Raw genomic sequence first — 56306 nt, 5'->3', positions numbered from 1 at the left:
TGCGCGATCGCCTAGGCAATCAGGATGCGTTTAAAATTTCACTCTTTGACACGCAAACGGTACCCTATGTGAATTTGCAGTCATTGCTTGTGCAAAAAAATCAGATCGGCGCAGCACTGGAGGTCTCAGAACAGGGTCGATCGCGGGCCTTTGCTGAACTCTTACAGCGGCGATCTCAGCCTCTCAAACAAAAGATGACCGACAATCCGCCTAACCTCGAACGCATCAAGCAAATTGCCAAGCAAAACAACGCAACGTTAGTCCAGTATTCCATGCTGGCGGAAATTCATAAATCCAAGGCACAGGGCAACGATCCCGCCCTCAAAAATCAAGAATCCGAACTGTTGATTTGGGTGATTAAGCCCACAGGAGAAGTGTTTCTGCGCAAATCCCAATTTTTGGCGAGCCCGAATTGGCAGCAACAGGCCCATTCGCTCTCCGATCTGGTGGCGGATAGTCGATCGGCGATCGGGGTACGGGGTCGGGGCATTCGAGTCGTGGCGAAACAAATCACGCCGGAGAACGATCCGCCGCTCCAGCAATTGCATCGTTTACTTATTCAACCGATCGCGGATCTATTGCCCCAGAAGCCTGATGATTTAGTGGTACTTCTCCCGCAGCAATCGTTGTTTCTAGTACCATTTGCAGCGCTGCAAGATAAAGATGGAACTTATTTGATTGAGAAGCATACGATCGTCACCGCACCCTCGATCCAAGTGTTTGACCTCGCCCAGCAACAACGGCAACAGTTGCCTAAACGGAGTTTGTTTTCGCAACCGTTAATTGTGGGAAATCCCCAAATGCCAACGCTACCGATGACAACCGATGAAACGCCAGAGATATTGGAATCGCTGCCGGGAGCGGAAACGGAAGCAAAGTCGATCGGTCAACTTTTGCAAACCCAGCCCCTATTAGGCGCACAGGCTACGGAACCAACCGTCATCCAGCAAATGACAAACGCCAGCCTGATTCACTTAGCGACCCATGGTTTACTCGATGATTTCCAAAGTTCCGGATTTCCCGGCGCGATCGCCCTTGCCCCCACGAATACCGCCGATGGCTTTTTGACGGCGGATGAACTGCTAAACCTGAAGTTACAAGCGGAACTGGTGGTGCTGAGTGCCTGCAATACCGGGCGTGGACGGATTACGGGGGATGGTGTGGTGGGATTATCCCGATCGTTATTTGCCGCAGGAGTTCCCACTGTATTAGCCTCGCTGTGGGCGGTACCGGATGCCCCCACTTCAACGCTAATGACAGCCTTTTATGAAACACTGAAGACGGAGCCGAATAAAGCAAGAGCACTGCGAAAGGCAATGCTACAGGCGAAACAACAACATCCTGATCCCAAAGATTGGGCCTCATTTGTATTGGTCGGGACTCCCTAGCGAGCCATGCAGTGAACGACTCACAGGCAGTATGAGCCATGCAGTGAATGTCTCCAGAGAACTACTCAATGGGGTAGTGATTGCGCGCGATCGTAAATTTATCATGAATTAACGGGTACCAATGCCGTTGTTACCTATATTTTAGTCATGATTACCTCAAGCCAGCCCCCCAGAAGACACACCAGGAGATTACCATGGCGCATACCAGAGCATTTCGCCAACTGATTCGCCTATTTTTGCAAGCCCAACAAGCAAACCTTCAAGCCCAGGGCCAACCTCCCACGACTGTCTCCGTCTCCCAATCTTGGAAACGCCGAAAATTCCTAAAGCTTGCCACGATCGCAGGGGGTTCTGCCCTCACCACTCAACTGTTATCCCATCCACCCTTGGCGCTAGGGGGGAATGCTCCTAAAATTGCTATTATCGGCGGCGGAATCGCGGGACTCAATGCTGCCTACCAACTGAAAAAATTAGGAATTACAGCAACGGTCTACGAAGCACGATCGCGGTTGGGAGGACGGATGCAATCTGTGACAGGAGCGATCGGCCCTGGCTTAGTCAGCGACTTGGGTGGCTCCTTGATCAACACCGATCACGAAGACATGCTCGATTTGGTACAGGACTTTGGTTTAACCCTGTTTAATCGACAAAAAGATCCTACGATCGGTGACATTCCACACACTGGCTACTATTTCAACAACGCTAGACGCTACGAAGCAGAAGTAGCTGATAAACTACGCCCTCTAGCGCGACAGATTTCCCGTGATGCTCGGTTACTAGATCAAGATTTTGACACCTATGCGCCGCAGTTCGATCGTCTGTCCGTTAAAGCGTATCTGGATCTGCACCAAAATAAGATTCCTGATCCCTTCATCCGGGAATTAATTGAAAATACCATTCGCACGGAATATGGTGTTGAACCTATTAATTCCAGCGCATTGCAATTACTATTTGTCTTGCCGATCGTAAAGGGCGATCGTGTTGAATTACTCAGTACAAGCGATGAAGTATTTGTCGTAAAGGAGGGAAGTGGAGCAATTATCGATCGGTTAGGTCAAGCCCTTGCAGGTCAAATTCGCACCCAAATGGTTCTCACACAGATTCAATCCTATGGAAACCAGTATCGTCTAACCTTTAAAAATGGTCAGGTCATTGATGCTGACTATGTTCTTTTTACTGTTCCTTTTACCGTTGCCAGAAACATTAATTTTCAAGTAGAACTGCCCGCAAACTTCCGAAAGATGATGCGGGAACTGAACTTGGGGAGTAATGAAAAAATTTTAGCGGGGTTTAGCCAAAAGCTCTGGCGACAACCCTTTGGGTTCGGTTCAGAACTATGGACTGATTTAGGATTTTCCGAAGTCTGGGATGATACCCAACGGCAACCGCGCAACGATGGCGCACTCTCTTTCTACTTTGGCGGTCGTGAAGTCAGCGCAATTCAATCTGGCTCTGCCCAAACCCAAGGTCGCAGAATGGTTGGTTTGATGAATCAAGTCATTCCTAATATTACCTATGTCGCTACCGATCGTTTTATCCGCACTAGTTGGACGACCGATCCCTTCACGCAGGGCGGCTATACCAATTTTCAGCCCGGTCAATTAACGGAGTTTAGTGAATTTATTTACATTGAGGCCGATCGACCGGAGGAGCGACAAGAGGTTCGTTTTGGGAATCTACTATTTGCGGGCGAGCATTTGAGTGATGCGTTTTACGGTTTTATGAACGGTGCGGCTGAAACGGGTCGATTGGCCGCCCTCTCCATTTTGCGTCAACTAGGTAAAGTATCCTAAGAATTCAGCGTTCGGATGACTTATAGATCGCCCAACCCAGCTCTTCACTAGGACAATAGCAATTATGACTTTTCTGACTCAATTACGATGCCGCAGATTACCACGTACCCCATGGCAGCTCCCAAAACTGACCTCGATCGGGCGGTTGATCATTAGTGTAATCTTGCTCCTCTGTTTAGAGTGTTTTGGTTTCGTGCATCGCTTACCCATAGCCAGTGCGGCTCCCTTCGCTCCCGTGCTTAGACTGGCTCAAGCTCTCTCAACCTCTGCCAGCCATCAGGAACAGATTGTTGTTCTACCCATTTCAGAGTCCCAAGTTCCGAGTGATTTGCTAGCCAATGCTCGTACGATCGCCCGTGACGTTATCAACCAACAATTTCAAACGCAATCCCAGCTAAACCATTTCACATTGCATCTTGTGGCGGAACGATCGGGTCAGCAGGTTCCATTACTAACAATTAATCTATCCCGTCAGCAATGGTCAGGGGGGGCATTCGATCGTCAGTTTCAAGATGCTGGGATTGCAGCAAGTCTGTTGTTGGAAGGAAGTGAACGATCGGCTGTGCAAACGCCGACTAATACGACTCCATTAAAACGTCGGGGACGGGGCTTCCGTCATCGCCGACAAATCTTAGAACAACAACAAGAATTGGATTTGTAGCATTGACAAGTCAATTTGGTCTCACTGAATTGCTGAAAAGATTGGAATTGATTAACAAGCAAAAATGGGTTTTGGATCACGATACTTAACCGTCAATCCAAAACCCTATTTTTATGAGATGCCGAATTTAATCATGCAGCGCGTTGAGGGAGTTCTGTTTCCAGAATTTCCATCAACAGCTCCAGTCGAGAAGGCCGTGCCAACATGGGCACTAAGTTCGGCAGCGAGTAGTAGTCACCGGAAAACACCAGCGTATCTACAGTCACTTTCTTTTCCCGTAGACTGCGTTCCACGTAGTCACAGTAGCCGCCCACCCGCACGATCAAGACATCCGGCTTAACTGCCAAAGCCTTGCAGTAGGCTTCGTAGGCTTCAGTAAAGTAGGGATTAGTGTTATCGCCTTCATCCGTGACAATGATGAACTGATCAACCACTTGCTTGCGTTTTTGCATTGCTGCAACACTACAACCAATACTAGTACAGCCATCCGCACGAATGTGTTGGAATGCTTTATCCCAATCCGTTAGCTCTTTGCCCGCCGCTTTGATTTCGTAGGGCAGAGTGTCGAAGGCGTAGACGTATAAGTCCGCTTCGGTAATGCCGGAAATCAGCGCTGCTAGCCGTTTACCCACTTCGATCGCTTGATTCATGGAACCTGATTTGTCCACCAGCAGACCCGTCGATCGGGTAATGCGACCGCGCCGTTTGATTTGCTGGTTGGTTACCGCTTCCAATCGCGCTACCGTTTCGTTATCCAAGTCCGCCATGTCGATCGCGCTAGTGGATTTCATTGCCGATACCCGATCGTTGGAAGCAGCGGCTTCTAACTTGGCATCAATTAACGCTTTCACATCCGGGTTATCCATCGCACCCCGCACCTTGAGGGACTTGAGGTTATTGATGACTTCCTGGGGCGACATGGCATCAATCAGCGCAACCAATACCGTCGGCGTCAACTGCTTAATGGCACCGACCGCCGTGGTGTAGGGCAGTTTGTACTCCACAATGATTTGCGCCTGCTCCAGCGCGGTCTCCGCCTTGGCTAATCGCTTCAGCACAAAGGCGAGGGAATCCTCAGGAGGCTGGTCAGCAAACAGGATGGCATTGGCGCGTTCGCTGGGCTTGATGTGCAAGCTGGCGTACAGGTGCTTCATGGCCTTGCGTGCCCGCAGGGTCGCCCGATCGAACTGGGCGGGATTAGCTTCTCGGCTGCGTAGATATTGCTGCACAGCGGTACGGGTCGATCGGGGCAATTTACCCAGCTTTTGCTTCATAAAGTCCACCACCCGCGCTACTTGGTAGGGGGGCAGCGCTTGCAGCATCACGAACCCAGCGCTACGGTGCTCCGCTAAGCCACTGGCGAGCAAGTGAGCAATAAACACTTCCTTGTGGTCACGCACGTCCCCCTGCTGGTTGTACCAAACGGCCAAGTGACCGTAGAAGATGGGATCAACTTCGCTAATCAGTTGGTGAGTTTCGGCCACCGCTTCCAATTTGCGGTGGGGTGTAGTTAGAAGGGTGTTGAGAATTTCCAGGCGCAAGTCCCGCTCACGGGCGTTCATCGGAGTCGAGATCGCATTAGACATCTGGGTTTCCTCTAGCGACTGAGCAGAGGTTGTAGCATTCGGAGTTTCGATCGGATTCTGAACTACAACGTTTGCTACAACTTCTGATGTATTCGGAATGGGGGCAGGTGTTGGCGTCTCACCCGATTCTGGATTGGTTTCAGGATGAGTTGGCATACCGATCGGGGTATTCAATACCTGCCACAGTTGCTTGAGGGTTAGAAAAATACTGAGCATGGTTAGCCTCCTAGATGATGGGTAAAGGAGGCGATGACCTTTAAGGAATTACTAAATTAGCACTCGTCACTCAATCACTAATGATCCAATCAGTAATTCGTTAATTATGATTAGGTCATCGCGCAAGTTAAAACAGCCGTTTTCACAGGGTTTACCTTAGCAGGGTAGTGTGTATGCTGTTTGGATTGGGGCGCGACGATTAATGGTGCATCAGCTAGATTAATAATGCATTAATGCGTGATGCATTAACCGTAAACGGCTTCGGGACGGATGATCACGTCACCGCTGGGGCGACGATCGACCACGTAATCTCTCAGGCGTTCCTGAGTCACTTCTAAATATTGGCCGAGGCGTTCTTTGACAGCGGTGCTGCTGGTGCTGGAGGTAATGCCAAGCTTAGCTTCAGCGATGTCGAACGATCGACCTTCAAATCGAACATGAACCATGTTTTTGGCCTCCTCTTTTCTATCATTTTGGAAGTTGGAAACTTATGCGGTTTAGGGCTGTGCAGTACTATTTCATTTGAGGGTATTGCTGTCGCAATTTTTTCAATTCCTGTTTGCTACATTGACGCTTTTGAATCGCGTACTGTGGGCCGAAATAGTATGATTGCACGATCGCCTTTGCCACGACATCCCAAACTGGCAAATTAGGCGGCAATTCTGCCAAAGTGACCCAATACCAAACGCCATTAATTTTTTGATACCGATGATTGAGATCGATGGGAATGGTGTCAGCGGGAATCGTTGACGCTTGACTGCGAGAGGGTAAGGGTGGACATTTCTCTGCAAGGCAGAGCAACCCCGTTTCGGGATGCACGTAGAATTGAGGTTCATGGAACTCGCAAATTAACCGAGCACGAAACCAACGTCTACCTTCTTTGCTATAGGGCTGACCATCAATAAACTCTATCTTCTCAGCAACATAGTTTTCAACATGATCGAGCACATGTCTACCAACCATTGTGCTGGCATCTAAGCGATCGTAGAGTTCGCTTTTCACTTGATTCCACGATTGCCCCACCTTCGATCGTAGCAATCGCTTCAGTGGGCCGAGGTGATCGCTCAGGTATTTCGTTTTCCGTGTAGGTTTGATTAAATAGGGCGTTAAGAGTCCATCATTCGTCGCTTCTTGGGTGAGTCGATCGAGAAACTTTTTGGTACCCGTAATCTTACGGCTGGGAATCCGCATTCCTCGTCGAGGTCGCTCAATGACAATTTCACTTAAGCGATGTTCACTCATGCTTAAACCTTTACAATTTCAAGGGTTGAGATTCAGGGAGGTTGAGCATTTTCTCCCTGCGGGCAGTGGATTTGGAATACTGTGACAGCAACGGACATTCGTAAAGTGAAGGACATAGCAATCTCCTTGATTCCTGAATCGGTTATTTTAATCGACTGTTTTTTAAATCGATTGAGTTGAGTGCTTTGACGACCTGAACAGGCTGACACTATTAATGTAGTATGCGTAGTACAAAAACGTCAAGACTTTTCTAGGATGGATTTCTCAAAAATCCACGCATCTCCCATCACGCCTCCATTTCAGGCGCAATTCCATGGGTGTAGTATGTTGTCCGGTTGAATGGCCTCAATGCTAGACTGCCCCCGGCTTGCCAATCAAGCGTGGGGCATCAACGAGTAACGAATTTTTTTTTCTGCTTTGAAAGCACACTCTGAAAGGTCTTTAGAACTTTTAGGTAGACGCTTTTTGTAATTCTTCAACGGCTTCCATCACATGCGTTGCATACATTAGCGATGGCCCTCCTCCCATAAAGACTGCCACTCCTAACATCTCCAGAATTTCTTCTTTGGTCGCTCCCGCTTGCAGCGTCGAATGGGTATGGAAGGCGATACAGTCATCGCAGTGAATCGCTACAGAAATAGCTAAGGCAATCAGTTCTTTTGTTTTTGAGTCTAGGGCTCCAGCAGCGGAGGATGCTTTACTCAGCGCATAAAAACTCTTCATGACATCCGGGATGGCGGTGGAGAGTTTGCCAGTATAGCTCCGGATGTGCTTCATCTGTTCGGTACAAGAATGCCCAGTGCTCGGTTCGTTTATAGTCATAGCGGATTCCCTAACGATCGAGTCTTTATCCATTTCATCCTAAAAAGAAACCGAAGACAAAAGCCAATGTCCTCAAAGAACTTAACGATCCCATCCTCACAACTTCCTCATCATTGCCCAGTAGCCTACTACTATGACCGTCCCTCATCCCACAAGTGAGGTGAAACAATGGGCTGGAGTCCGATCGAAAAGTCCTTCAAACATTGGTTAGTAGAACCGAATCTACAAGACTACGAGGAAGCTCGACGCACATTTTCCTGGAGCACGATCGACAATGAACTCCAAGGAACCGTTGAGGGCTTGAATATTGCTGATATTGCATTGACCCGTCATGCCAAGAGAGATCGAGCCGATCAGACTGCCCTACGCTTTCTGGCAAAAGATTGGAGTACCAAAGATTTTACCTATCGAGAACTCAATGCACAAACCAATCGCTTTGCGAATGTTCTGAAAACCCTCAGCGTTGCCAAAGGCGATCGCGTTTTTGTTCTTGCAGGACGAATTCCCGCGCTCTACATTGCGGCCTTGGGCACATTGAAAAATGGCAGTGTTTTTTGTCCACTTTTTTCTGCCTTTGGCCCAGAGCCAATTTATCAACGCATGAACCGGGGAGATGCAACCGTCTTAGTGACGACCGCAGCACTCTACCAACAGAAAGTCGCAGCATTGCGCGATCGGTTGCCGAAGTTACAGCACATTCTTTTAGCAGATATCGAAGACCATTTAGACGCGGGGATTTGGTCGCTTCCCAAGTTGATGCAAGCGGCAGCAGATGAATTTACGATCGCTCCCACTCAGCCAGAGGATATGGCACTGCTGCATTTCACAAGTGGCACTACAGGAATGCCAAAGGGGGCAATTCACGTTCACAAAGCTGTTTATGCCCATTACATGACGGCAAAATATGTGCTCGATTTGCATCCTGATGATGTCTTTTGGTGTACGGCTGATCCGGGATGGGTAACGGGAACGTCCTACGGCATCATCGCGCCGCTGACCCATGGCGTGACTAGCATTATTGACGAAGCGGAGTTTGATGCCGATCGCTGGTATCGCATTCTCGAAACGCAAAAAGTAACGGTTTGGTACACAGCTCCAACGGCAATTCGGCGATTAATGCGATTAGACATCGACCTGAAAACACAATACGATTTGAGCCATCTGCGACTCGTCCATAGTGTGGGGGAACCCCTCAATCCCGAAGCCGTGGTGTGGGGACAGGAAAAGTTAGGCTTACCGATTCACGATAACTGGTGGCAAACCGAAACGGGTGGCATCATGATTGCTAACTATGCCACGATGCCGATTCGTCCAGGATCGATGGGTCGTCCCATTCCTGGGGTAGAAGCTTCGATCGTTCGCCGGCATGAAGATGGCTCGATCGAGCAAATTACCCAACCGAGTATTGATGGAGATTTAGCCCTAAAACCGGATTTTCCCTCAATCTTTCGCGGCTATCTCCATGATGAGGAACGCTACCGCAAATGCTTTGTTGGAGATTGGTACATTACGGGCGACTTAGCCATGCGAGATCAGGATGGCTACTTCTGGTTTGTGGGACGCGAAGACGACATTATTAAAACTTCGGGACATATGGTTGGCCCCTTTGAAGTCGAAAGCGCCTTGATGGAGCATCCAGCCGTGGCTGAAGCGGGTGTGATTGGCAAACCTAATCCGATGATTGGTGAGTTAGTTAAAGCTTTTGTTGCCCTCAAACCCGGACAAGAACCCAGTGAAGCGCTCAAGCTAGAACTCTTGGGATTTGCCCGTCAAAAACTCGGAGCAGCCGTTGCGCCTAAAGAGTTGGAATTTCAAGAATCGTTGCCCAAAACTCGCAGCGGCAAAATTATGCGCCGATTGCTCAAAGCACGGGAATTAGGTTTACCGGAAGGCGATCTATCGACATTGGAGACGGGCTGATGAAGAAGAAACATGGGACAACACAAACACCGACTGCGGTTGATGCTCATCAACATTTGCGCGACCTTCTTTATCAAATGCTACGGATTCGCCGCTTTGAAGATAAGTGTGCAGAACTCTATAGTGATATGAAAATTCGCGGTTTTTTGCATCTGTACAACGGTGAAGAAGCGGTTGCAGTGGGCGTGATGCAAGCCTTGAACCCAGATGATGCGATCGTGGCAACCTATCGCGAACATGGTCAAGCCCTTGCCCGTGGCATTCCCATGAATACGGTGATGGCAGAAATGTTCGGTAAGCGAGAGGGCTGTTGTCGGGGGCGCGGTGGGTCAATGCATTTGTTTGATAAAGCGCATCGCTTCTATGGGGGCAACGCGATCGTTGGGGGTGGTTTGCCGTTAGCTGTAGGACTCGCTTTAGCGGATAAAAAGCTCGATCGAAAGCGGCTCACCTGCTGCTTTTTTGGCGATGGTGCAATGGCGGAAGGCGAGTTTCACGAAGCGATGAATTTAGCAGCATTGTGGCAAGTGCCTGTCTTGTTCGTTTGCGAAAATAATCAATATGCGATGGGCACTGCACTGAAGTACTCCCACGCTGTCACCAATCTGGCTCAGAAAGCGGCCAGTTATGGCATCGATCATGCGGCAGTTGATGGGATGGATGTCTTAGCCGTTGAAGCAACTGCCCAAAAAGCAGCGACTGCTGTCCGAGAGACTAGGAAACCCTTCTTCTTAGAATGCATGACCTATCGGTTCCGTGCCCATTCCATGTTCGATGCAGAACTCTATCGAGAAAAAGCGGAAGTGGAACAGTGGAAGCAACGCTGTCCAATTGCAACGCTAACGCAGCAGTTAAAGGAACAGAGACAACTCAGCAATATGGATATGGAAGCAATGGAACAGTCAATTCGTCAAGAAATTAACGAAGCGATCGCGTTTGCGGAAGCCGGAACCTGGGAACCTGTGGAAGAATTAACTCGCTTTGTCTACTCGGAGCCAAGTATCTAGGGGGACACCATGAACTATGGGATTGACACCAGTACAGATCATCCACCGCTAATGGTTCAAACAACCTATCGAGAAGCGGTACGAGACGCGATCCGAGAGGCGATTTTGAAGGACGATCGCGTATTCTTGATGGGTGAAGATGTGGGACGGTATGGCGGAGCGTTTGGAGTGACGAAAGGACTGTTGCAAGAGTTGGGTGCTGATAAGATCATGGACACGCCGCTTTGTGAGTCAGGGTTTACCGGAGCCGGGATTGGCGCAGCACTGAACGGAATGCGTCCGATCGTGGAAGTGATGACGGTTAACTTTAGCTTGCTGGCTGCCGATCAAATTCTCAATACGGCTGCGACCTATCTGCATATGTCCGGTGGATTGTTCAATATTCCGCTGGTGATTCGCATGGGAACCGGGGGAGGTAAGCAGTTAGCCGCACAGCATTCCCATAGTTTGGAAGGTTGGTATGCTCACATTCCTGGGATTAAAGTCCTGACTCCGGCAGTGCTCGAAGATGCCCGTGGAATGCTTTGGACAGCGCTGGAAGATCCCGATCCCGTTCTCATTTTTGAGAATACGTTGCTCTACAACATGGAGGGTGAACTCCCTGCAAATGCGGGCGCAGTCGATATCGATCGTGCCTGTGTTCGTCGAGTTGGTCGCGATGTCACGCTCATTAGTTACAGTGCTAGTTTGTTCAAAGCACTGGAAGCCGCAGAAACGCTCGCCCAGGAAGGCATCGAAGCAGAAGTGATTGATTTACGGGTTCTGCGTCCCCTCGATGAAACCACGTTTCTCAACTCTGTCGCTAAAACCCATCGAGCCGTCATTATTGATGAAGGCTGGCGCAGTGGCAGCATCTCCGCCGAAATTAGCGCTCGCATCATGGAAAAAGCATTCTATGACTTAGATGACCCGGTGGAGCGAATTTGTGCGGCTGAAGTACCTATCCCCTATGCCAGTCATTTAGAACAAGCGGCACTGCCCCAAGCGGCCACGATCGTCAACACAGTCCGGAGGATGGTGACTAAACATGGCTGAATTTCGGATGCCCAGTTTAGGGGCAGATATGAGAACTGGCACCCTAGTCGCATGGAGAGCCAAACCCGGCGATTCTCTCAAACCCGGTGACATCATTGCGGATGTGGAAACCGACAAAGGCATCATGGAAATTGAGGTCTTTGAAAATTGCATTGTTGAAGAGCTTCTGCTGGAACCGGATACCAAGGTGCCCGTAGGAACGCCAATGGCACGATTGAAATTGGAAGATGGCGTGGAAAAAGAAACGATCGCGGTCACCGATCGGGAAACACCCAGCCCCCCTCCTAAACTCGAAGTTCCGACAATTCCAGTACCAGTACTCCCTCAAGAAGAACGCTTACGTGTTTCGCCCCTAGCTCGCAAGTTAGCGGCTGAACTGGGCGTGGACTTAGCCCAGGTAAAAGGAACTGGAGCCGATGGTGCTATTCACCAAATTGATATAGAAGCAGCCGCAAAAGCCCTGAAACTAACACCTAAGCCCGCAGAAAAAGTCATCGTTCCATCCCCTGAAGCAAAACCGCCTGAAGCGAAACCAACTACGACTGATTTTCAGGCAGGAATGCGACGCGCGATCGCGGCTGCTATGGCCCGCTCCAATCGCGATATTCCGCATTACTATCTAGAAACTCGGATCGATATGAGTCATGCATTGCAATGGTTAGAGGCGGAAAATCAGAAGCGATCGATAAAAGAACGGATCTTACCCGTTGTTCTGCTGATCAAAGCAGTCGCCAAGGCATTAACCGACGTTCCAGAATTGAATGGATATTGGATAGATGACCAGCTTCAAGTCCAAGAAGCCATTCACATCGGCTTTGCGATTTCCCTACGGCAAGGGGGATTAGTCACGCCTGCAATCCACCATGCGGATCTCAAAAGCTTGGATGAATTGATGACAGTTCTGCGCGACTTGATCGAACGAACCAGAGGAGGCCATCTACGGAGTTCTGAACTGTCTGATCCGACAATCACGCTGACCAGTCTAGGAGATATCGGCGTCGAAAAGGTCTACGGCGTGATCTATCCACCGCAAGTTGCGTTAGTCGGTTTCGGTAAAATTTCTGAGCAGCCTTGGGCAGAACGAGGAATGCTTGATGTTCGTCCTGTCCTAGTCGCAACGCTAGCAGGAGATCACCGTGCAACCGATGGCATGATTGGTGCAAGATTTTTGCAAGCAGTCAACACGCATCTACAATCGCCTGAGAAACTGTAAGAATACAAATCAATTAATTATTTAATAAATGAGGTGGTGAAAGAATGGAAATTACTGAAACTCAAATTAAGGAAACAATGTTCAAGCTTTTGAAGAATATTGCTCCGGATTCTTCCCCAGAAGCTTTAGGCAAGGATGATGACGTTCGAGAAAGACTAGGAATTGATTCCTATGATTTTCTCAATTTTATGATTGGGCTAAATGAGGAATTTGGTGTTGAGATTCCAGAAACCGATTATGGCAAGTTAATCACGTTAAATGATATGACTCAATACATCTTAGCCCACGCTCAATCATAGTATGTTTAATGGCCTCGATCGTGATGCCTTGTAGCCAAGGGGAATGCGCTAGAATAAACGAACTTGCCATGGATTGTCTTGTGTGGAGTCACAGCTATGACGATCGCGAACTCGCCGCCCCATCTATCTTTGCCGGATCACAAGCAGTTGCCCGAGTCCGATGGAACCTTCGTGAAAAATTTTCAAGAACATCCTCAGGGTTTGTTGCTCACCAGTTCCATTCAGCCGGTACTGGAGGCACTGCACCCGGATGGGCAATACGCGATCGGTCAGGATTGCGGGATTTATTGGCGCTTGGTCGATCCGCCGGAGCGGGGGGCAGAAGCACCGGATTGGTTCTATGTCCCGAACGTTCCCCCTTTACTGAACGGAGAACGGCGACGCTCCTACGTCATGTGGAAGGAAATTATTGCGCCGTTAATCGCGATCGAGTTTGTTTCTGGAGACGGCAGCGAAGAACGCGATCGGACTTCCCCTTTTGCCAATGATGAAGCGAAAGCAGGTAAGTTTTGGGTCTATGAGCAGGCCATTCGCATTCCGTTCTATGCCATTTATGAGGTAGATCGGGCGTCGGTTGAGGTCTATGAACTGGTTGGAAATCGCTATCAATTGTTAATACCCAACGATCGGGGCCATTATCCGATTCCCAATTTAGGCGTTGAATTAGGCATTTGGCAGGGCGTGTTTTTCAATCAGAATTTGCCTTGGCTGCGGTGGTGGGATAGTGCGGGTAATTTACTTTTGGCAGGAGATGAACGGGCAGAACAGGAGTATCACCGGGCAGAACAGGAACACCAACGGGCAGAGCGATTAGCCGCGAAGTTACGAGAGTTGGGAATCGATCCATCTAACCTATAATCATGAGTCTCATCTATGTCATTTTTTTTGCTTGGATTTTTAAGTGTCACAATTGTCTTTGTCATCTCTCGATTAATCCCAAAAAAGTGGGTTTATCTTAGGTGGAATGATAAGAAAATTTCTATATTCTCAGTCTTATTGTGGGGATTGTGGGGACTACTCTTCTTCAGCACTTTGGTGGTGATTTCAACATACCCACACTTTATAAGTCATCCATCTTTTCTAGAATTTATTCTGAATTTTAGTGTTTTACTATTTGCGGCTATTTTTTATCTAGTTTGGACTCCTATTAACTCAAAGCAAATTCTGAAAAGTATTATTTTTAGAGCCGCTCTGATAGCTTCTGCAGTCATGTTCGAGGTGCTCATTGTTTTGCAAGCACTAACTAATTATGAGCGCTGAGTATTAGTCATATGAATTTTTTTGTAATTAGGAGCTAGACCACTGGCAACAGCCTAGCTCCTGGCATTGGAATCACCTAAGCGAACTCGTAATAGGAGATCATTCAAAGCCGCTTCTGCGGTGGGTTCATTGGCCAAGGAACTCCGATCGCGGGCTAGTTCTAACTCATCCAGTAATCGCGTAAATTCCTGGTGGTGAAACGCTAAATCCGTAGCCGATAGGTCTCCTTTTTCCGTTCCAGTTACTTTCTGCGCAATCAAATCATCCAAATAAGCTAACTGAAATCGCTGATTCAGACTCACCAAATTGGCTTCCACCTCCCCCGTCTGCATAAGATGAATGCCCGTCAGCAGCACACGATACACGTACAGCAACGGTTTAACTTTTAACGGTTGACCTTGGCTAAAAAGTTTCCATTGAGTCTGGGCAAATCCAAGGTAGTGGTGACTGTGGTGGCGGGTAATACAATCTGGGGCGATCGTGCACAACTCACGATGGACTGACGAACTATAGACCACCAACGGCGATAGCAACTGCTCCAACACATAACCATTGCGCCGCAGAAGCAATCCCATAAATTTTTTCAAATCATGGGTGACGAGATCCAATTCCAAATCTGGTAGCTGTTGGGAGACTTCGATCGTGTCTTGTCCCGGACGCAAGCCGACAAGTTCCCGCAACGGCAATACATGCACCCCGCGTAGATCATAATCAGAATCCGGGGAAGGAAAGCCGTAGAGGTGGGCACCGCTCACCGTTGCAAACACCAAGGGATAGGGCTGGGAGGCCACAATTTGGCTAAGTTTTTCTTGAACCTCGATCGAGATCATCGCAAATTCCTCTATCAACACCTAATCACTGTGAACTTAAACCCTCGATCGCCGTGCTCTGAGTAGAAAAGCATTGGCCCGATCGTAGTCTGGTCGTTCGGGGAGCCGAGTTCGATGAAAGGCCCGATCGAATTCCCCATGCAATTCTAGCCGCCATGCATTGACAGCATCCCAAGACATTTGCTGATATTTAATCGCTAACAATGCATCCCGATGATCTTCAACTTGCACCGGAACAAATCCTTCTCGCAGGATCGTAATCCCCGACAGCAGCAATCGGATTAAATGCATGGCATGTTTAGGCCGCACCATACCTCGATTACGTAAATCCTGTTCCATTTTTTTAAACTGGGACAGAACGTAGCTGTTATAGGTTTGGTAAATCAACTGCGACAAAAAGATCGATCGAAGTTCTAACAACTCCGCCGCGATCGGGGTACAGGTTTCAACCAAAGGTGAATACAAACATTCCAACACATTGGGATTGGCTTTGAGTGCTAGAATGAGAAACTTTTGCAATTCCCAGTAGCATTCCTCATTCGCCTTATTTTCCAACTGTTCTGGGACACCATACATCGCCCAATGCAAATCCGCAGGGGGTAGATACAGCCCCCGTCGATCGACATCAGAAAACTCATCATCTAACCCATAGGCACGGGAGCCCGTAATACAGCGGTAAATGACGTATTGTGTGAGATCGGAATGAGCTAACTGATCCACAATACCTACGGATTGGAATTGCTTCCGAATACTGAATTCATGGCGTTTTAGATTCACTTCTACGCCAGTAGGTAATTTGATGCGATAGGAATGGTTCCCATCGGTAGGAACCTGGGTAATCACGCCTACCGTACCCTTAAGGCAATGATTGGAAAGGGCGACTTGGCTAACGACTTGAGTACCAATCGGAATGATGAGGGTGACGCCCGTTAGATTTTGGTTCATGGGCGAGTACCTCCCCTTGATTATTTTTCTAATGACAAACTAATTGTTTCTAGGACAATATACAGCGATGATTTCGAATTTTCCGATGAATCTTCCAATCTTTCTAATCGACCGACAACCTCAACTACTTTTTCGTTATATTGTTGAAATTCTTTTTCCGATCGTAGTGATTGCTTCATCATAGGGGAATTAATTCCCACTTCAGTTCCATCTTGTAGAAAAATTCTTGCAGTGATGTAATCCCCTTTAAATCCAATGACCCCAGTAGTCATGGGATTAGGTTTCTGCCGACTAGCCTTGTATTGTCCCAGAAGCCTTACTCGCTGCTGTTGAAACTGCTCAATCTTACTCCCAGTACGAATAGTGATCAGCTCTGGTGCTTTCACTTCTGAGACTTTCACTTCTGAGACTTTCGCTTCTGAGACTTCCGGTTCTGGCATTTTGTGTTGATTAAGCTGGGTTATTAATGGCAGAGAAGCAGGGGCAGTTTTGAGGCTATCTGCGGCAAGTACGGGATGGGATAGGACTACAAGCCCGATCGTGGAAAGACTGAGTATCTGTTGGGGGTTAAGCATATTCAGAGAGCACCGTAGGTAAGGAAGCTACAAGCAGAATAACGGTATCAGGTTTTCTGGGTGTCACTATTTCACTTTAGGTACGGGAGAGACTCAGTTATGCACTCATGACGCGATCGTGTCCTACTGGAAATCATAAAGCAAACCGCCATAGATAATCTTACTCACCGTAACTGCGCAAGATTATTTATAGCGGCTTTTAGCTGTTTGGAAGCTTTGTAGTCCAAATTGAACCGGTTAGATTTTGTTAACTTAGATTTTGTTAACTTTGTTAGACCTTAGCGTGGCTCATGGATTTATCCCCCAAACCGGATAGCATGGCTGGATCGATTTTAATCCCCAACGCTTTTGCCACCTGACGACCTAGATTCACATCAGCTCGGAAAAACTGGCAGAGTTGTCGCATTTGGATGTCCTGCTCTACCTGAGCTAATCCTGTAGCACTGTTCACCAGATTTTCTACCAAGCGCTCTTGAGCATCTGGCTTCATCAGGCGATACAGATCTCCAGCTTGGCTGAAGTCATCATTGCCTTCACGATGGTCATAGCGATCGATCGCAGCCATGCCAATATCCATAGCAGGTTCTGCATAGTGGGGATTCTGTTTAGGCGCTTCAGCGTGGCTGTTAGGCTCATAATTTGGTCCGCTGCCCCCATTGTCACCCAGTGCCATGAAGCCATCCCGCTGATAGTGCATGAAGGGGCACTTGGGCGCATTGACGGGCAGTTGTTGATAGTTGACGCCTAAACGGTAGCGGTGAGCGTCTGCATAGCTCATCACCCGTGCCATCAGTACTTTATCTGGAGAAAAACCAATGCCAGGAACGATCGCACTGGGCGAGAAGGCGGCCTGCTCAATTTCTGCGAAGTAATTTACGGGATTACGATTTAACTCTAAAATGCCAACTTCAAGCAAAGGATAGTCCGCATGTTTCCACACCTTAGTGAGGTCAAAGGGATTATCTGGATGGGTTTCGGCTTGTTCCTGGGTCATGATCTGAATGCAGAACTTCCAACGGGGATAGTCTCCCTGGTCGATCGAGGTCGATAAATCCCGTGTTGCGTGATCAGGATCTTCACCTTTAATCTTTGCGGATTCCTGTTCTGTTAAATTTTCGATACCCTGCTGGGTTTTGAAATGGAACTTGACCCAGACCCGTTCGTTAGCGTCATTGATGAAGCTGTAGGTGTGGCTGCCATAACCGTTCATGTGGCGGAAGCTTTTAGGAATGCCGCGATCGGAGTATAGAATCAACACCTGGTGCAAAGCTTCGGGGCTCAGTGACCAGTAATCCCAGCGAGGTTGTGCACCCTTCAAATTATTGGCAGGGCAACGCTTTTGGGTATGGATAAAGTCAGGAAACTTAATGGCATCTCGCACAAAAAAGACTGGGGTGTTATTCCCCACCATGTCCCAGTTGCCTTCTTCCGTATAGAACTTTAATGAGAACCCCCGAGGATCGCGTTCAGCGTCGGCTGATCCCTTTTCGCCTCCAACGGTGGAAAATCTAGCTAAAACGGGTGTTTGTTTACCAACTTCGCTGAATAATTTTGCTTTTGTATATTGGGTAATATCATTCGTGACCGTAAAGGTTCCAAATGCCCCAGATCCCTTGGCGTGCACCACTCGTTCAGGAATCCGTTCGCGGTTGAAGTGTCCCAGTTTTTCTTGAAGAACGTAATCATAAATGACTACTGGGCCTCTGGGGCCAGCCGTCAGGGAGTTTTGATTATCTGCAACGGGAACTCCATCGGCGGTTGTGAGTTGATTTCTGATTTCATCCGTCATGTCTAGGCCCTCCGGCAATGAATGCAGTAAGAGGCAATCCAAGCTGCTTACCGTCGTTCCAGACAATACCAAAGCCCACTCAGCAAATATTCATCCAAAAGGTATATCGAGCGAGATTCTAAAGGGAGAGAGATGAGCCTTCCCCATCATCGCGGAGGAAGACGAGTCGGAAAGAGTATGTAGGCTTTTGCGGTTAGGTTAAAGTTAGCTATCGATACAACATATTTAGAGATTTAATTTGTATGGTCGATTGAAAAGTTAATGAGTGCATTTCCATATTTTTGAAAATACACTCTGTGTTGACAACTTACTGTTTTACCGTTGGCATTAACCACATTCCAGTCCGTTCCAACCAATCGCGCACTAAGGTTTCTGGCAACCGTTGCAACAACTTGAGCGTTGCCCAAGTATCGGTTTTCATAGCTTTGGTGAGTTCCTCACGTACCCGATGCCGCAACACTTGGCGAAACTCGCTATAATCTTGGAGGATAGACTTGGGTAAGTATTATGCGTGCAGTGAAAGCCACAGGTAGTATCAATGAAGCTGGGCAAATTCATCTCGATCGTCCCCTGCTCAATATCAATGGTCGCGTTGAGGTAATTGTTTTGATTGCGGAGGAAGACGAGTCAGATACTGATTTGATGACGAAGGAAGAGATTTTATCTGACTTTCGGCAGGCTTGGCATGAAGCGATGACTGGACAAACGGTGCCTGTCTCGCAAATGTGGGAAGGAATTGAGCATGACTGAGCAGCCGATGATTCGGGTTGAGGCGGCTAAGAGTTTCATTCGAAATTTATGCACATTGGCAAAAAAGTACCGCAGAATTTACCAAGATGTGCAGCCAATCATTGAGCAGCTTCAAAGTGCTGAAATTATTGGCGATCAAATCCCTAATGTTGGCTATGCTGTCTTCAAAGTCCGAATTCGTAATAGTGACATCCAGAAAGGCAAAAGTGGTGGATATCGTCTTATTTACTATCTTCAAACTGTAGACGGCATCATCCTTCTGAGTATTTATCCCAAATCTGAGCAAGCCAATATCGATACCGATGAAATCAAAGCAATTATTGAACAAGAGACATCAGGTTAGATTAGCTTCGTGCAAGTTGTAAAAGCGTTTGTACTGACGATCACTCTTACCGTTTTGGCAGTGGGCACGATCGCTTCATCTGCGAGAGATTTGGCGATATGTCGCTCGTTCAGTTGCCTGAATGTCGCTACCTTAGGATCGTTATGCGAGAGTATGTAGGCTTTTACGGTTAGGGCACGAAATCAAAGTTAACTATCGATGTGACTCATTTAGTTATTCAATTTATTTTGATTATTGAAAAGTTAATGAGTGTATTTCTATATTCTTAGAAATACACTCCGCGTTAACCACTTACTGTTTTACCGTTGGCATTAACCACATTCCAGGCCGTTCTAGCCAATCGCGCACCAACACTTCTGGCAACTGCTGCAATAGCTTAAGCGTTGCCCAAGTATCGGCTTTCATGGCTTTAGCGAGCTCCTCCCGGATACGATCGGTACTGACAACCGCCATCAACTCCGGCAAATCAGGATTGTGCAGAGCATCGACTAAATCCGTTGCCATGCGAAACCCTAACTTAACCGAAAACCGCACGGCTCGTAATGCCCGCAACGGATCATCAGCCAACGTGACCATCGGATCAAGCGGCGTCCGTAAAATCTTGTCTGCCAGATCTTTTTGACCTTCAAACAAGTCCACGAGTTCACCCTGTTCCGATCGCGCGATCGCATTCACCGTAAAATCTCGGCGTTGCAAATCATCTTCTAAGGAACCAGGTACCACGATCGGTCGGCGAGTTCCAGGCATATAACTCAACTCCCGCCTTGCCAACACAAAATCTGCGGTCTGGTTCGAATTAGAAAACTTCGCACGAATGGTCAAACAATCCGGCGTGGATAGGAAGATTTGAAACCCCATCTCCTGCATCCAGCCCCGCATGAACTCAAAGGCTTGTTCGATCGACTTACCTTCAGCTTCCTCAGAGGTGAGAACAAAGGCAAAGTCCACATCTTTACTCTTTAAGCCCAGCAATTCATCGCGCACTTTACCACCGACTTCAAAGATATTTGGCATTGCTCTCACCTCCTTGTTGTTCCTTGCTTGTTGTGACTAATCTTGAAAACTCCGTACAAGTTAGGCAAAGCGATAATATACTTTCTGCTGCTCTACCAATTGAGCTATTACCCGAAAGGCCGGGTAAGTAGGACTCGAACCTACAACCTACAGTCTGGGTGACGTATGTAAGCTTCACTCGTTAGGGTACGGAGTGACGGAAGGAGGAAGAATCGAACTTCTAGACTCAAAGCCTACCCTGGTGTTCCAAACCAGTTGCCAACCATCAGCGGCACCTTCCAGACATATTTAACATGGCTCATTCAATCAAAATTCAGGCATCAAAATTCAGGCATCAGACGTGGGAACTCCGTGCAAGTTAGTAAAGCTGTTTGATACTAGGTGCCTTTTCCAATTAGGCCACGACGGCATTCAGCCGTCGGCAGGACTCGAACCTGCAATCACCCCTTCCAGAGGGACGTATGTAAGCTTCACAAATGGGGGCACGGAGTTATACACAATAGAAGTCAGGTTTATGCTTTAGCAATCAACGCTGCCTGAACATGGGCGGGTACAGGTTGATAGTTGTTCGGAGTCATGGAAAAATTGCCCTTGCCTGAAGTCAGCGATCGTAGTTGCGTTGCATAACCAAACATCTCAGACAATGGAACTTGAACCGCTAGCTCAGTCTCCTTACCATCGCTGTTCATGTTTTGCAGCAAGCCCCGGCGCTTTGTCAGATCTCCTTGGACGGCCCCAATACAATCATTCGGTACCGTTACCCGGACATCCATAATCGGCTCAATAATGACCGCATCCGCAGTACTCATGCCTTGGTAGAAGGCTTGGCAAGCGGCGAAACGGAAGGCCCGATCGTTGGAGTCATTCGGATGGAAATCGCCGCCAGTCAGGACAACCTTCACCCCAATCACAGGATAACCCGCTAAGACTCCTGCACTGGTCGCATCTCGGAAGCCTTGCTCACAGGATTTGATAAATTCCGTGGGAATTGTGCCGCCAGTGACGCGATTTTCAAAGATGAAATTTTCATCACAGGCTTCGACATAACCGATTACCCTTGCATATTGTCCAGGGCCACCCGTCTGCTTTCGCAGGGTGTAGTCAAAATGCCCTGCTTGCTTAGATTGAAAGAATTGACAGGTCGTCATGGGTGGCTCCTTCACACGTTTCAAGGGGCGAAATTGATTTTTAAATACACCGAATTCGCATAATTCACTATCTCTCCCATCAGCCGTGGCTTATGCAGAGATAGCTAGCGGAGAGTAGAGGAATTGAACCCCCAAGTTCAGAACTGCGATCGTTTTCAAGACGATTTGCCAACCATTGGCCGTACTCTCCAAGGCGGAAGCTAGAAGAATCGAACTCCTATAGCGCTGCTATACTTCTGTTTTCGAGACAGATCGCTAAACCATTAGCAGTAGCTTCCATTTGGGGTGACTGACGAGACTCGAACTCGCTAACACTAGATTCACAAACTAGCTCCTCGACCGCTTCGGATTCAGTCACAGTGGAACTGAGGGGACTCGAACCCCTAACCTTCTGTGTGCAAGACAGATACTCTTCCAAATTGAGTTACAGCCCCAAGGTGGATCTGGCGGGATTTGAACCCGCAACCTCCTGTTTGCAAGACAGGCGCTCTCCCAGTTAGAGCTACAAACCCAGATTTGGCAGGAATGGTAGGACTCGAACCCACAACCTAGGAGGTAGAAGCTCCTTGCTCTCATCCATTGAGCTACATTCCCACACAGCGAGATTGGTAGGACTTGTTCGCGTTAGCGTCTGCGTTAGCAGATACCCACAACCCTCGGTTCCGAAGACCGATGCTCTTCCGATTGAGCTACAATCCCAAAGTTTGGTCACCCCGGTAGGATTTGCACCTACAACCTCGTGTTTGTAAGACACTTGCTCCACTGTTGAGCTACAGGGCGACGAGAGCGGAAGACGGGATTTGAACCCGTGACTAAGACTTGGCACGCCTCGATGTTACCGACTACACCACATCCGCATTGGCAGCAAACCACAATGATTTGCTAAGCGATCGACGAGATTCGAACTCGTACCAAAGGTTTGGAAGACCCATATGCTTGTCCATTACACCACGATCGCGAATAACCGATGTCATTCTAAGAAGGCTTTTCAAACAAATGATTGAGCAGCACGATATAAAGACTCGGAATGCTAGCGAAAAAGCCTAGGATTACAATAGTAGAAAGCATAGTTTTACCCTGAATAATATAAACTAAGGAGCTGGAGACAGGAATTGAACCTGCAACCCGCTGTTTACAAGACAGCCGCTCTGCCAAGTTGAGCTACACCAGCATGATTGGTTGCGGAGCCAGGAGTTGAACCTGGTAGATGACAGCTTATGAGACTGCCGAGCGCACCGTAGTTCTATCTCCGCGATACCCCTAGTGGGACTCGAACCCACAACATCCAAATTTTAAGTTTGGCACCTCTTACCAATTGGGTTACAGGGGCTAAATGGGGAGTCGCCTGGGGGTCGAACCCAGATAATACCGGTTAAAAGCCGGTTGCATAACCGCTCTGCCAACGACTCAGATTTGGTACTCCCGATGGGATTTGTTCGCGTTAGCGTCTGCAAAGCAGATACCCATAGCATCTAAGTTCTCGACCTAGCGCGTCTACCGTTCCGCCACAGGAGCATTAATTTGGGAAGAACCACTTGGGAATTCCCCAGTACCCTTGACAGGATTCGAACCTGCAAAACCTGCGTTCTGAGCACAGTACGTATACCGTTCCGTCACAAGGGCAAATGGTCGGGATGGCAGGATTCGAACCTGCGACTCCTTGGCCCCAAACCAAGGCTTCTGGCCGCTGAATTACATCCCGATATTGGGTACTCTCGATCGGACTTGAACCGATACATAGACTGTTCTTAAAACTGTCGCCTCTGCCGATTGGGCTACGAGAGTTTGCAGGGAAGTACGATCGCGCGATGAACTGTACTCACACTTCCCATACTCCTGGTGAGAGTCGAACTCACAATTACACTAGGTTTGAGCTAGCTGCGTTTTCCGTTTCGCCACAGGAGCTTTAGTGGGGGTCAATGACCCAGTACCCTTGACAGGACTTGCACCTGCAAAACCTGCGTTCTAAGCGCAGTACGTATTCTGTTCCGTCACAAGGGCAAATAACAGGAGGCTAGTGTTGTTTTTCTACAAGCGTCTATCCCCCCGACAGCCTCGCCAGGTATCGAACCTAGTTCTCTTCGTTCAAAGCGAAGGATGTTCCCATTACACCACAAGGCTATTTGGTTGCCAGAGTAGGGGTCGAACCTACATTTCAGTGTTCAGAGCACTGCGACCTGCCATTAGTCGATCCGGCAATGAATGGTTGGGGTAGCAAGAATCGAACTTGCGATTTGCTGACGCAACGCTAGCGCGAACGCTCGGTTATCAGCCGAGTGCTTTACCATTAAGCCACACCCCAATAGAATGAATGGTTGGGGTAGTTGGAATCGAACCAACGATCGCTCGGTTATCAGCCGAGTGCTTTACCATTAAGCCATACCCCAGTAGGCTGCCTCGGTGGGACTCGAACCCACAACCGCGCGGTTAACAGCCGCTCGCTCCACCATTGAGCTACAAGGCAATACATGGGTTTAATAACCCAGCCCCCCAGGTCGGTCTCGATCCGACGACCTCCTGTTCTTCAGACAGGCGCTACTACCAACTGAGCTACCGGGGGAAATCATGTTAGAAATGCAAGGAGCAACATTCCTAACAACGAGAATGGTAGGGCTTGAACCTACGGTCTTTGGTTTCGTAGACCAACGTGTTATCCAACTACACCACATTCTCAAGGCGGAGAACAGTGGACTCGAACCACAGGCAACTAACCCCATCTGTTTAGCAAACAGCGCCGATCGCCCGATCGATTTATTCTCCACTCAATTTCGATGGCCACAACCACCGATAGGTCAGGTAGGATTCGAACCTACGCGGCAATGAGCATCCGTTTTACAGACGGTTTCCTTCAACCAGACTTGGATACTGACCCAGATTAAAAATTTGGCAGTGCTGACGGGGATCGAACCCGCAAACCCAGGATTGAAAGCCCTGTGACTTTACCAATTTGTCTACAGCACCAGGTTGGAGGCTCCGTGCAAGTTTAAGAAGCTGTTTTTTTTCAGCCTCCCTGTCCAATGAAACAAGTGCATGAATCAATTTGGTGGAGGCTGTTGGATTCGAACCAACTCATTGATTTTTCAGATCAATTGTTACCAGTTTGTAGGCTTCTTGATTTAGGGCACGGAGCCACTTTTGCAGGGCTATACAGCCCACACCGGAACTAGGATTCGAACCCAGACTTTCGGTTTTGGAGACCGACGCGCTTAGACCATTACGCGATTCCGGCTTGGTTGCAGTGGTGGGAATTGCACCCACACCCGTCAAGTTATGAGCTTGCTGCTCCGCTATTGAGCTACACTGCATTGGAATCCAGAGTGGGAATTGCACCCACGATGAATGGTTTTGCAGACCATTGCCTTACTACTTAGCTACCTGGATAGGATTGGGAGCCCCGACGGGAGTTGCACCCGCTTCTCGCTGACTGAGAATCAGCGCGACTTTTCTATTCGTCCACGAGGCTGGGGGAGTCTAGGTGTTGCAACGAGACACGCAAAACAACACCGTTTTGGACTCAAGGCGAGGAAGACGGGATTCGAACCCGCGATCTCTTGTTCGACAGACAAGCGCTTTAGCCGCTAAGCTACATCCCCAGAGAAAGTATGAACGAGAAGGAATCAAGAAGTTTGAATGGACTTGTCATACCAAATCAACTTGCGATTGCAACCCATCACGATCCCCCTAAATCCCCCTTAATAAGGGGGACTTTGAAAGAATTTGACTTAATTCCCCCTTTATTAAGGGGGGCTAGGGGGGATCAGATCTGTAGCAGTGATCAATCAATTTGATATCAATTCCGACTTCAGCCTTCATCATTCACACTTCAGAAATTGTGGCATTTAAATTTATTGAGTTTTCAAGGTTCAGGAGAGTGTTGGAAAGATTTAAAAGATGGATTGCGCAATACGATCGCGCTGTTTCGTTCTCTAGAAGAAGCAATGTCGTTCTAATGTGTAAATCATTACGACTCGACGAAAAGCTTCTGCTGTTTTTTCTTGGTTCAACCGTTTTGATTTTTGGAAACCCTGCTCGGTGGGTTGAGTTCCTGCTTGCCTGGGTGATTGCCCTGAGGTTAGCGGTCGCTCTGGGGACAAGGTAGAAGATGCTTGTCCAGGAGTGGGTTTGAATGGAAGGACTGCGGTTGAGCGTTTCATTGTGTTAGCTCCTTTTCGCTTTCCTGATACTACATATACTACATTGCGGTTTTCGGAAGTGTCAAGGGGTTTTGGAATTTTTTTTCGATTTTTTTGAGGGAGTTAATCAGACTACTGATTATGCAAGCTTCCTAGATAATTTAGACAGCTTTGATTTACTCAAAATAAACGCCCTTTAACGGTGATCTACTTGTAGTATGCTGATCGTTCCGTGGTCTACTGCAATAGAGATTTCGGCATTTGCTGAAAACGCAGTCTTGGATTTTCAAGATTGGCAGAATGATCTACTGGAGACATGGTGATTCATATCCCCAGCAGGTTGAAGTTTGCGAATAATCTAATGTTCGATCGAGGTTGAGAGAATTGAAGTCAATCAAGTTCTCTACCTGATCAACTCCCCATCGACTCTAGTAACGACGATCGCGCTATTGATTACATTCACAACCGTAGATTTATTGAGCGATCGAAGAGAGATTTCGAGGGTCGGCTTGCCAGAGTTTGTGGATGAAGAACTCGACCCGATCGGACAGGGTGCAAATTAACATCCCTTCGTGGGCTTCGTGGGTTGCAGCTACCCAGCAACCTTTGAGGCTAACTTCTGCAAAATCCTCATCTACCACACAAACGCTGATCTCTTGACCTTGCACTTCGTGGATAGCTTGCACCAAATGGTTAAAAAACACATGGTCGATCGGTACCAGAAAAGAAGCCCGACTGGGTTCGATCGATAACGTTTGGCCGACTCGCATTGCTAAGATGACACGCTGGGTCACAATGGTTTCCAGCGCACCCGCCAACCGCTCTAAGGTTAATCCATCTTCGGTGTAGGTCAGTTTCAGCATGGGTCTTCTCCTTGACATTGGGAGGAGGCAGCCATCGGCAATGGATGAAAAACTTTGCTACAATCAATTTCTTACCAATCTCTTCAAGACTCAATACCGTGAATTGATTGGATTCATGTTTGAAATCTCTGTAGCATTGCTTCTAACATCATTGACCGATCGTGCTGTTCCTCCTGGGATTTAATCCGATTGATTCTTCCAAAATTGGTCTGCGAACAGGACTGCTGGATGCACCGGGGCTTTAGGTTTATTGCGTAACTTCATTCCAGTTTCGTGCAAAAGTTTGTCGCCTTTTTTGCCATTACATTGCTCACAAGCCGCAACAACGTTGTCCCAACTGTGTTGGCCACCCTTCGATCGAGGAATGACATGGTCTAGGGTGAGTTTCTTTTTGCTGCCGCAGTATTGGCAGGTGTGATGGTCGCGTTGTAGTACACCACGCCGATTCACCGGGGGCACTTTCCAATGCCGCTCTGGATTACCAAAGGTGAGACGGATATGCTCGGGTACTTGGAGAACCAAGCTAGGCGATCGAACCTCAAAGCTTTGGCTGGTAGTGCAATCGACGGGTTCCGCCTGTCCGGTGACAAGGAGCGCGATCGCCCGTTTGATGGAGATGCGGCTCAGGGGCAGATAGTTTTTGGAGAACACGACGACCGTGTTCTGGAGTATCGATGGATAGGGTGGACGGTGTAACGGTTGCATCGCTCACACTCCTCTAAAAAATAAGCCCCGCTCTGGTCATGTTCCAGGAGCGGGGCTTAGGGCTTGTCGCACTAGCTTGAACTGATCAGCACGCTTTTCGCCTGCGTGCCCCGCATTGTTGATAGGTTTTTAGCTCTGTTCTCGGATTTGGCCGACCCTCGCCGACCCAATCTTGACGGGAAATGGTTGATTCGATCGCGCCCACCATGGCGGGTTTGCGGCAATCGATCGCAGGATGGCTCTCTACGCTGACTCGATACAGTCGCCCAAAGCTCGATCCCACGATCGCGCTAAAACTTCCCAGGCTGGGATGCTGGCTACGGGGGCTTGATAAGGGATGGGAGAAAGTACGCAACATAGAAGGCTCGACCTCTTAACCTACTAATTTCTATACTACATGTGTAATCTGCTTCTTCAAATCTGTCAAGGGGAATTCCGAAAAATTGATAATCTAGATCTGCTTTGAGCTAGTGACTTTCACGTTTCCCCATTACGTTGCTACATACCTTTCACCAGTTCCCTTCACTGACATGTCCTATCCGTAGGTTCACTCTGTATGAGGTCTCAGCGTATGATCCCCCAGCGATCCCAGCTCTTGAAAGTAGTCCGTTGGATTGGGATTGCTGGATTAATCTTGGCCATTTGTTTCCGATTTTTACACCTCGATCGTAAGGTCTATTGGCACGATGAAGTCTATACCTCTCTCGTGATCACCTCTCATCCAGGGCGATATCTTACAAGAGATTTGTTTAATGGAAAAATTGTACAGGCGAAAGATTTACTCGCCTATCAGCACTTTGAGCCATCTCTGACTTTACAGGATATGTTGGTTCGCAAGGGGCTAGAAGATGCCCAACATCCACCGCTCTACTATCTGCTGATCTACGCTGGTGCTAAGCTCGGTGGAACCTCGATCGCGTTCATTCGTGGGCTATCAGCATTTCTCAGCTTAGCGATTTTTCCAGCTTTATATTGGCTCTGCTTAGAACTTTTTGGATCTGCATTATATGGCTGGGTGGCGATCGGTGTATTTGCGGTGTCTCCAGTCCACCTCATCTATGCACAAGAGGCACGGCAATATGGGCTATGGACTGCAATGGTTCTGGTGAGTAGTGCGTTATTGCTTAAGGCGATCCGATCGTCCTCCTGGCAAAACTGGGGCTTGTATGCACTTTCTATGCTAGTTGCGAGCTACACGTCCCTCTTTACTTTAGGAATTGCAATCAGCCATTGTCTCTATGTTCTGTTGGTCGATTGCGTTTCTGTATTGCCAGAAACGCTCCGTTCCCAATCAGGGGGTAGCGTGAGACGATCCCTCACTTTTCAACAGTTACTTGCATTCAAACAACGGTTTACCTGGCAGCCATTGAATTGGAAAGAATGGCTAGACGGTAGGAATCGAACCATTGCTTGCCTAGTCAGCTTAATCGGTGTCGGCGTACTCTTCACGCCTTGGCTCTATTTTATGGTTGTTTCTAAAGATACTCTTCATCAGACAACGAATTGGATTGGTCTTCCATTGCCATTAATTTCTAGCCTAGAACTCTTTATTGCAAATTTCAGCCGTATTTTTATAGATTTTAATTTTGGTTTTAGTAATCCATGGATTTATATCTGTGCAATTCCATTCTTGAGTCTTCAGCTATACTCGCTCTTTGATCTATATCGAACATCTTCCAAGGCAGTGTGGGGATTTGTAGTAACCTTGATTGCTGGTACCATTCTCCTTTTGGGACTTCCTGATCTGCTCCTAGGCGGACAACGGTTCACAGTGAATCGCTATCTGATTCCTTGCTTTGTAGGGATTCAATTGGCTGTGGTTTATTGCTTCACCCACCTTCTCCTACAAGCTTGGGCCGTTTCTCCTCAATGGAAGCGAGGACTGGTAATTGCTGGGTGCATTGGTTTCATGGCGGCTGGCGTTGGCTCTTGTGGAGTCTATAGCCAATCCAATACTTGGTGGAATAAAGTTGTCAATTCTAACTATGCACAGATCGCAGAAATTTTGAATCGCAGCGATCGGCCTTTGGTGGTTACCGATGGAGATATCTACAATCCGGCCAGCATGGTATCTCTGAGTTATTTACTCAATCCCACAATTCACTTTTGGCTTTTACCTAAAGTGAGTGACACATTCCCCGATCGGGGGGTTCCAGAGGGATTTCATACCCTTTTTATGATGAATCTTTCTGAGCAGTTTCGCCATCGGTTTGAAGCAACTTACCCTTGGCAAGGCCATCTAGTTTTTCAGGATGAGTGGAACCAAGTTTGGCAGCTCAAACCGAAGCCAGTCGCCCCAAGGCAGTAGACCGGGCAATTTGCACCCCCAACCGATCAAGGTTCCACCAATCCATCCTCCTAGCAGGCGGGATAAAATGGGAGGAACAACCAATGTGTCCCTCCTCAGCCTTACCGCAAACTCTCGCAGGGGATGCCATCCCGATCGCCATCTAACCGGAATGGATCACCCGGAAACGCTCGAAAGACCGCATCTGCCTCCGCTCGACTGGAGAAATCCTTACAATCACAATCCGAATTCACACAGGCTGGGAACTGCTGCTGAGGCTGAGTTCTCGGGGTTGACGTAGCCTTCCCATGGCGAAAATCCCAGGGCATCACCGGATTGACCTGATTCCAAAACCCACGCTTTTCTGCCTTGGCCCAACGCTCCGCATTCAAATATTGCCGCTGGTTATCGGGACAGGCACTCAGGTACTGGCGATAGACTACAGCCTCGCCAGCATTCACCATTTCTAGATTGATCGATTTCTTGCCTACAAAAATTTCACCCACTAACCGACCATACTTATCCTTTTCCACATCTCGGATTCTCACCGTTTGCCCGATCGGTAAAAAGTTTTGTAACTGCCGCTTGGATTGTGCACCCCAATTGCCTTGCTTCATTTCCGCCGCATCAATGCAAGCCAACCGAACCGTCGTCTTGGTCGAACCTTGTTGCACAGTAATCGTATCGCCATCACCAACAGAAACCACCTTGGCATTCAGATCCGCCCAAGCAGGAGATTGTAACACCAATAGAAGCAGAGAAAGACCAGCAGAGATTAGAACTCGAGTCATCGCTAGAACGTGTAAATACAATAATGGGGGGAATTAATGGGGAGCTTGCAGATTATTACTTCATAAAAGAATCGAAATCTGCTCGAAAGCTTGACTTAATCACTCAATTTACTCAATAACCTCAATTATTCTTCTAATATCCTCATAGAAAAATTCGCCAATTCCGGACATCTCCGCAGACAATAGAAATGGCCGAGAATGGGAGACAGAATTTCCATGCAGATCTACCTGGACTATAGCGCAACTACGCCCCCCCGCCCGGAGGTCATCTCCCTGATGCAACAGGTGATGGCGGAGCAGTGGGGCAACCCCTCCAGTTTGCATGTCTGGGGTAATCGATCGGCCACTCTGCTAGAACGTGCCCGGATGCAGGTGGCTCGCTTGATCAATGCGCCCGCTGAGGCGATCGTCTTCACGTCCGGCGGCACCGAGTCCGATAACCTGGCTATTTTTGGGGTGGCTCGGCAATACTATCACCCACAACATGTGATTATTTCCAGTGTGGAGCATTCTGCTATCTCTGAACCTGCCAAGCAACTGGAGCGGGAAGGCTGGCAAGTGACTCGGCTACCAGTAAACCCCGCTGGACGGATCGATCCAGTGGATCTGCAAGCTGCAATTCAGCCCAATACAGTGCTGATTTCCCTTGTTTGGGGCCAAAGCGAAATCGGAACTCTGCAACCGATCGTGGAACTGGGGGCGATCGCCCGTGACCATGGCATTCTGTTCCACACCGATGCGGTACAAGTGGCAGGCCGACTCGCGATCGATGTGCAAACGTTGCCCGTGGATCTGCTTTCCCTTTCTAGCCACAAGCTCTATGGGCCGCAGGGAACGGGGGCACTTTACATTCGTCCAGAGGTGGAACTGTTGCCACTTCTGGGCGGCGGTGGACAGGAAGGCAAACTGAGATCGGGAACCCAAGCCATGCCTGCGATCGCGGGGTTTGGGCTGGCAGCGGAACTGATGATGCCAGAAATGGCGATGGAAACCCCACGACTGAGCCACCTGCGCGATCGTTTGTTTGACCTGCTGGCGGATTTGCCATTGGTGCCAACGGGGGATTTAGTCGATCGTCTACCGCACCATGTCAGTTTTTGTCTACCCGAAGCTGATGGAGAGCAGGTTAGCGGCAAAACCCTGGTACGGCAGATGAATTTAGCGGGAATTGGCATCAGTGCCGGGGCCGCCTGTAGCAGTGGCAAAATTACGCCCAGTCCTATTCTGACGGCCTTGGGGTGGAGCGATCGGGTGGCCAAAACGGGCATCCGCTTAACCCTAGGACGGCACACCACCGAGGCTGATATTGACTGGACCGCGATGGTATTGCGGCAAGTCCTCGATCGGCTGACTGGCGCTGATGCCGTCGATCGGGCCGTCTCTCTAGCCCAAACCTCCTTCAAACCATTATTGCGATGAAGGTTTATTCTTCAGGAACCGACAAACGAGCCGCCATTGTGTCATATTCTCGGTCTTGGTACTGCCGATACTTTTCGACGGTTTGTTTGGCTGCTTGAGCACTCTCGAATTCCTCTCCTCCTTCGGCAATCAGGCGTTCCTTGACTTGCTTGCGCAGGTTGGAAACGATTTTTCCATTGACTTTGCGAGTTTCTGCCCAATCGAGAATAGGTTGTGGATAGGCACTCTCCATCAAGTATTTGCCCTCTAAAATTTCTGTCAGGCCATAGGGTTTTAATTCACTAATCCAATAATGAATGAAACGCAATTGAGGATCTTTTTCTTGAATATTTTTAGTGGGATTGTAAATACGAAAGGTTTCGCTGAGGGGATTGGTAATACCCGCCTGCATTTGCCACTGCCAATTATCGATCGCCAAATCGCCATCCACTAAATAATTCATGTAGTGCCGTGCGCCATGGTGCCAGGAAATTCCGCAGTTAATCGTTAAAAAAGTGGCACACATGGCCCGCATCCGAAAGTTCATCCAGCCCATGTGTTTGAGCTGCCTCATGCTGGCATCAATTAAGGGAAAACCCGTCAATCCCTCCTGCCAAGCTTGAAATAAGGCTTGTTTCTGGGGCGATAATTCAGCAGGCGTATACCAATCGTCAAATTCAGGATAGCGATTTTGATAAGCAACTTCAGGATAGAAGTACAACCGTTGGGTAAAGCTATCGTGCCAGCGTAGGCGATCGCGAAAATTTTTCAAACTAAATGCTGCTTTAGGCACATGGCTCAGTTCGATCGCCCTTGCTTTCGTTTTTTGGTAAACCTGGCGGGTAGAAATAGTGCCAAAGGTTAAATGGGGCGAAAGATGGGAGGTGGCCCCACACTGCGCCAACCAAGGCCGCGACAGTTTCCAGTGATATCCTTCAAATCTGCGTTCTAGGAAGGATCGTAAAGTGGTTTTTGCTTGCGTTTCGCCGCCCCGGAAATAGAGTTTTTTACTTTGCCAAAACTCACGATACTTGTATTTAAGCTGGCGAAAGGACAGTTGTGTCAAAGGGATTTCTAGGGCAGGGGTATTGATTGTTTTGGGAGTGGGATACGGTGTGGCGCGCTGATAGGTATAGTATTCAGCAAACCAGCGATCGCGGTCGTCTTGTAGCTGGAGGAAATGGTTGAGGCCCAGATGATAATCCAGATTGCGCGATCGATAGAAGTCAATGATTGCGCGATCGCGGGCGATTCCATACTCAACTTGCACGTCGCGATTGAAGTAGAGTTTGGGAGATTGTTGACGATCGAGGCAGTATTGGGTTAGTTGTTGAATAATTTCGATCGGGTTGCCTTCAAAGAGCGTCAGGGAACTACCCAGTTTTTGCAAGTTCCTATGGAGATCTTCCAGCGAATCGAAAAGGAAGCGAACCCTTGCCTGCCCCACATCTTCCCACTGATAAAACCAAGGATCAATGATGAAAAAAGGGAGAACGCTAGCGTGATTGGCAGTGGCTAGGTTGACAATTTCATTATCACTGAGTCGGAGATCTCGTCGAAACCACAGTAGGTTCATATTTGGGAGGCAAGACAGGCATCACTTCTTCACTATACCGTTTTCCATAGGGGTCGGGTGATAGACTGGGGAAAGCTTACCTGTACAGCGTTAATTAGGCAACTGTGGGTTTAGACTTAGAGCCGATATAGTCCGAGCTCATGAGTAGGTCTACCTCGTAAGCCGTGATTGAGACAATAGGCGATCGTTAGCCTATGCTTTCCCAGAATTGCGCTGTAGCTTTGCTGACTGATCGATCGTCCTACTCCGCCTGCAAAAAGGCTAAATAATCCTAGGTCATTTCCTTCAGTGCCACCTCGTCGAACCACTGCCTATTATTCTCAAGGGATTATTGATAGTGGTTTAAATGGATTTAGCATGAGAAGGGTTTGCGTGGGAAACGGCTAATTCGTACACTCCACGAATGCGCTGGGCAATCACTGGCCAAGCATAATTCTCTTGCACATAGGCACGACAAGCCTCCGCAGAAGGCAGCGATCGCTTACCATCCAGCACTTCCAAAATACCCTGGGCTAAATCTGGGCTAGCGGAACTGGCAAAGAGTAAATCCTCCGAAAAGGGTGCCAAAATTTCGGGAATAGCATCTACGGGAGTCCCCAACACCGGAGTTCCCGCCGCTAGGGATTCAATCACAATCAGGCCAAACCCTTCGTAGGCAACCGTAGGCACGATCGAAAAATTCGCGGCACGATAGGCTAGCAATAAATCTTCGTCGGGAACATAGCCTAAAAGTTTGACCTGTTCCGATAACCCAAGTTCATCAATTTGGGCCTGTAGGGTTTCCGCCATCGCGCCTTTGCCTGCAATCATCAGCATCGCATCGGGATGGCGTTGTTTAACGATCTCCATGGCTGCAATCAAATTTTCGAGTCCCATCCGTTTTGCCAAGCGCCGTGCTGCGAATAGAATGGGACGATCGTTGGGCCAACCCAGTTTTTCACGGGCAGCGGCTTGGGAAATTGAAAAATTAAAGCGCTCCATATCCACGCCCGCTGGAATCACATGGATACGATCGCGATCGATGCCATATTCCCGATGCAGCACTTCTTGAAAGGCTTGAGACAGCACAATAAACTGAGAAACTTGGTTATACGCCCTTTGTTCAACCCATTTTTTGCAGCGAGTGACGATCGATTTCCCGCCTTCCACCTGCCCTTCCAGCGCCCAAGGTCCTTGGAAATGCATGACCAACGGTCGATCGCCTAATAGATCCAAAATTGGTAAGGTATACAGCGCAAAGTGGGACACCACCGGGGCATAGGTCGTTTGTTGCAACATGACTTGGGTCTGTCGCCGTACCCCTTGCCAACGGTTGAGCAGAGATGTCGTGCGATCGGCAAAGCCGCGAATTTTACCCTGAGTCATCTCGGCTACTTGGGCAGACCCTGCCACTAGGCCATCAATTTCCACTCCGGCTTGAGGCAGATAATGGGTGCAGTCATAGTAGAACCGATTCAGTCCCCCGGCTTGCTCTGGGAACCAACCCATACCAATTTGCAATGTTTTCATAGCATTTCTCCTAGTGTTGTTCTTGTGTAATGGATGGGAATAGGCGTGAAAGAAGTTAGCCCGTTAATTGGCGAGGCGTAATGGCTGATGAAAGGGAAACCGAACGATTAGCAGTTTGGTAAAACTTGTGAGCTGAAGCCCCCAGACCCAAAAATCCCCACATGACTACTCCCGGCAAACCCAACATGACCGAACCACCAATGAGTTGAATCGCGGCTCCTAGACAAATCGATCGCGTGGTAGCAGTAAAAGAATCATGGCCCTTGTTACTGCCAAATAGCATTCTGGCATACAGCCCCAAAACCCCTGCCCAGTAACTCAGAGTACCAATCCAACCTAAGGAGTTCAGTGAATCAATAATGGCACTATCAAAGATTCCTCCAGCGGCGATACCATTCCCCACAACGTTGGTTAATCCGTTTTCTAAAAACTCTTGGTAGGCGTTTTGACGATCGGAGGCGCTAGCGTCTTGATTTAGGTTCGTGAGGGATTCTAAACGACTACTAATCACACCGGAAAATGAATCTAATGCCGTTAACGGAATGACCATTAGTGCGGTTACCAATCCTAAAGCAACCAACCGCATCTGGAGCCTAGGTTTGAGGAAACTGACCAAGCTGAGGCAACCCACAAACCAGCCTAACCACGCCGATCGCACCAGAGAAACGAGTAGGGACAAGAAACCAACCGCATTGGCGGGTAAAGATAGGGGCGAAGTGGTACTCATCACGACAATGAGTCCCGCTGCCATAACGTTAGCGAACACACCGGGGCCATGCATTGTACTCCACACCCGCAATTCAAACGCTGCCGGTTTACCTGCACTGGAAATATCTGCACTTCTTAACCAAAAAGTATCCCACCCTGGCGCAACCAAGTATTGATACACGCCGTAGGCTCCCGTAATCAGTACGCACCAGAAGAATACACTTTCGGTATTCTTGCGATATTCTGGATAGTGACGCCACTGGGAAAAGAGATAAAAGCCAAAAATAATTGGGGTAAACCAATCTAGCATCCCGATCGATGCTGCAACGTAGGATGATTTATTTAAGGCAACCAAATAGGCATAAATTGTTGCAGCAGCGGATAAAACAAAAGGTTCAGCGCCGATTTGAACGGCTCTAGGAATTAGTTTAAAAAACGTAAGTACTGATAATAGAGTAACGAGATAGGGTGTTAAAAGAATTAAACTTGGATCAGTAAAGCCACTCTGAAAATCAACTAATCGTCTCATAAAAGGTGACAGAAACCAAATCCACCAGGTAAACCCGACATACATTACGGGGTAGCGGGAGTAAAGAAATAAGCCAACACTAACTGCCCCAGTGGGAAATAAGATATTAGCAACTTTACCAACGCCTACGACTCCCATTAAGGCAGAAATCAGGCAAAAGGTAATAATGGCAGCCCAAGCTGGAAATGGGGTGAGAATTTGATAGATTTTTTTGAGTTGTGGGTTCATAGGGGTGGGATGCAGCCTGTGCTAGTAGGGCAGAAGCAATGATGGTGAATGGAACAGAGAATTAGGATTTTGGGCGGCTGAGTTCTAGATAAACCGAATCTGGTGGGTCGAGAACTTTTGGGGCATTTTGCAGTTCCCACAATTTGACATAGCGAATATAGTCCCCGATCGCAGCCAGCAACGCATGGGTCAATCCTCGGGTACCGAGTAAAAATTCGCGGTGGATGATGTAACACCAAATAAACCTCAGTAGGGGCCGTAGAATGATTTTGGTACCGCTCGATCGAACGCCTTTATCGTTGAGAACTTCCGCTTCGATCGTGGCATAGCGATTTACTGAGTTCATGTATTCATCCATGGCATAGGCCCGCCAGTGGATGAGTACACCGTCTAACAAATGGGCTTTGCCGGGATAGCGAATTTCCTCGTGCACCTTCATGGTGGGATCGTAGGCACTGTGTGCTCGATGGAAGAGGCGCACAAAATTAAGCTGACGGTGTTTGGGCAAATAGTTCGGCAGTAGTTCGCCATAGAAATCGCCCCGACGATTCACGGAATAAACATCCTGGGGATCGGGATCGCTAGCCATCACAGTTTGCAAGGATTTGGCCAATTCTGGTGTAACGATTTCATCACAATCCAGCATTAAAATCCAATCATATTTCGCCAGTTCAATGCCTTTATTCCGTTGCCCTGACCAGCCTAGCCAAGGTTGTTCATGGACACGAGCCCCTAGGGATTGGGCAATGTCACGGGTTTTGTCAGTGCTCCCGGAATCCACCACCAGCACTTCGTCCGCCCACTCCACACTGCGGATACAGCGTCCAATCAATGCTTCTTCGTTTTTCGCTAGGATGACGACTGAAATGGCAACCATGATGATATTTACTCCTTGGAGGGGGATTCTGAATGAACGGCCTCAGGTAATTCTCGCAGTAGCTTGGCAGGAACTCCGGCAACGACGGTATTAGGCGCGATCGACTTGGTAACTACGGCTCCAGCCGCCACCACGCTGCCTGCACCAATGGTAATTCCCGGTAACAGCGTTGCATTTGCACCAATCCAAGCCCCGCGTCCGATCGTGATGGGTTTCCCGATCGCGCTTCCAGCACGGCGATCGGCCCCGGCGATTCCATGGTCTGCGGTGATAAAAGTGACGCCATGGCCAATCACCACATTGTCTTCCAAAATTACGGGAGCACTTAAATCAAAATAACAATTGCGATTAATAAAACATTTTTCACCAAGGATTAAATCTGCACCATAGAAGTAACTGCCACCTCGTACCGTACAGCGTTTAGCAATTTGGATTCCTAGGGTTTTTAATAATCCAATCCTGAATTGACAGCCAATAAAATCATTTCCTAAAAAATTAGAAATTAAATTAATTAGATGAATCCAAATGAGTTTATATTGACGTTGAATTTGGTGGAGAATTTTCTGGGTTAATGATTTCTCGGGTTGACGATCGGGTAAGTGAGTTACAGGGATATCTGTCATAGTTGTTTAGACTCTCGCTAGACGTGGTAGTTAATTCAAATCTGAAAGAAATCCGATATACAATAGAGTGGTAGATAAAATAAATTAGTGAACGCTGATGATTCTAATCTAGGAATGTGCTGATCGAGTACCAGAAGACAACCAAGCAACCATTCCAGCAATGCGTCCTTGGCTAGAGGCTTGAAATTTCTGAATGGCTGTCCAACCTTCCTGGGGCAGAAATCGCAGCGTTTGCATTAATCCCAACGTTTTGCGGCTGCCAATTAAAAGTGACCAGAGCACGTAGGCTAAACGGTTACTAGGAGGCAGATGGGGCAAGAGGGAAATGGCTTCATTAAAGGCGGCGTTGTACTGGGCCGTGTAGTTGAACTGCAAGCGCTGATCCTCATCAAAACGTTGCGCCAGAAAGTGATCCACAGACACGGCGGGATCGTACATCAGTTTCCAACCCCGTTGCTTAACAGCAAAACTAAATTCCAAATCGTTATGCACCTGCGCGCCGGAGCCTAGGAGTGCCTCGCTAAACCGTAGATTTTCGATCGCGGCTCTGCGGTAGCTCATGTTTGCACCTTTGAGAATGTCCACTTCTCTGGGCTCCCCGGTGCCAATGTGGTGATTGCCGATCGCCCGCCCAAACCAGGTGACTTTGCCCACGGTATCGGAGGCACCGGGGTGGACTGCCGCATCCTGAAGTTGGCCATTGAGATACAGCCAATCCCGCCCCCCGACACCGCCCACCTGGGGATCGCGCGTGAAATGCTGCTCGATCGTTTGTAGCCAGTGGGGATGGGGGGCGGCATCGTCGTCGGTAATGGCGAGAATGTCACCTTGGGCCGCAGCCAGTCCTGCATTCAAGGCAGCAACTTGGCCGGGAATGGTTACGGTTACGATCTGCAAGGGAAGGGGAGTCGATCGCTGGCGCAGAAAGTCTTGGGTTTCTGTGTCGATGTCTCGCACAATCACGAGAACTTCATCGGGTTGACGCCGTTGCTGTTGCAGCGCCGCAAGACAGCGATCGAGGTCTTGGCACCGTCGATAGGTTGGGACAATAATGCTCGCTTTCATGGCAAAAAATTCGCTAAAACAGCAGTCAGCCTATCTTTCAGTTCAGGGAAAGGGCAGGTAAATCAGGAAGATTTCGGAGGATCTCCCCTAGGAAAGGGCTGCGGTGTAGGGGGTTATACCGAGGTGGCTATCCAACTGGTCAAAAATCTGGGCATCTTGCCGTAGGTCAAACTTACGGGCAAAGAATTTTTCCGATTGAATTAAGGTCTGAAAGTCCTCTGAGCCAAAGACGGCGGGATAGGGTGGCGTCCAAGAGATATGGCGCAGATGGTCATTCACCAACTGGAGATCGGGGGCGTTCACCAAAATTGTTTGCACAAAGGATTCGTCGGGAATCATCGTATGGCGATAGTGTTCGACGATTTCCGGGTGCTCTTGAATGAACTGCATTAAATAGCCCACAGCACGGCGGGAGAGCGTGTGCCATTGGGATCCGGCATAGCATTGAAAGTTCGGGCCAAAGGGAGATTGAGCAGCACGGGTGGCAATTTTGGCCCCAAACCGTCCGGCTTTGACGCGCACGTAAGGCTGCCAGTTAACCACACGATAGAGTTTATAAAACAGCGGTTTCAACTGTGCTGGAACGGTGTGGTAGTGGTAGTAATAGCGATCGATACCCGTTTGGTCATGCCAGTTCCATTGCGTGGGCGGTACTTGGTCGATGGAAAAATACTCTAAAAAACCAGCACAGTTTGCTTTGTTCAGAAATTGCTCGAACTGTTGTAGCGGTTGAATAGGATAATCCTGTCCAGACAGCAACACGAGCCAGTCAAATTCGATCGCGTTCTGTTGTAACCAAGTCAAACACCGCAACTCCGCTTCCACCACGGAAAACTCGCCCCAACCGACGGCTACGGGATTCTGCAACAGATGAACGCTGGGAAAATCAGCCAATAATGCCGGGTCAAAGGCAGCTTGAGCGGCATCGTGGTGAATGATAATCTGTCCAGTCTGTGATCCTGTTCGCAATGCCCGCACCAATCGCACAACCTGTTGTGGATTTGTATGGGAAGTAATCACATAGGCAATATTCATGCTGTTTATGAAACCTCCCCAGAATAGCTGGAGGCTGGATTGGCCTGGTGAGCGCTATTCGATCGGGAAATCCAGCTGAGAATCAAAGCGTAAAAAGTTCTCAAGTTAAACTGTTTGCTGAGGGCTTCCGTTAAATGGGTGCGCGCTTCTTTGAGTTGCCCTGCGCGGAGTAAACCAATCCCCCAGGTTGTTTTGGCTTCAACCCATTTCTGTAAGAAATAAGCTGAATGTTCTTGCAGGTTGGGATCTTGCAGAAATTGGCTGTAACAAAAGGTGCCCGATCGACCTTTGCGAATTTTGGCTGCTGCATTTTTGCCTCCGCTTTGGGTGGTTTCGGAGTTTTCGTGAATTCGGTAGTAGGTCAGCTTTTCCGGGCAGTAATAGGCTCCATAGCCCTTGCAGCAGGCTAAATAGGTGAGGTAGTAATCCCAATACACGCCCACGTTCATTAACTCCGGCCAGTCAATCATGCTACGACGCAACAGAGCAGAGGAGGCTGGGGACACCGATTGATCCACAAGTCCGATCGACCAAAAAGGTTGGTGAATGCCTTCCGGTAAGCGATCGCGTTTCCAGCGTTGGGAATTTTCTGCACTTAATGCCTCATCCACTCGCCCCGTGCTGTCTATGATGTAATGATCGCAAAACGCTGCGGCTAGGTTTGGATGGGCTTCCAACGGTTGCACCAGCCGTTCTAGAAAGTGAGGATCCCAAGTGTCATCATCGTTCAAGCTGGCTACATAGTCCCCCTTGGCTTCCTGAAAGGCCAAAGCGATGTTAGGCCCATTGCCCAGGTTTTGCGAATTCCGGCGTAGGCGAATTCTAGGATCTTGGAAGGTAGCAATTAACGCGGTTGGATCTTCGGGGCTATGGTCATCGGCAACAATCACTTCAAAATTTTGGTAGGTCTGTTGCAGGACACTTTGCAATGCTTGTTCTAAGTAGTGAATGCGGTTGTAGGTGGGGATGACAACGCTGATCAGGGGTTGGGGACTGTTCATGGAAGGCGCGCAGGGTAAGGGCAAGGGAGCAAGGGCTTTTGCAGGGGGGAATCCAGTTGTCAATTAATCAAAATAGCCCGATTGGATATCGCGCTTTAACTCGTCCAATCGGGTTTCTAATTCCACAGTGAGATTTTCAAGGTGATGTTCATCACTTAGGATCGGCTGCACCGTTTTGCTCAGTTGCACCAGTTGGGAAGCGACTTTTTGGCGATGGAGCCACTCTTGAACCGTGTGTTTTTTGCCCTTGGGATTGGCTAATCTGGGTAAGGGCTGCGGTTGATATTTCACGCCCACGGAGAGGCACCAGTCCAACCATTTGAACCCTAAAACGTCTGAGGTCGTATGAACCGCAATCCAGGGAACTCGGATCGAATCTGCGAGAATTGCGCCATGCATCGCTTCCGTAATGACGACTTCCGTTTGACTGATTTCTGCGAGAACCTGTTCCACGCTACCCATGGGATCGATATAGAGAAATCCCAATTGCTCACAAACAGCTTTCCATTCATCTCCACCATTCATGGCTTGCCAAAGGTGTGGCATGAACGCAAACTTATATTTTTTAGCATGGCTATCGCTGCTGTATAAGCGTCGCACTAGCAATGCTCCATCTGTGACGGCAAAGGTAGGGGAAACGCCTAATGCCTGGGCTGAGAGCGGGCCTCGCAAGCAATAAATTTTCCAGCGATCGTCCATGGTGGGTAAATGGGCAAAGTGTTGTTTGCCATAGCCTACACCAGTGCTGAAGATGGCAATTTTTTCTGCCTGGACTCGTTCAACTAGCACATCGTTAATGAGGGTGCCAATGCCAACCAAACTGGTTTTGCTTTGGGATTGCAACAGTCCTGGCAAGAGGTGGTGAAAAAGCCAGGGGTTTAAATCATCACCCACATTTCCGTATTTCGTTTTCCAGTAATAAAGCTTCATAGGATATTTCAGGGACTAGAATGTAGAATGATGGCAAAAGGGTGATTTACCCTACTAGCAAGCACAATCGCCACTCAACACGATCACGGCCAAACACGATACACGACGCGATCGTCTAAATTCAAGAACTCAGAAGACCTGTGGTTGCTGATTTCAGCTGATCCCGCCTACGAATTAGAAACCACTTAATGGCTCGTCGAATTTTATAGATATAAAACGTAAGTTCTACGGCAACTTGTTCAAATCCTAGAATAGATTTACGATACTTCTTCAAAACTTCTTCAACCCGATCACGATCGGTATTGCGAGCAGTATCGGTCATGGTTTTTGTGCCTTGGAGCATTTGGTAGTTACCCCAATCTTCATCAAAGTACTGAGTATGGGCAACCCGAACCGCTCGAATAATAAAATCGAGATCCATCGTGTAGTGGTCATCCACATCGTAGAGTCCGGCTTGGTCGTGTAACGATCGATGGTAGAAATAGGCAGAGGGGTTCATAGGAAAGGGATTAACATGAAACCCCATGAGCAAATCTTTAAATCCCAGTTTTTTGGGTTTGTTAATCCCAGTAACTTTGCCGTCATCATTCCACACCTTACAATTCCCTGCAATAAAACTGGGATTGGGGAGGGTTTGGAAAATTTCAAGAATTCGATTTAAGACATTGGGTTCATAGAAATCATCAACATTCAAAAACGTGATAATTTCACCTTTTGCGAGGGCAATTCCTTTATTCATCGCATCGGATTGGCCCCGATCCTTGGCAGAAATCCAGCGAATATGGGAATATTGCTCTGCGTAATGCTTTACGATCTCGATCGTCCGATCGGTGGAGCCACCATCAACAATTAAATGCTCAACACGATCGCATTGCTGATTCAGAACAGCCTGAATACATTTTTCAATATATCTTTCTCCGTTGTAAACGGGCGTAATTACGCTCAATAGAGTCCCTGGCGGATTTGAGCCTGTAGGTTGAATCATCATGCTGTTTGCTATTGGGGCACGGAGATGGGCTAGTACTGGGTCACTTTTCAGCAAGAGCGCCAACCTATCCGGGGAAATACGAATGGATCATGAAGAATTCAACGTTACGATCGTGAATTTACAGTAACTTCTTAATTACAAGGCCCAAGTCCACAGAGGCTTACAGAAAATATTGAGACCACGTCAGAAGCGAGGGCACGGGTAATAGAAGCCATCTGTACCAACCTAGGACGCTAAAATAAGGGCATCGATCGCCGAGGTAGCAGCATGACCGTTTCTCTGGATCGCCAAATCGTCTACCCTGACCGTGATGGACAACCGATGTCAGACAATACGAAGCAATTTCGCTGGATCGTCCTACTGAAGGAGAATCTGGAATGTCTGTTTGCGGGGGATGCCCAAGTCTTTGTGGCGGGGGATTTGTTGTGGTATCCGGTGGAGGGCCATCCCGAAATTCGATCGGCTCCCGATGCGATGGTGGTGCTTGGCAGACCCAAGGGCGACCGAGGTTCCTACAAGCAGTGGGAGGAAGGCAACATTGCGCCGCAGGTGGTATTTGAAGTGCTGTCTCCGGGCAACACCTTAAAGGAAATGGCGAAAAAGCAAGAATTTTACAATCGCCATGGAGTTGAGGAATATTATCTGTACGATCCCGATAAAAATGATTTGAATGGCTGGCTGCGGGGCGGTGATGGGTTTGTGGTGATTGATGACATTACCGATTGGCAGAGTCCTCGGTTAGGGATTCGGTTTGTGCTGACACAGGAAACCTTGGAGGTTTACTATCCTGACGGACGGCGATTTCTGACGACGGTGGAGTTAGAAGCTAAGCGAGCAGAGGCTGAGTGGCAGGCTAACCAGGCCAAGTTAGAGTTAGAGGCAACTAATTTGCAGTTAGAGGCAACCAGTTTGCAGTTAGAAGAGGAGCGATCGAGATCGGCGCGGTTGGCTGAGCAATTGAAGACGTTGGGCATTGATCCGGATCAGATTTAGGGGTTGGATGGTTCAGTGGCCCCCTATGCCCAAGGGATTAAAATAAGGGCATCGATCGCCGAGGTAGCAGCATGACCGTTTCTCTGGATCGCCAAATCGTCTACCCTGACCGTGATGGACAACCGATGTCAGACAATACGAAGCAATTTCGCTGGATCGTCCTACTGAAGGAGAATCTGGAATGTCTGTTTGCGGGGGATGCCCAAGTCTTTGTGGCGGGGGATTTGTTGTGGTATCCGGTGGAGGGCCATCCCGAAATTCGATCGGCTCCCGATGCGATGGTGGTGCTTGGCAGACCCAAGGGCGATCGAGGTTCCTACAAGCAGTGGGAGGAAGGCAACATTGCGCCGCAGGTGGTATTTGAAGTACTGTCTCCGGGCAACACCTTAAAGGAGATGACGAAAAAGCAAGAATTTTACGATCGCTATGGAGTCGAGGAGTATTACATTTACGATCCCGATCGTAATGATTTCAACGGGTTGGTGCGGGTTGAAGGGCAACTCAGGGGGATTGATGACATTACCGATTGGCAAAGTCCTCGGTTAGGGATTCGGTTTGTGCTGACGCAGGAGACGTTAGAGGTTTACTACCCCGACGGACGGCGATTTCTGACGACGGTGGAATTGGCTGCGCGGGCCGAACAGGCAGAAGAGCGGGCTGAACAGGCGGAATTACAGCTAGAGGAAGAGCGATCTAGATCGGCGCGGTTGGCGGAGCAGTTGAAGGCGTTGGGCATTGATCCTGACAGCGTTTAGGGAACAGCGCATCAATAAAATCCTAATTGGGTAGGGGTAGGAGAGTAAAAGGGTAGGAGGGTAGGGGAATGAAGAGGGGATATTATTTCTTTGCAAATCCCTTAGCCAGATCTGGGCTTCACTGTCAGGAAAAGGCTTGGTGAGTGATTTTACTAGATCGCAAGCCGCTGCTGGTATAGCTGCATATAGCGCTGGGCTTGCAGTTCCAGCGTATACTCCTGCAAGGCGATCGCACGACAAGTTTGGCGCATTTGGTGACGATGCTCTGCATTCTCTAAAAGTTGGATAATGCCTTGACGGAAATCTTCGATATCTTCTGGGGCCGCTAGATAGCCTGTTTCACCGGGACGCACAAGATCGGGCACGCCTCCAATTTTAAAGGAAACCATGGGGGTGCCGCAGGCCATACTTTCCTGGAGGACAAGGGGCAAGTTATCCGCACGGGTCGGGAAAATAAACAGATCCGCAGCCGAGTAGGCAATCGCTTTGATACGATCGCTGCTGATATAGCCCAGGTTGATAGTGGAGATCCCTAAGTTCGCCTCGATCTCGTCACCCCCTGAGCCCATGACCAAAAGAACCGTTTCTGCTTTGAGGGATTGGGGCAGGTCGAGCAAGGCTTTGAACAGGAGATCGCCACCTTTGCGATCATCCGCTAGGGATGCAGCAGCAAATAAGAGGACTTGCTTGCCTTGGGGAATATTCAAAACCGCGCGACATTGATCGGGGTCAAGGGGCTGATAAACCGTGGTATCAATTCCATAGGGAATATGATGAATCGAGAAGCGGTTCAGCAGACTTTGTTGCGCCTGTTGGTACAGCCAAAGACTCGGGGCAACGATCGCTAAATTGGACTGACTGTAAACCCGTTGCTTCAGTTTCCATTCCAAGGCGGTGATGTCTCGGTGGGTAGCAGGGTAGGTATTCAGGTAGGGACATTGACCGCATCCAGTCTGCCATTTGCCGCAATCATAGCTATAGGAGCAATGTCCGGTAAAACTCCACATATCATGGAGGGTGAAAACGGCGGGTTTGGTTCGGGTCAGCTTAGCAATGTCTAGGTAGTTAAAATAATTACTGTGGAGATTGTGGAAATTTAAAATATCGGCATTCAGATAAAAGTCATGTTTGGAAATATTCGAGAATGTTTGGTAATTTAAATAATTCAATCCAAGACGATAGGTGAGTCGCCCAATATTTTGTTCGAGATAGGGCGATCGAGGCACTTTAGCGACCCGATCGCTACTGGTTTGTTTAACACCCACCAACTGTCGGGAGTCAATCTTTTGGTTCAGCAAACTTTGGTGGAGACGATAGCCAGCCAAGGCTGCGCCTCCAGCCGTATCGGATTGATTAATGTGTAAAACTTTCATGGGTTGTCTTTCCAGTCTTCGATTGGATGATTCGTGATCGACTCTAGAGGAAGATTACAGACATTGCGTTACTGACTCATAGAACGCTGCGTTACTTACTGACAGAACCCATGGATAGGCGAGCTTCTTTCCACAGTCCTAAAGCAGCTACTGGCAAGTAGGGTTTGAGGAAATATTGGCCTATTTTGAGCCAATTCACGGGCTGATGGAACTGCAAACAGACTTTGAGCAATGACAGGGCTGCGATCGTTTTCTGGCGAATCAATAACCGCCAAACCAGCTTCTCTAGCATGGGACCCCAACTGGGTTGACCACCGGGATGCTGAATAAGAAAATCCCAAAAATTTCTCAGGGCTTGGATATCTGTTTGGGAAATGTCTCCAGATGAACCTTGGTCTTTGTGCCAATATTGCTCGTAGGAAGTGCGATCGATCGGTTCTAGCAAAGCCCACCAAAGTTTTTGATAACTGACTTCCGCTAGCGGTTTGGGCATGATTGCTTGAATCGCGCGAACAGCAAGCGCATAGGAGCGATCGAGTTGATCTTTGCGATAAATTGTACTGATCCTTGGTGCATCATCCAGACGACGTTTTAGGAGAATTTCAGGCAAATTAGCGACCTTGGCCTGCTGACTGATTCTCCACCATAAATCGTAATCCTCCGCTCGCCGTTGGGTTGCGTCGTAGCCGCCAATGGCTTGGATGAGGCTAAAGCGAGCCATGAGGGTGGAGTGATGCATGAAGTTGTTGAAAAGAAATAGCGCTTCTAAGGCATCATGATCCGTGGGGGGAAAGTCTTGACCAATACGATCGCCCTGTTGATTAATACTTTCCACTGCTGTTCCGATCGCGCCAACTTCAGGGTGGTGGCTTAAGTAGCGCACCTGCTGTTCTAGACGAGTCGGCAGGGAAATATCATCGGCATCCTGGCGGGCAAAGTATTCACCTGTAACGGCTTTTAATCCTTTGTTTAATGATTTTTCTAAGCCTAAGTTAATTTCATTCTCAATGAGTTGGATTCGAGGATCAATCCTCTGATAGTGTTGAATGATTGACAAAGTGGAATCCGTTGAGCCATCGTTGACAATAATAAATTCAAAATCCTGCAACGTTTGATTGAGAATACTTTCGATCGCAGCTCTGAGATGGCTTTCTCCGTTGTAAACGCACATTAAAATGCTGACTTGGGGCATAGTAAACTCCATGCAGATCTTGTTGCAGGCGATGCATTAGGGCTAAGTAGCCTTTAACACTGACCCAATTTACGAAGAGAAATAGTAATTTCGGGATACTTCGTATAAATACATAGAAATTTTATGAAGCATGCGCGAAAAAGCCAGAAGAATCAGATCAGGATTGTGTAAAGCATGATTTTTATTTTTAAAATTAAAAATTAGCTGTAACGTCATCCCTGCCTTACCCCTGCCTTCTTGCTGGCGGGGCTGTTCCCATCGCTGTTGCGGTGAAGGGCTGATCGGACTCACCGTTGCCTTGCCAACGATCGCGGATTTTCAATCACTCGGGCGACTGGAATCATCAGATTTTATTAACGTTTTCCCAGAACTGCCAAAAAACACCTAAGCTGGGGGTGGTTGCTGACGGAAGTCGCCTCCATTGTTTTACGTGAGGCTCAAGATGAATGTTCTCTTGCTCTATCCGCAGTTTCCCAAAAGCTTTTGGTCCTTTGAGAAAACTCTAGCCCTGGTGGGTCGCAAAGCCATGCTGCCGCCACTGGGGCTGGTTACTGTGGCTGCGATTTTGCCCCAAACCTGGGACTACAAACTGGTCGATCGCAATATTCGCACAGTCACGGAGGCGGAATGGGACTGGGCCGATCTGGTGATTTTGTCTGCGATGATTGTTCAGAAGGCGGATCTGCTGGAGCAAATTCGGGAAGCCAAACGGCGTTGTAAAGCCGTCGCTGTGGGTGGGCCGTATCCCACTGCGCTGCCTGAAGAAGCCAATGAAGCTGGGGCTGATTTTTTAATCCTAGATGAGGGTGAAATTACATTACCGTTGTTTATTGCGGCGATCGAGCAAGGACAGCGCAGTGGGACCTTCCGCGCCAATGGGGAAAAACCGGATGTCACTAGTACGCCTATTCCTCGGTTTGATTTGTTGGAATTTGATGCGTATGCGGAAATGTCGGTGCAATTTTCGCGCGGGTGTCCGTTTCAATGCGAATTTTGTGACATTATTGTGCTTTATGGTCGCAAACCTCGTACCAAATCCCCTACACAACTCCTTGCCGAACTCGATCGTCTCTATGAGTTAGGCTGGCGACGCAGCATTTTTATGGTGGATGATAATTTCATTGGCAATAAGCGCAATGTCAAACTGTTTCTCAAAGAGTTGTTGCCCTGGATGGTGGCCCATGAATATCCGTTCTCCTTTGCCACAGAGGCATCGGTCGATCTGGCGCAAGATCAGGAATTGATGGAGCAAATGGTGGCTTGCAACTTTGGGGCGGTTTTTCTGGGGATTGAAACACCCGATGAGGCCAGCCTGACCTTGACCCAAAAGCACCAAAATACTCGTGATTCTCTCAGCGATGCTGTGTTGGCGATTACACGGACGGGATTGCGGGTGATGGCGGGATTTATTATTGGATTTGATGGTGAGGCGAAGGGTGCGGGCGATCGGATTGTTCAGTTTGTTGAGCAGACCTCGATTCCGACGGCATTGTTCAGTATGTTGCAAGCGTTGCCCGATACGGCGTTGTGGCATCGATTAATTAAGGAAGGTCGGTTACGCAGTCGATCGGCGAATATTAATCAAACGACGCTGATGAACTTTGTGCCAACGCGGCCTCTGGAGGATATTGCGGGGGAATATATTGATGCTTTCTGGCGGCTGTATGAACCGAAGGCATTCCTCGATCGTACCTATCGCCACTATCGTCTGTTAGGTGAGGCGACCTATCCTAAGAAAATTCGGACTCAGGAAATTAGTGGAAATAGTAAGCGTGTGACTTGGGTGGCGATCCGGGCGTTGCTGACGATCGCGTGGCGGCAGGGGATTGTGCGATCGACGCGGTGGAAATTTTGGTGGAATCTCAGCCAAATGCTGAAATATAATCCCGGTGGGGTGAGCAGTTACCTCTCGGTCTGTGCCCAGATTGAACACTTTCTGGAGTATCGGACGATCGTGAAGGCGCAAATTGAAGCCCAATTAGCGGCGTTCTTGGCGGAGGAAGCTCGATTACAGGCTGAAACTCTAGCTGTGGCGCAGGTGGCAGCACTGAGCGCTGAGACGGCAGAGGTCTAATTTTCCATCAATTTGTGATTGCAGAACATGATGATAGTCGAAAAGCGCTCAGCGGGGAATGGCCGATCGACGGGCTTCGGCTTGGGTGGTTTCGCGATCGGTGGAACTCCAAGCACCTGGGGCATTGTGCCAGCGTAGCCATTGTCCGACAGTCGGGGCGCTTGTCCCAGTGGGGATAGCGACCGTCGTAGTAGAGGTTGGGGTCTGTGCCTAGCACGCCTGCCTAAAGGTGTTTTTATTGTATTCCGGATCTATACGGCAGAAGGCTTCAGTAGATTGGTTGCGATCGCTTTGAGGCTAGTCTTGACCATTTGAACTTTGATAGGACTCTCCCACCATTCCCGCAGAACAAACGATATGGTATCTAAAACGCTTTTAGACGCTTTTACATAAATAATTTGTCGGTAAACACCTACTAAGCGATTGCATTTGAGAGTATAGGGTACAATTTCCCAATTCAGATTTTGTTTAATGACAGATAGCAATGTTTGTGCCATGACTTCAGAGTCATTACTCAGCGATATACCATGTTTTCTGTAGCGGCAGAGATTGCCTGCGACATAGGAAAAGCTACAATTAGCACGAGCACATCTTAACCAGAACTCATAATCTTCACAAGAGCGTAAATCTGCATTGAAGAGTCCAATTTTATCAAAGACATTGCGCCGTATGACTGTTGCAGATGGAGTAATAAAATTGCGGTGATAAAACAAGCTGGCGGGAAAATGATTTAAATCATCTTCATTTGGGGCGCATATCCAGAGTTCATCAACGGTTTCGTTGAACATAGTAACGCCAGAATAGGCAAAATCACTCTGGTTGAATTCTAGAGCTTCGATCAGACGGGTTAAATATTCTGGCAACCAAATATCATCATGATCGAGTAATGCGATGTATTCACCAGATGCAATCTTGATTCCAGTGTTTCGCGTCGCTGCTAAGCCTTGATTAACTGTATGCCGCAGAAATTTTACACGATGTTCTCCAACTTGAGTTGAGAATTGTTGAACGATCTCTTCAGTTCGATCTTTCCAAGCATCTTCAACAATGATAACTTCCCAATTAGGATAAGTTTGACAATTAACAGAGTTCAATGCTTCTTGAATATAGTTATCTGCTTTGTAAGCAGGAATGATAACACTGACTAATGGATACTGATTCATAGTTCTCTAGATAGTAGCAATCTGGCGTTTACACTGAAATTAAACTAGCTGGGAAAGTTTTTGATACGCAATGTGACCCAGTTGAATTTGCTCCCTAGCGGATTCTAAAAGAGATTCGCGAATAATCTCAGCGCTGTGCCATAGGCTATTAATGTTAATAGCCAGTTGTTCTTGAAAATCACGATCGGTCATGAGTAAAGTTTCACAACCAATTCCAAATTGTTCAGCTAATCCTGCAAATTTATCCACATAGTAATCTGATTTGGCTAACCCAACTACGGGTATACCTTGAGAAAGTGAAAAAACAGCAGCATGATAGCTGCCCGTGACAGTTACGCGGCATTTACCTGCTTGTTGGATAACTTTTATTGGAGTATCTAAAGATGCACCTCCATCTGAGGTATCATCATAGCCAAGTAAGAGTTGTCGAATCGCAGTTGGGTCAGACTCTTCATCGGAATGGGCAATCGGAATGGGCAACATAGGAGCATTGAGCTGATGAGCAACCGTTTGTAAAGTAGTTCTAATTCCATCCAGTAATGACTGATTAACCCCAGAATAATTAGCAACTCGTAAATTGATTCCTAGTCCACTTCCTAAAGATTCAGGACGATGACTGTAGGCCAATTCAATAGCGTCATCACCTGTAACCAGTCTGCGATGGGGAGCAATTCCTAGCTTGCTACATAAAGGTAAACCAGCACGTCTTTCCCGTAGTGTAATTAGATCAACTTTTGGTAAAACAGCTTTTGCTCGATTATGAAGTATGGGATGTTCGATCGGGCCAAGTCCTTGACCTACTAAAGCAGTAGGTTTACCCAAATGATGAGCTAACTCTAATGTGTTTAAAACACGACAAGCATGATCTTGAAAGGAGTCAGTAATGTAGCCTCCACCTGTTCCAATCACAAGATCTGCACAGCGTACAGATTCGATAAATTCTTCTAGGGGTTCCATCCGCTGCGGTTGATTTCCCGATCGTGAACGAATTACGGCAGTTGCTGTTTCTGGGAAACGATTACGCCATTGCCATTCAAGATCTGTGACAGCACAGGTGGCTGACTTTGTCGCTAGTGTTTCATGGAAGCGGTGGGAAATAGGTACTGACCAAAAATAACGTCCGAGTGGAGAGCAGGGGCGGATACCTGGACAAGCCTGCTGAAGGATTTCTGGGGCTGTTGTGAAGACTTGGATTTTACTGTGAGGCCACAGAGTTTGTAGCCGTTGCAGAGCCATTTGTAGCATGGCCCGATCGCCCATATTCATGAGGGCATAACCACTTTGGTCAACCAAAATATTCATAAAACTCCTTTGGCCACCCTAAAGTTTGACAATATGCAAGCGAGACTTTTGTACAAATTGATATTCTGACTGTTTATCCTGGAAATACTGATCAATCGCTTTTTTACATCCTGACCAAGCGTTGTAATCATCAATGATCAGAGTTCCACCAGCAACAAGATTAGGTTCAATCTGATTAAGACAGGTCATCACTGAATCAAACCAATCACAATCAATATGTGCCATTGCGATCGGTTGATCAATATTCATCGTGTCCTGAAACAGTCCTTTAACTAGATGAATATTGTTTGCTTCGGGACTGAATCCATATTCACAAAAAGATTGATGAACCTTGTTATACAGATCGTCTTCATAGCCATAGTAAAGATTGCCATCAATCCCCTCAGATTTGCCCGTCTTAATTTCTGCATAGCGATCGTGAATATCTTGATCGTCCTGCTCAGAGGGTGGCGGAATCATTCCGAAAACGTCATAAATTGAGAGTTCTCGCTGTGGATTCTTAGCTGCCGCTAAGGCAATTGCCGACCCACCCAAAGCGCAGCCAGCTTCAATAATTGCGCCTTGAATTCCTTGACGTTCACACTCTAAAGCAACCTTAGTCAAATCTCGTAAAGCCACTTCCTCAAGATAGGTTAATTTGTGCTGCCTCACCTGCTGAATGACAGTATTCAACCTAGAATGTGCCACTTGAAATGCATAGCGATCAATTTTCTGGCCAAGTTTACTGATAATAGTAGGCATAATTAGAAGTCTCCAAAGTAATGTAGATAAATCTGTGTCTCTAGATCTAGGTTTGACTCACCTCATGTTGCATCTGATGATAATTCCAGAGCTTTCCACGCTGTGCCAGTAGCTCTTGGTAGGTTCCTTGTTCAACAATGCGACCTTTTTCCATAACCACCACTTTATCGGCACGGACAATTGTTGATAAACGGTGGGCAATCGCGATAACAGTCCGACCTACAGAAAGCTTTTCGATCGACTCCTGAATTAGCCGTTCTGACACAGAATCCAAAGCGCTGGTTGCCTCATCCAAAATCAGAATTTCTGGGTTCCGCAACAACGCACGGGCAATGGCAATCCGTTGTCGCTGTCCACCGGAAAGTCGCACACCGCGATCGCCTAAAACGGTATCCCACCCTTCCGACATCGCTTCAATAAACTCTAGGGCATTGGCTAGTCTAGCTGCTTCTCTAACATCTGCATCCGTTGCCCCATCAGTTCCGTAGGCAATATTATCTCTTACTGAAGCATTAAAGATAAATGTATCTTGACTCACGATCGCCATACGACGACGAACGCTATGAACATCATAAGTCCGTAGATCATTTCCATCAAACAAGATCTTGCCTTGCGTCGGATCATAAAATCGTGGAATTAAATCCGCTAGGGTTGTTTTACCTGCTCCCGAAGCTCCAACTAGCGCAACTGTTTTCCCCTTGTCAATCGAAAGAGTAATATCCTGCAAATTAAGTTCCGGAGGCGCATACCCAAAATCTACCGAAATGAACTCGATCGCTTTGTTCAATCCTGGGAAAGGCTTAGCCCCATTTTGAAGATATTGCTTATCGTGTCGAGCTAGTAAGCTTTCAATATTTTCCAGAGAACCCTGGAAGCTACTAATACTGACTAGACAGGAGTTCACCTCTTGAACGATCGGGACTAAGCGGAACAGCAGAAACAGAAAGGTGAGTAGCCCTGCGGCTCCTAGGCTACCTTGGGAGCGGAACATAGTCACCCCCAGGATAATAATCCCCATCAAAAATGTAGTTGCAAATCCCTCCGACAAAGGTTTGGTCAGCGATCTCAATACCGTAATCTCATCAACCGCATCGGTGAGTTCTTGGTTGGCTCGTTTGAACTTTTGACGTTCTACTTCTTGGGTTCCAAAGGCTTGGACAGTGCGAATCGCTCCGACTAACTCTGTTGAAATCGCCAAAAATTGTGCTGACTTTTCAGAAACGACAAAACTATTCTCTCGTACCTGAGCATTTAACCTTGCAATCCCAACGGTCAATAAAGTAAACGAAGTCAATGCAATCAGAGAAAGTTGCCAAGAAATTGTTAATAGGATTGCAACGTAGATAATTGTAATTAATCCACGGCTAATTAAAGAACTAATAATTTGAATAGAGGGATAAAGGTTATTAACTTCCGCAGTGAATGTATTAATGATATGCCCGACTTTTGTTTTACTAAAAAAGGCTAAGGGTAATGCTTGTAGCTGTTCAAATAGCTTTTGTCGTAGCCGTGCGGCCAACAGCATTTTCGTACGATCGGCAGTGACCAATCCCGCAAAATTGAAGAAGCCGCGCAGCCAAGTTGAGATAATGATTAGTCCACAGACTCGGCAAAGTCGCTCAATCTCAGAAGTCTGAATCCCTAGAATGTTGATATCAAACCACTGAATTCCAGTTTTAAACGGTTGGGCACCCTGATTGAGAAGATTCTGCAAAAAACCTAGCAGAAACCCAACCCCAAACCCTTCAAAGACTGCCGCTAGCAACGGACAGAGCGCAATCAAAACAATAATATGGGGAAAGTGTTTAATCTCTCTGAGAATGAGACGATTATTGTGCCAAAAGGGGGTTGCTTTAAACAGACGATAGAGCATCATCTGGAGATTATGGGGCACGTTACGAAAAGTTCGTTGCTTCTTGACGATTTGCATAACAAATTTACTTCTTGCAAAGACAACTGAGTAAAGCTAATCTAAATCGGGTAGGGAAATCTTCAAGGATTGCTGTATTTTGCACATCTAACAAGCGAAAATAGTGCCTTTGAATATTGTTTAGAACACCAAAAATTTATGTTTGGCACCACAAAACATGTGACTGACAAGTGCAAGAGCATACATACTAGTGCAGGATGTGCCCTTTTACTAACTCTAGGTCGTAGAAGAACTTTGTGGTAGCAAAGAAATCTAACACTCCAGAGTTGAGTCCCAGTCTGTTGTCTCGATCGAAGAATGGAGTTCTATTGAATAGAGACATCTAAACAGGATGTAAAAGGGGAAGCACAGAGAGCAATAGATAACAGGTAACGGGTTCTATTAGGTTTAAACGTTTGCGATGCGGAACGCTTTGCGACAGAGAAGTTAATTAACAATGCATAAGAAAATAGGATTAGACTTCACTGGACAAGGGCGATTCTTTGCGGCTGAGCAAGTAAGCAGTGGAAAGACTAATGCGTCCACGGGCATCATTCAGCCATTGTAATAACTGTTCCCGCAAACCTTTCTTTTGCATTAACAAACAAAGTCCTGTTCCTTTGAGAATTTGACCTTTCTCATTGACATAGAACTGCATAGAGCTGGTGGAATTATGCAAGTTGGTGTAATCTTTTCCAGCGGCTAGTTTGCGATAAATAACCATACCAATAGGCAAGCAAACATTTAAGAAAAATCGCACAACCTTGCCGATCGCTGTGTAAGACTTCTTCTGAGCCAGCAAATGGCAATTTCTACCTGGCTTCAAATTGACGTAAATCGGTTTCCCGGCGCGGTGAGCCACCTCAGCCCAAAACTGTAACGCCGCCACCCCCAGCTTGACATCCACCAACACCAGCTTCACCGGAGACTTTCTCACCCGTTCCACTAGCCACTCCATCGGTACCGTCTCCGGAACCACGATCGCACTGCGAAACGGCGCACGGCGCACAATCAACTTCTTCTGCCGCCATACCAGCGCATACCCTGTCATCGTTGAAGCCGGATTGACAGAAATAACAGACGTTGAAAAGACAGGAGATTGAGTATACATAGCTGTGAGCCACCACCAAATATGAAAGGGCGTAAAACCAAATTTAAGACAACGTATTTATCTCCATAGATTGAGAAATTCACATCATCTGCGTTGCTGCCGGGATGAGACAATCTCACTGATTAGCTTTTGCAGACGGTTTCTAGGAAATCCTGAGAGTTCATCAGAACTTTGTGAATTTTTCCATCTACCTTTACAAAAAAACGATCGAACGAGAGTCAGAATCGAGAATTCTACTCAAATCAAAATCGTAATTTGTCATAATTCTTATTAGTTTCAGTTACTTCTCCTTTCCAACCTACGCAACACAATCCGGGAAAATACGGGAAAATGTTGGAACAAGAAGCATTTAATCCATGGAGAACACCCGATCGATCTACTGCACTCTTTGCTAGAAGCGGTTCTGGGGGCCTCAGTAGATTTACGGAGTATCGATGCACGCCCAGTTTGATCCAGAGATCCTAACGTCCAGGCTAAATTGCTCAATACACCCACTGCCGCCCAGACTGGATCGACCTCTCCATTGTTCCCGATCGCCCCAAAATTACAGCTACGATCGCTACCAAATCGGATCCTTCCCCCTTTTCTTGCGCCCCCCCTACCCTCCCACC

48 protein-coding genes and 33 tRNA genes (1 of these 81 running past the window's edge) are annotated in these 56306 nt (G+C 47.9%); 16 read left to right on the top strand and 65 right to left on the bottom strand.

The features are described 5' to 3' along the window. The 3 genes from ACN4EG_RS11020 to ACN4EG_RS11010 form a co-directional block, all read left to right on the top strand. Positions 1 to 1388, top strand: the 3' portion of a protein-coding gene (locus ACN4EG_RS11020) for a CHAT domain-containing protein (RefSeq protein WP_431629452.1). The gene continues 1345 nt to the left of window position 1, outside the view; the window shows 1388 of its 2733 coding nt (coding positions 1346–2733); its start codon lies beyond the left edge, outside the window; it ends in the stop codon at positions 1386 to 1388. 194 nt (positions 1389 to 1582) lie between these two features. Further along, the gene (locus tag ACN4EG_RS11015) at positions 1583 to 3181 is read left to right on the top strand and encodes a flavin monoamine oxidase family protein (protein WP_431629451.1); all 1599 of its coding nucleotides are present in this window, start codon (positions 1583 to 1585) and stop codon (positions 3179 to 3181) included. Between the two features lie 64 nt (positions 3182 to 3245). Continuing rightward, a complete protein-coding gene (locus ACN4EG_RS11010) occupies positions 3246 to 3842 on the top strand; it encodes a hypothetical protein (protein ID WP_431629450.1) in 597 nt (198 codons plus the stop codon). Between the two features lie 131 nt (positions 3843 to 3973). Here the strand turns inward: ACN4EG_RS11010 and ACN4EG_RS11005 are convergent, their stop codons facing one another. The 4 genes from ACN4EG_RS11005 to ACN4EG_RS10990 all read right to left on the bottom strand — a co-directional run bounded on the left by ACN4EG_RS11005 (position 3974) and on the right by ACN4EG_RS10990 (position 7663). Then, positions 3974 to 5644 (bottom strand): hypothetical protein, encoded by a 1671-nt coding sequence (locus tag ACN4EG_RS11005; RefSeq protein ID WP_431629449.1) that lies wholly within the window; start codon positions 5642 to 5644, stop codon positions 3974 to 3976. 245 nt (positions 5645 to 5889) lie between these two features. Continuing rightward, entirely contained in the window at positions 5890 to 6090 is a 201-nt protein-coding gene (locus ACN4EG_RS11000; protein WP_431629448.1) for a hypothetical protein, read from the bottom strand. Between the two features lie 67 nt (positions 6091 to 6157). After that, the gene (locus ACN4EG_RS10995; RefSeq protein WP_431629447.1) at positions 6158 to 6886 is read right to left on the bottom strand and encodes a hypothetical protein; all 729 of its coding nucleotides are present in this window, start codon (positions 6884 to 6886) and stop codon (positions 6158 to 6160) included. Between the two features lie 450 nt (positions 6887 to 7336). Continuing rightward, the gene (locus ACN4EG_RS10990) at positions 7337 to 7663 is read right to left on the bottom strand and encodes a carboxymuconolactone decarboxylase family protein (protein WP_431629445.1); all 327 of its coding nucleotides are present in this window, start codon (positions 7661 to 7663) and stop codon (positions 7337 to 7339) included. A 213-nt stretch (positions 7664 to 7876) separates the two neighbouring features. On the opposite strand from ACN4EG_RS10990, the gene acsA reads away from it, so the two are divergent. From acsA to ACN4EG_RS10960, 6 genes are all read left to right on the top strand, one after another. Then, positions 7877 to 9628, top strand: a complete 1752-nt coding sequence (gene acsA / locus ACN4EG_RS10985) for an acetate--CoA ligase (RefSeq protein ID WP_431629443.1) — start codon at positions 7877 to 7879, stop codon at positions 9626 to 9628. Then, positions 9628 to 10635, top strand: coding sequence for a pyruvate dehydrogenase (acetyl-transferring) E1 component subunit alpha (pdhA, locus tag ACN4EG_RS10980; RefSeq protein ID WP_431629441.1), 1008 nt, complete (start codon positions 9628 to 9630; stop codon positions 10633 to 10635). The genes acsA and pdhA overlap by 1 nt, the downstream gene beginning before the upstream one ends. A gap of 9 nt (positions 10636 to 10644) precedes the next feature. Then, positions 10645 to 11670 (top strand): alpha-ketoacid dehydrogenase subunit beta, encoded by a 1026-nt coding sequence (locus ACN4EG_RS10975; protein WP_431629440.1) that lies wholly within the window; start codon positions 10645 to 10647, stop codon positions 11668 to 11670. Continuing rightward, positions 11663 to 12883 carry a dihydrolipoamide acetyltransferase family protein gene (locus ACN4EG_RS10970; protein WP_431629438.1) on the top strand — a complete coding sequence of 407 codons (1221 nt, stop codon included), beginning with the start codon at positions 11663 to 11665 and terminating at the stop codon, positions 12881 to 12883. Before ACN4EG_RS10975 ends, ACN4EG_RS10970 begins: the two co-directional genes overlap by 8 nt. Positions 12884 to 12927: 44 nt before the next feature. After that, positions 12928 to 13182 carry an acyl carrier protein gene (locus ACN4EG_RS10965; RefSeq protein ID WP_431629437.1) on the top strand — a complete coding sequence of 85 codons (255 nt, stop codon included), beginning with the start codon at positions 12928 to 12930 and terminating at the stop codon, positions 13180 to 13182. A 96-nt stretch (positions 13183 to 13278) separates the two neighbouring features. Continuing rightward, positions 13279 to 14040, top strand: coding sequence for a Uma2 family endonuclease (locus ACN4EG_RS10960; RefSeq protein ID WP_431629436.1), 762 nt, complete (start codon positions 13279 to 13281; stop codon positions 14038 to 14040). A gap of 455 nt (positions 14041 to 14495) precedes the next feature. On the opposite strand, the gene ACN4EG_RS10955 is transcribed toward ACN4EG_RS10960, so the two are convergent. From ACN4EG_RS10955 to ACN4EG_RS10940, 4 genes are all read right to left on the bottom strand, one after another. Continuing rightward, positions 14496 to 15272, bottom strand: a complete 777-nt coding sequence (locus tag ACN4EG_RS10955) for a nucleotidyltransferase domain-containing protein (protein WP_431629434.1) — start codon at positions 15270 to 15272, stop codon at positions 14496 to 14498. Between the two features lie 36 nt (positions 15273 to 15308). Next, complete coding sequence (locus tag ACN4EG_RS10950; protein WP_431629433.1) at positions 15309 to 16217, bottom strand: nucleotidyltransferase domain-containing protein; 909 nt, start codon at positions 16215 to 16217, stop codon at positions 15309 to 15311. A 20-nt stretch (positions 16218 to 16237) separates the two neighbouring features. Then, positions 16238 to 16657 carry a hypothetical protein gene (locus ACN4EG_RS10945; protein WP_431629432.1) on the bottom strand — a complete coding sequence of 140 codons (420 nt, stop codon included), beginning with the start codon at positions 16655 to 16657 and terminating at the stop codon, positions 16238 to 16240. 406 nt (positions 16658 to 17063) lie between these two features. Further along, positions 17064 to 18653, bottom strand: a complete 1590-nt coding sequence (locus ACN4EG_RS10940) for a catalase (protein ID WP_431629430.1) — start codon at positions 18651 to 18653, stop codon at positions 17064 to 17066. Between the two features lie 435 nt (positions 18654 to 19088). Here ACN4EG_RS10940 and ACN4EG_RS10935 point away from each other — a divergent pair, with 435 nt between their 5' ends. Together ACN4EG_RS10935 and ACN4EG_RS10930 are read left to right on the top strand one after the other, a co-directional pair. Next, positions 19089 to 19331, top strand: coding sequence for a type II toxin-antitoxin system RelN family antitoxin (locus ACN4EG_RS10935; RefSeq protein WP_431629429.1), 243 nt, complete (start codon positions 19089 to 19091; stop codon positions 19329 to 19331). Next, entirely contained in the window at positions 19324 to 19674 is a 351-nt protein-coding gene (locus ACN4EG_RS10930; protein WP_431629428.1) for a type II toxin-antitoxin system RelE/ParE family toxin, read from the top strand. Before ACN4EG_RS10935 ends, ACN4EG_RS10930 begins: the two co-directional genes overlap by 8 nt. Before the next feature lie 291 nt (positions 19675 to 19965). Here ACN4EG_RS10930 and ACN4EG_RS10925 read toward each other — a convergent pair whose 3' ends face one another. The 39 genes from ACN4EG_RS10925 to ACN4EG_RS10735 all read right to left on the bottom strand — a co-directional run bounded on the left by ACN4EG_RS10925 (position 19966) and on the right by ACN4EG_RS10735 (position 27895). Further along, on the bottom strand, positions 19966 to 20688 hold the full coding sequence (locus ACN4EG_RS10925; protein WP_431629427.1) for a tRNA nucleotidyltransferase/poly(A) polymerase family protein: 723 nt from the start codon (positions 20686 to 20688) through the stop codon (positions 19966 to 19968). A gap of 196 nt (positions 20689 to 20884) precedes the next feature. Further along, a tRNA-OTHER gene (locus ACN4EG_RS10920) sits at positions 20885 to 20969 on the bottom strand. A gap of 231 nt (positions 20970 to 21200) precedes the next feature. Beyond that, the gene (locus tag ACN4EG_RS10915; RefSeq protein ID WP_431629425.1) at positions 21201 to 21836 is read right to left on the bottom strand and encodes a translation factor GTPase family protein; all 636 of its coding nucleotides are present in this window, start codon (positions 21834 to 21836) and stop codon (positions 21201 to 21203) included. A 108-nt stretch (positions 21837 to 21944) separates the two neighbouring features. Further along, positions 21945 to 22026, bottom strand: a tRNA-Ser gene (locus ACN4EG_RS10910). Between the two features lie 4 nt (positions 22027 to 22030). Further along, positions 22031 to 22114, bottom strand: a tRNA-Ser gene (locus tag ACN4EG_RS10905). Positions 22115 to 22117: 3 nt separating this feature from the next. After that, positions 22118 to 22194: transfer RNA gene (locus ACN4EG_RS10900), tRNA-His, on the bottom strand. 2 nt (positions 22195 to 22196) lie between these two features. Continuing rightward, positions 22197 to 22270: transfer RNA gene (locus ACN4EG_RS10895), tRNA-Ala, on the bottom strand. 4 nt (positions 22271 to 22274) lie between these two features. After that, positions 22275 to 22348 (bottom strand) — tRNA-Ala (locus tag ACN4EG_RS10890). A gap of 5 nt (positions 22349 to 22353) precedes the next feature. Beyond that, positions 22354 to 22430: transfer RNA gene (locus tag ACN4EG_RS10885), tRNA-Arg, on the bottom strand. 6 nt (positions 22431 to 22436) lie between these two features. Then, a tRNA-Arg gene (locus ACN4EG_RS10880) sits at positions 22437 to 22535 on the bottom strand. A 6-nt stretch (positions 22536 to 22541) separates the two neighbouring features. Then, positions 22542 to 22616, bottom strand: a tRNA-Val gene (locus ACN4EG_RS10875). Positions 22617 to 22621: 5 nt separating this feature from the next. Beyond that, positions 22622 to 22693 (bottom strand) — tRNA-Gly (locus ACN4EG_RS10870). Between the two features lie 28 nt (positions 22694 to 22721). After that, a tRNA-Gly gene (locus ACN4EG_RS10865) sits at positions 22722 to 22794 on the bottom strand. A 139-nt stretch (positions 22795 to 22933) separates the two neighbouring features. Beyond that, positions 22934 to 23007: transfer RNA gene (locus tag ACN4EG_RS10860), tRNA-Thr, on the bottom strand. Positions 23008 to 23012: 5 nt separating this feature from the next. Next, positions 23013 to 23090, bottom strand: a tRNA-Met gene (locus ACN4EG_RS10855). A gap of 1 nt (position 23091) precedes the next feature. Beyond that, positions 23092 to 23166: transfer RNA gene (locus tag ACN4EG_RS10850), tRNA-Leu, on the bottom strand. Positions 23167 to 23170: 4 nt separating this feature from the next. Next, a tRNA-Lys gene (locus tag ACN4EG_RS10845) sits at positions 23171 to 23245 on the bottom strand. 5 nt (positions 23246 to 23250) lie between these two features. Next, positions 23251 to 23351 (bottom strand) — tRNA-Leu (locus tag ACN4EG_RS10840). Between the two features lie 35 nt (positions 23352 to 23386). Next, positions 23387 to 23459, bottom strand: a tRNA-Leu gene (locus tag ACN4EG_RS10835). A 3-nt stretch (positions 23460 to 23462) separates the two neighbouring features. Beyond that, a tRNA-Pro gene (locus tag ACN4EG_RS10830) sits at positions 23463 to 23538 on the bottom strand. 8 nt (positions 23539 to 23546) lie between these two features. After that, positions 23547 to 23621: transfer RNA gene (locus ACN4EG_RS10825), tRNA-Leu, on the bottom strand. 46 nt (positions 23622 to 23667) lie between these two features. After that, a tRNA-Leu gene (locus tag ACN4EG_RS10820) sits at positions 23668 to 23741 on the bottom strand. Positions 23742 to 23960: 219 nt separating this feature from the next. Beyond that, positions 23961 to 24034 (bottom strand) — tRNA-Gln (locus ACN4EG_RS10815). Positions 24035 to 24039: 5 nt separating this feature from the next. Further along, a tRNA-Ile gene (locus ACN4EG_RS10810) sits at positions 24040 to 24138 on the bottom strand. Between the two features lie 10 nt (positions 24139 to 24148). Further along, positions 24149 to 24223, bottom strand: a tRNA-Ile gene (locus tag ACN4EG_RS10805). Between the two features lie 5 nt (positions 24224 to 24228). Then, positions 24229 to 24300, bottom strand: a tRNA-Asn gene (locus ACN4EG_RS10800). Positions 24301 to 24322: 22 nt separating this feature from the next. Next, positions 24323 to 24396, bottom strand: a tRNA-Phe gene (locus ACN4EG_RS10795). Between the two features lie 39 nt (positions 24397 to 24435). Further along, a tRNA-Arg gene (locus ACN4EG_RS10790) sits at positions 24436 to 24509 on the bottom strand. A 115-nt stretch (positions 24510 to 24624) separates the two neighbouring features. Next, positions 24625 to 24708, bottom strand: a tRNA-Tyr gene (locus ACN4EG_RS10785). A 12-nt stretch (positions 24709 to 24720) separates the two neighbouring features. Then, positions 24721 to 24797: transfer RNA gene (locus tag ACN4EG_RS10780), tRNA-Glu, on the bottom strand. A 194-nt stretch (positions 24798 to 24991) separates the two neighbouring features. Beyond that, positions 24992 to 25065: transfer RNA gene (locus ACN4EG_RS10775), tRNA-Trp, on the bottom strand. Position 25066: 1 nt separating this feature from the next. Further along, positions 25067 to 25141, bottom strand: a tRNA-Ile gene (locus ACN4EG_RS10770). A 1-nt stretch (position 25142) separates the two neighbouring features. Further along, positions 25143 to 25217, bottom strand: a tRNA-Cys gene (locus ACN4EG_RS10765). 5 nt (positions 25218 to 25222) lie between these two features. Further along, positions 25223 to 25299 (bottom strand) — tRNA-Glu (locus ACN4EG_RS10760). 57 nt (positions 25300 to 25356) lie between these two features. Continuing rightward, positions 25357 to 25429 (bottom strand) — tRNA-Asp (locus ACN4EG_RS10755). A gap of 333 nt (positions 25430 to 25762) precedes the next feature. Next, the gene (locus ACN4EG_RS10750) at positions 25763 to 25990 is read right to left on the bottom strand and encodes a hypothetical protein (RefSeq protein ID WP_431629424.1); all 228 of its coding nucleotides are present in this window, start codon (positions 25988 to 25990) and stop codon (positions 25763 to 25765) included. A 452-nt stretch (positions 25991 to 26442) separates the two neighbouring features. Continuing rightward, positions 26443 to 26832 (bottom strand): alr0857 family protein, encoded by a 390-nt coding sequence (locus ACN4EG_RS10745; RefSeq protein ID WP_431629422.1) that lies wholly within the window; start codon positions 26830 to 26832, stop codon positions 26443 to 26445. A gap of 180 nt (positions 26833 to 27012) precedes the next feature. Beyond that, a complete protein-coding gene (locus ACN4EG_RS10740; RefSeq protein WP_431629421.1) occupies positions 27013 to 27537 on the bottom strand; it encodes an HNH endonuclease in 525 nt (174 codons plus the stop codon). An 85-nt stretch (positions 27538 to 27622) separates the two neighbouring features. Continuing rightward, positions 27623 to 27895 (bottom strand): hypothetical protein, encoded by a 273-nt coding sequence (locus ACN4EG_RS10735; protein ID WP_431629420.1) that lies wholly within the window; start codon positions 27893 to 27895, stop codon positions 27623 to 27625. A gap of 213 nt (positions 27896 to 28108) precedes the next feature. On the opposite strand from ACN4EG_RS10735, the gene ACN4EG_RS10730 reads away from it, so the two are divergent. Then, positions 28109 to 29845, top strand: coding sequence for a glycosyltransferase family 39 protein (locus ACN4EG_RS10730; RefSeq protein ID WP_431629418.1), 1737 nt, complete (start codon positions 28109 to 28111; stop codon positions 29843 to 29845). Between the two features lie 101 nt (positions 29846 to 29946). On the opposite strand, the gene ACN4EG_RS10725 is transcribed toward ACN4EG_RS10730, so the two are convergent. After that, entirely contained in the window at positions 29947 to 30615 is a 669-nt protein-coding gene (locus tag ACN4EG_RS10725; protein WP_431629417.1) for a thermonuclease family protein, read from the bottom strand. A 216-nt stretch (positions 30616 to 30831) separates the two neighbouring features. Here ACN4EG_RS10725 and ACN4EG_RS10720 point away from each other — a divergent pair, with 216 nt between their 5' ends. Beyond that, entirely contained in the window at positions 30832 to 32034 is a 1203-nt protein-coding gene (locus ACN4EG_RS10720; RefSeq protein ID WP_431629415.1) for a cysteine desulfurase family protein, read from the top strand. Between the two features lie 4 nt (positions 32035 to 32038). Here ACN4EG_RS10720 and ACN4EG_RS10715 read toward each other — a convergent pair whose 3' ends face one another. From ACN4EG_RS10715 to ACN4EG_RS10670, 10 genes are all read right to left on the bottom strand, one after another. Then, a complete protein-coding gene (locus tag ACN4EG_RS10715) occupies positions 32039 to 33589 on the bottom strand; it encodes an FAD-binding domain-containing protein (RefSeq protein WP_431629414.1) in 1551 nt (516 codons plus the stop codon). 342 nt (positions 33590 to 33931) lie between these two features. After that, entirely contained in the window at positions 33932 to 35098 is a 1167-nt protein-coding gene (locus tag ACN4EG_RS10710) for a glycosyltransferase family 4 protein (RefSeq protein WP_431629412.1), read from the bottom strand. Positions 35099 to 35153: 55 nt separating this feature from the next. Further along, positions 35154 to 36563: an O-antigen ligase domain-containing protein gene (locus ACN4EG_RS10705; RefSeq protein WP_431629411.1), complete on the bottom strand. Its 1410-nt coding sequence runs from the start codon at positions 36561 to 36563 to the stop codon at positions 35154 to 35156. 61 nt (positions 36564 to 36624) lie between these two features. Beyond that, complete coding sequence (locus ACN4EG_RS10700) at positions 36625 to 37440, bottom strand: glycosyltransferase family 2 protein (protein ID WP_431629409.1); 816 nt, start codon at positions 37438 to 37440, stop codon at positions 36625 to 36627. Between the two features lie 8 nt (positions 37441 to 37448). Further along, a complete protein-coding gene (locus ACN4EG_RS10695) occupies positions 37449 to 38063 on the bottom strand; it encodes an acyltransferase (RefSeq protein ID WP_431629408.1) in 615 nt (204 codons plus the stop codon). 108 nt (positions 38064 to 38171) lie between these two features. Further along, positions 38172 to 39128 carry a glycosyltransferase family 2 protein gene (locus tag ACN4EG_RS10690; protein WP_431629407.1) on the bottom strand — a complete coding sequence of 319 codons (957 nt, stop codon included), beginning with the start codon at positions 39126 to 39128 and terminating at the stop codon, positions 38172 to 38174. Between the two features lie 87 nt (positions 39129 to 39215). Further along, positions 39216 to 40163, bottom strand: coding sequence for a beta-1,6-N-acetylglucosaminyltransferase (locus tag ACN4EG_RS10685; protein WP_431629405.1), 948 nt, complete (start codon positions 40161 to 40163; stop codon positions 39216 to 39218). Between the two features lie 5 nt (positions 40164 to 40168). Then, positions 40169 to 41164 carry a glycosyltransferase family 2 protein gene (locus ACN4EG_RS10680; RefSeq protein ID WP_431629403.1) on the bottom strand — a complete coding sequence of 332 codons (996 nt, stop codon included), beginning with the start codon at positions 41162 to 41164 and terminating at the stop codon, positions 40169 to 40171. A gap of 63 nt (positions 41165 to 41227) precedes the next feature. Continuing rightward, positions 41228 to 42094: a polysaccharide pyruvyl transferase family protein gene (locus tag ACN4EG_RS10675; protein WP_431629402.1), complete on the bottom strand. Its 867-nt coding sequence runs from the start codon at positions 42092 to 42094 to the stop codon at positions 41228 to 41230. A 121-nt stretch (positions 42095 to 42215) separates the two neighbouring features. Then, positions 42216 to 43082: a glycosyltransferase family 2 protein gene (locus ACN4EG_RS10670; protein ID WP_431629401.1), complete on the bottom strand. Its 867-nt coding sequence runs from the start codon at positions 43080 to 43082 to the stop codon at positions 42216 to 42218. 267 nt (positions 43083 to 43349) lie between these two features. On the opposite strand from ACN4EG_RS10670, the gene ACN4EG_RS10665 reads away from it, so the two are divergent. Both ACN4EG_RS10665 and ACN4EG_RS10660 read left to right on the top strand, forming a co-directional pair. After that, positions 43350 to 44075: a Uma2 family endonuclease gene (locus ACN4EG_RS10665; RefSeq protein ID WP_431629399.1), complete on the top strand. Its 726-nt coding sequence runs from the start codon at positions 43350 to 43352 to the stop codon at positions 44073 to 44075. A 71-nt stretch (positions 44076 to 44146) separates the two neighbouring features. Then, positions 44147 to 44830 carry a Uma2 family endonuclease gene (locus tag ACN4EG_RS10660; protein WP_431629397.1) on the top strand — a complete coding sequence of 228 codons (684 nt, stop codon included), beginning with the start codon at positions 44147 to 44149 and terminating at the stop codon, positions 44828 to 44830. Positions 44831 to 44982: 152 nt separating this feature from the next. On the opposite strand, the gene ACN4EG_RS10655 is transcribed toward ACN4EG_RS10660, so the two are convergent. Both ACN4EG_RS10655 and ACN4EG_RS10650 read right to left on the bottom strand, forming a co-directional pair. Then, complete coding sequence (locus ACN4EG_RS10655; protein WP_431629396.1) at positions 44983 to 46203, bottom strand: glycosyltransferase family 4 protein; 1221 nt, start codon at positions 46201 to 46203, stop codon at positions 44983 to 44985. 91 nt (positions 46204 to 46294) lie between these two features. Further along, positions 46295 to 47395, bottom strand: a complete 1101-nt coding sequence (locus tag ACN4EG_RS10650) for a glycosyltransferase (protein ID WP_431629395.1) — start codon at positions 47393 to 47395, stop codon at positions 46295 to 46297. Between the two features lie 442 nt (positions 47396 to 47837). Between ACN4EG_RS10650 and ACN4EG_RS10645 the strand changes: the two genes are divergently transcribed. After that, the gene (locus ACN4EG_RS10645) at positions 47838 to 49469 is read left to right on the top strand and encodes a B12-binding domain-containing radical SAM protein (protein ID WP_431629393.1); all 1632 of its coding nucleotides are present in this window, start codon (positions 47838 to 47840) and stop codon (positions 49467 to 49469) included. Positions 49470 to 49720: 251 nt separating this feature from the next. Here the strand turns inward: ACN4EG_RS10645 and ACN4EG_RS10640 are convergent, their stop codons facing one another. The 5 genes from ACN4EG_RS10640 to ACN4EG_RS10620 all read right to left on the bottom strand — a co-directional run bounded on the left by ACN4EG_RS10640 (position 49721) and on the right by ACN4EG_RS10620 (position 55695). After that, positions 49721 to 50632 (bottom strand): glycosyltransferase family 2 protein, encoded by a 912-nt coding sequence (locus ACN4EG_RS10640; RefSeq protein ID WP_431629392.1) that lies wholly within the window; start codon positions 50630 to 50632, stop codon positions 49721 to 49723. Positions 50633 to 50671: 39 nt separating this feature from the next. Then, positions 50672 to 51934 carry a polysaccharide pyruvyl transferase family protein gene (locus ACN4EG_RS10635; RefSeq protein ID WP_431629390.1) on the bottom strand — a complete coding sequence of 421 codons (1263 nt, stop codon included), beginning with the start codon at positions 51932 to 51934 and terminating at the stop codon, positions 50672 to 50674. Between the two features lie 18 nt (positions 51935 to 51952). Continuing rightward, positions 51953 to 52675 (bottom strand): TylF/MycF/NovP-related O-methyltransferase, encoded by a 723-nt coding sequence (locus ACN4EG_RS10630; protein WP_431629388.1) that lies wholly within the window; start codon positions 52673 to 52675, stop codon positions 51953 to 51955. Between the two features lie 46 nt (positions 52676 to 52721). Then, positions 52722 to 54605 (bottom strand): heterocyst formation ABC transporter subunit HepA, encoded by a 1884-nt coding sequence (gene hepA, locus ACN4EG_RS10625; protein ID WP_431629387.1) that lies wholly within the window; start codon positions 54603 to 54605, stop codon positions 52722 to 52724. Positions 54606 to 55059: 454 nt separating this feature from the next. After that, positions 55060 to 55695 (bottom strand): hypothetical protein, encoded by a 636-nt coding sequence (locus tag ACN4EG_RS10620; protein WP_431629386.1) that lies wholly within the window; start codon positions 55693 to 55695, stop codon positions 55060 to 55062. Positions 55696 to 56306: the final 611 nt, after the last annotated feature.

Source organism: Alkalinema pantanalense CENA528 (assembly GCF_050753345.1).
Classification (GTDB): Bacteria; Cyanobacteriota; Cyanobacteriia; order Leptolyngbyales; family Leptolyngbyaceae; genus Alkalinema; species Alkalinema pantanalense.
Note: the sequence above shows the minus strand (reverse complement) of the source record. Positions and strands in the feature narration are given on the sequence as shown.

Coding starts and splice junctions, on each gene's coding strand:
- ACN4EG_RS11010 (WP_431629450.1), top strand. CDS start 3,246: ATGACTTTTCTGACTCAATTACGATGCCGCAGATTACCACGTACCCCA.
- ACN4EG_RS10695 (WP_431629408.1), bottom strand. CDS start 38,063: ATGACAGATATCCCTGTAACTCACTTACCCGATCGTCAACCCGAGAAA.
- ACN4EG_RS10735 (WP_431629420.1), bottom strand. CDS start 27,895: ATGTTGCGTACTTTCTCCCATCCCTTATCAAGCCCCCGTAGCCAGCAT.
- ACN4EG_RS10710 (WP_431629412.1), bottom strand. CDS start 35,098: ATGAAAACATTGCAAATTGGTATGGGTTGGTTCCCAGAGCAAGCCGGG.
- ACN4EG_RS10730 (WP_431629418.1), top strand. CDS start 28,109: ATGATCCCCCAGCGATCCCAGCTCTTGAAAGTAGTCCGTTGGATTGGG.
- ACN4EG_RS10925 (WP_431629427.1), bottom strand. CDS start 20,688: ATGCCAAATATCTTTGAAGTCGGTGGTAAAGTGCGCGATGAATTGCTG.
- ACN4EG_RS10950 (WP_431629433.1), bottom strand. CDS start 16,217: ATGAACCAAAATCTAACGGGCGTCACCCTCATCATTCCGATTGGTACT.
- acsA (WP_431629443.1), top strand. CDS start 7,877: ATGGGCTGGAGTCCGATCGAAAAGTCCTTCAAACATTGGTTAGTAGAA.
- ACN4EG_RS10700 (WP_431629409.1), bottom strand. CDS start 37,440: ATGGTTGCCATTTCAGTCGTCATCCTAGCGAAAAACGAAGAAGCATTG.
- ACN4EG_RS10715 (WP_431629414.1), bottom strand. CDS start 33,589: ATGAACCTACTGTGGTTTCGACGAGATCTCCGACTCAGTGATAATGAA.
- ACN4EG_RS10660 (WP_431629397.1), top strand. CDS start 44,147: ATGACCGTTTCTCTGGATCGCCAAATCGTCTACCCTGACCGTGATGGA.
- pdhA (WP_431629441.1), top strand. CDS start 9,628: ATGAAGAAGAAACATGGGACAACACAAACACCGACTGCGGTTGATGCT.
- ACN4EG_RS10720 (WP_431629415.1), top strand. CDS start 30,832: ATGCAGATCTACCTGGACTATAGCGCAACTACGCCCCCCCGCCCGGAG.
- ACN4EG_RS10705 (WP_431629411.1), bottom strand. CDS start 36,563: ATGAACCCACAACTCAAAAAAATCTATCAAATTCTCACCCCATTTCCA.
- ACN4EG_RS10655 (WP_431629396.1), bottom strand. CDS start 46,203: ATGAAAGTTTTACACATTAATCAATCCGATACGGCTGGAGGCGCAGCC.
- ACN4EG_RS10645 (WP_431629393.1), top strand. CDS start 47,838: ATGAATGTTCTCTTGCTCTATCCGCAGTTTCCCAAAAGCTTTTGGTCC.
- ACN4EG_RS10970 (WP_431629438.1), top strand. CDS start 11,663: ATGGCTGAATTTCGGATGCCCAGTTTAGGGGCAGATATGAGAACTGGC.
- ACN4EG_RS10935 (WP_431629429.1), top strand. CDS start 19,089: ATGCGTGCAGTGAAAGCCACAGGTAGTATCAATGAAGCTGGGCAAATT.
- ACN4EG_RS10945 (WP_431629432.1), bottom strand. CDS start 16,657: ATGCCAGAACCGGAAGTCTCAGAAGCGAAAGTCTCAGAAGTGAAAGTC.
- ACN4EG_RS10690 (WP_431629407.1), bottom strand. CDS start 39,128: ATGAAAGCGAGCATTATTGTCCCAACCTATCGACGGTGCCAAGACCTC.
- ACN4EG_RS10995 (WP_431629447.1), bottom strand. CDS start 6,886: ATGAGTGAACATCGCTTAAGTGAAATTGTCATTGAGCGACCTCGACGA.
- ACN4EG_RS10665 (WP_431629399.1), top strand. CDS start 43,350: ATGACCGTTTCTCTGGATCGCCAAATCGTCTACCCTGACCGTGATGGA.
- ACN4EG_RS11000 (WP_431629448.1), bottom strand. CDS start 6,090: ATGGTTCATGTTCGATTTGAAGGTCGATCGTTCGACATCGCTGAAGCT.
- ACN4EG_RS10640 (WP_431629392.1), bottom strand. CDS start 50,632: ATGAATCAGTATCCATTAGTCAGTGTTATCATTCCTGCTTACAAAGCA.
- hepA (WP_431629387.1), bottom strand. CDS start 54,605: ATGCAAATCGTCAAGAAGCAACGAACTTTTCGTAACGTGCCCCATAAT.
- ACN4EG_RS10960 (WP_431629436.1), top strand. CDS start 13,279: ATGACGATCGCGAACTCGCCGCCCCATCTATCTTTGCCGGATCACAAG.
- ACN4EG_RS10745 (WP_431629422.1), bottom strand. CDS start 26,832: ATGCTGAAACTGACCTACACCGAAGATGGATTAACCTTAGAGCGGTTG.
- ACN4EG_RS10955 (WP_431629434.1), bottom strand. CDS start 15,272: ATGATCTCGATCGAGGTTCAAGAAAAACTTAGCCAAATTGTGGCCTCC.
- ACN4EG_RS11015 (WP_431629451.1), top strand. CDS start 1,583: ATGGCGCATACCAGAGCATTTCGCCAACTGATTCGCCTATTTTTGCAA.
- ACN4EG_RS10975 (WP_431629440.1), top strand. CDS start 10,645: ATGAACTATGGGATTGACACCAGTACAGATCATCCACCGCTAATGGTT.
- ACN4EG_RS10670 (WP_431629401.1), bottom strand. CDS start 43,082: ATGATGATTCAACCTACAGGCTCAAATCCGCCAGGGACTCTATTGAGC.
- ACN4EG_RS10740 (WP_431629421.1), bottom strand. CDS start 27,537: ATGCAACCGTTACACCGTCCACCCTATCCATCGATACTCCAGAACACG.
- ACN4EG_RS10685 (WP_431629405.1), bottom strand. CDS start 40,163: ATGAATATTGCCTATGTGATTACTTCCCATACAAATCCACAACAGGTT.
- ACN4EG_RS10990 (WP_431629445.1), bottom strand. CDS start 7,663: ATGAAGCACATCCGGAGCTATACTGGCAAACTCTCCACCGCCATCCCG.
- ACN4EG_RS10650 (WP_431629395.1), bottom strand. CDS start 47,395: ATGCCCCAAGTCAGCATTTTAATGTGCGTTTACAACGGAGAAAGCCAT.
- ACN4EG_RS11005 (WP_431629449.1), bottom strand. CDS start 5,644: ATGCTCAGTATTTTTCTAACCCTCAAGCAACTGTGGCAGGTATTGAAT.
- ACN4EG_RS10750 (WP_431629424.1), bottom strand. CDS start 25,990: ATGAAACGCTCAACCGCAGTCCTTCCATTCAAACCCACTCCTGGACAA.
- ACN4EG_RS10930 (WP_431629428.1), top strand. CDS start 19,324: ATGACTGAGCAGCCGATGATTCGGGTTGAGGCGGCTAAGAGTTTCATT.
- ACN4EG_RS10620 (WP_431629386.1), bottom strand. CDS start 55,695: ATGTATACTCAATCTCCTGTCTTTTCAACGTCTGTTATTTCTGTCAAT.
- ACN4EG_RS10965 (WP_431629437.1), top strand. CDS start 12,928: ATGGAAATTACTGAAACTCAAATTAAGGAAACAATGTTCAAGCTTTTG.
- ACN4EG_RS10725 (WP_431629417.1), bottom strand. CDS start 30,615: ATGACTCGAGTTCTAATCTCTGCTGGTCTTTCTCTGCTTCTATTGGTG.
- ACN4EG_RS10635 (WP_431629390.1), bottom strand. CDS start 51,934: ATGAATATTTTGGTTGACCAAAGTGGTTATGCCCTCATGAATATGGGC.
- ACN4EG_RS10630 (WP_431629388.1), bottom strand. CDS start 52,675: ATGCCTACTATTATCAGTAAACTTGGCCAGAAAATTGATCGCTATGCA.
- ACN4EG_RS10915 (WP_431629425.1), bottom strand. CDS start 21,836: ATGACGACCTGTCAATTCTTTCAATCTAAGCAAGCAGGGCATTTTGAC.
- ACN4EG_RS10680 (WP_431629403.1), bottom strand. CDS start 41,164: ATGAACAGTCCCCAACCCCTGATCAGCGTTGTCATCCCCACCTACAAC.
- ACN4EG_RS10675 (WP_431629402.1), bottom strand. CDS start 42,094: ATGAAGCTTTATTACTGGAAAACGAAATACGGAAATGTGGGTGATGAT.